The organism is Streptomyces sp. NPDC005761 (genome assembly GCF_040630635.1).
Taxonomy (GTDB): Bacteria; Actinomycetota; Actinomycetes; order Streptomycetales; family Streptomycetaceae; genus Streptomyces.
In genome coordinates, this window is sequence record NZ_JBEXXX010000037.1 from 1 (window position 1) to 57,671 (window position 57,671).

General features: G+C 70.4%; 39 protein-coding genes (1 of these 39 running past the window's edge). 25 read left to right on the forward strand and 14 right to left on the reverse strand.

The window, feature by feature from the left end:
* A partial coding sequence (locus ABZ434_RS27315) for a discoidin domain-containing protein (RefSeq protein WP_359142143.1) occupies positions 1-2,072 on the reverse strand: 2,072 nt, incomplete at its 3' end.
* Between the two features lie 472 nt (positions 2,073-2,544).
* Here ABZ434_RS27315 and ABZ434_RS27320 point away from each other — a divergent pair.
* Positions 2,545-3,975: a helix-turn-helix transcriptional regulator gene (locus ABZ434_RS27320; RefSeq protein ID WP_359142145.1), complete on the forward strand. Its 1,431-nt coding sequence runs from the start codon at positions 2,545-2,547 to the stop codon at positions 3,973-3,975.
* A 57-nt stretch (positions 3,976-4,032) separates the two neighbouring features.
* Here ABZ434_RS27320 and ABZ434_RS27325 read toward each other — a convergent pair whose 3' ends face one another.
* Complete coding sequence (locus tag ABZ434_RS27325; RefSeq protein WP_359142257.1) at positions 4,033-7,512, reverse strand: M28 family peptidase; 3,480 nt, start codon at positions 7,510-7,512, stop codon at positions 4,033-4,035.
* 450 nt (positions 7,513-7,962) lie between these two features.
* On the opposite strand from ABZ434_RS27325, the gene ABZ434_RS27330 reads away from it, so the two are divergent.
* Both ABZ434_RS27330 and ABZ434_RS27335 read left to right on the forward strand, forming a co-directional pair.
* Positions 7,963-8,877, forward strand: a complete 915-nt coding sequence (locus tag ABZ434_RS27330; protein WP_359142147.1) for an aldo/keto reductase — start codon at positions 7,963-7,965, stop codon at positions 8,875-8,877.
* Between the two features lie 78 nt (positions 8,878-8,955).
* The gene (locus ABZ434_RS27335) at positions 8,956-9,948 is read left to right on the forward strand and encodes an aldo/keto reductase (RefSeq protein WP_359142149.1); all 993 of its coding nucleotides are present in this window, start codon (positions 8,956-8,958) and stop codon (positions 9,946-9,948) included.
* A gap of 9 nt (positions 9,949-9,957) precedes the next feature.
* On the opposite strand, the gene ABZ434_RS27340 is transcribed toward ABZ434_RS27335, so the two are convergent.
* The 3 genes from ABZ434_RS27340 to ABZ434_RS27350 all read right to left on the reverse strand — a co-directional run bounded on the left by ABZ434_RS27340 (position 9,958) and on the right by ABZ434_RS27350 (position 12,649).
* Positions 9,958-11,145: a serine/threonine-protein kinase gene (locus tag ABZ434_RS27340; protein ID WP_359142151.1), complete on the reverse strand. Its 1,188-nt coding sequence runs from the start codon at positions 11,143-11,145 to the stop codon at positions 9,958-9,960.
* 204 nt (positions 11,146-11,349) lie between these two features.
* On the reverse strand, positions 11,350-12,102 hold the full coding sequence (locus ABZ434_RS27345) for an HAD family phosphatase (protein ID WP_359142153.1): 753 nt from the start codon (positions 12,100-12,102) through the stop codon (positions 11,350-11,352).
* A 13-nt stretch (positions 12,103-12,115) separates the two neighbouring features.
* Entirely contained in the window at positions 12,116-12,649 is a 534-nt protein-coding gene (locus tag ABZ434_RS27350; protein ID WP_359142155.1) for an Lrp/AsnC family transcriptional regulator, read from the reverse strand.
* A 548-nt stretch (positions 12,650-13,197) separates the two neighbouring features.
* Here ABZ434_RS27350 and ABZ434_RS27355 point away from each other — a divergent pair.
* Entirely contained in the window at positions 13,198-13,353 is a 156-nt protein-coding gene (locus tag ABZ434_RS27355; RefSeq protein WP_359142157.1) for a DUF6131 family protein, read from the forward strand.
* A 52-nt stretch (positions 13,354-13,405) separates the two neighbouring features.
* Here ABZ434_RS27355 and ABZ434_RS27360 read toward each other — a convergent pair whose 3' ends face one another.
* The gene (locus ABZ434_RS27360) at positions 13,406-14,587 is read right to left on the reverse strand and encodes a PP2C family protein-serine/threonine phosphatase (RefSeq protein ID WP_359142159.1); all 1,182 of its coding nucleotides are present in this window, start codon (positions 14,585-14,587) and stop codon (positions 13,406-13,408) included.
* Positions 14,588-15,086: 499 nt separating this feature from the next.
* Between ABZ434_RS27360 and ABZ434_RS27365 the strand changes: the two genes are divergently transcribed.
* Entirely contained in the window at positions 15,087-16,271 is a 1,185-nt protein-coding gene (locus tag ABZ434_RS27365; RefSeq protein WP_359142161.1) for an alcohol dehydrogenase catalytic domain-containing protein, read from the forward strand.
* A gap of 122 nt (positions 16,272-16,393) precedes the next feature.
* Here ABZ434_RS27365 and ABZ434_RS27370 read toward each other — a convergent pair whose 3' ends face one another.
* Entirely contained in the window at positions 16,394-17,926 is a 1,533-nt protein-coding gene (locus ABZ434_RS27370; protein WP_359142163.1) for an FAD-dependent oxidoreductase, read from the reverse strand.
* A 561-nt stretch (positions 17,927-18,487) separates the two neighbouring features.
* On the opposite strand from ABZ434_RS27370, the gene ABZ434_RS27375 reads away from it, so the two are divergent.
* The 3 genes from ABZ434_RS27375 to ABZ434_RS27385 all read left to right on the forward strand — a co-directional run bounded on the left by ABZ434_RS27375 (position 18,488) and on the right by ABZ434_RS27385 (position 22,228).
* Positions 18,488-19,162, forward strand: a complete 675-nt coding sequence (locus ABZ434_RS27375) for an HAD family hydrolase (protein ID WP_359142165.1) — start codon at positions 18,488-18,490, stop codon at positions 19,160-19,162.
* Positions 19,163-19,541: 379 nt separating this feature from the next.
* Positions 19,542-21,053, forward strand: coding sequence for an FUSC family protein (locus tag ABZ434_RS27380; RefSeq protein ID WP_359142259.1), 1,512 nt, complete (start codon positions 19,542-19,544; stop codon positions 21,051-21,053).
* 104 nt (positions 21,054-21,157) lie between these two features.
* Positions 21,158-22,228, forward strand: a complete 1,071-nt coding sequence (locus ABZ434_RS27385) for a lactonase family protein (RefSeq protein WP_359142167.1) — start codon at positions 21,158-21,160, stop codon at positions 22,226-22,228.
* Positions 22,229-22,345: 117 nt separating this feature from the next.
* Here the strand turns inward: ABZ434_RS27385 and ABZ434_RS27390 are convergent, their stop codons facing one another.
* The gene (locus tag ABZ434_RS27390) at positions 22,346-23,269 is read right to left on the reverse strand and encodes a hypothetical protein (RefSeq protein ID WP_359142169.1); all 924 of its coding nucleotides are present in this window, start codon (positions 23,267-23,269) and stop codon (positions 22,346-22,348) included.
* A 112-nt stretch (positions 23,270-23,381) separates the two neighbouring features.
* Positions 23,382-24,410 carry a BadF/BadG/BcrA/BcrD ATPase family protein gene (locus tag ABZ434_RS27395; protein ID WP_359142170.1) on the reverse strand — a complete coding sequence of 343 codons (1,029 nt, stop codon included), beginning with the start codon at positions 24,408-24,410 and terminating at the stop codon, positions 23,382-23,384.
* A gap of 157 nt (positions 24,411-24,567) precedes the next feature.
* Here ABZ434_RS27395 and ABZ434_RS27400 point away from each other — a divergent pair, with 157 nt between their 5' ends.
* On the forward strand, positions 24,568-25,245 hold the full coding sequence (locus ABZ434_RS27400; protein WP_359142172.1) for a uracil-DNA glycosylase: 678 nt from the start codon (positions 24,568-24,570) through the stop codon (positions 25,243-25,245).
* A gap of 62 nt (positions 25,246-25,307) precedes the next feature.
* Here ABZ434_RS27400 and ABZ434_RS27405 read toward each other — a convergent pair whose 3' ends face one another.
* The 3 genes from ABZ434_RS27405 to ABZ434_RS27415 all read right to left on the reverse strand — a co-directional run bounded on the left by ABZ434_RS27405 (position 25,308) and on the right by ABZ434_RS27415 (position 28,157).
* On the reverse strand, positions 25,308-26,396 hold the full coding sequence (locus tag ABZ434_RS27405; protein ID WP_359142174.1) for an exo-alpha-sialidase: 1,089 nt from the start codon (positions 26,394-26,396) through the stop codon (positions 25,308-25,310).
* A gap of 131 nt (positions 26,397-26,527) precedes the next feature.
* Positions 26,528-27,052 carry a GNAT family N-acetyltransferase gene (locus tag ABZ434_RS27410; protein WP_359142176.1) on the reverse strand — a complete coding sequence of 175 codons (525 nt, stop codon included), beginning with the start codon at positions 27,050-27,052 and terminating at the stop codon, positions 26,528-26,530.
* A gap of 46 nt (positions 27,053-27,098) precedes the next feature.
* On the reverse strand, positions 27,099-28,157 hold the full coding sequence (locus tag ABZ434_RS27415) for a LacI family DNA-binding transcriptional regulator (RefSeq protein ID WP_359142177.1): 1,059 nt from the start codon (positions 28,155-28,157) through the stop codon (positions 27,099-27,101).
* 214 nt (positions 28,158-28,371) lie between these two features.
* On the opposite strand from ABZ434_RS27415, the gene ABZ434_RS27420 reads away from it, so the two are divergent.
* From ABZ434_RS27420 to ABZ434_RS27485, 14 genes are all read left to right on the forward strand, one after another.
* Positions 28,372-29,622 (forward strand): extracellular solute-binding protein, encoded by a 1,251-nt coding sequence (locus ABZ434_RS27420; RefSeq protein ID WP_359142261.1) that lies wholly within the window; start codon positions 28,372-28,374, stop codon positions 29,620-29,622.
* Between the two features lie 2 nt (positions 29,623-29,624).
* Positions 29,625-30,554, forward strand: coding sequence for a sugar ABC transporter permease (locus ABZ434_RS27425; RefSeq protein ID WP_359142178.1), 930 nt, complete (start codon positions 29,625-29,627; stop codon positions 30,552-30,554).
* A 4-nt stretch (positions 30,555-30,558) separates the two neighbouring features.
* Complete coding sequence (locus ABZ434_RS27430) at positions 30,559-31,452, forward strand: carbohydrate ABC transporter permease (RefSeq protein ID WP_359142180.1); 894 nt, start codon at positions 30,559-30,561, stop codon at positions 31,450-31,452.
* 51 nt (positions 31,453-31,503) lie between these two features.
* A complete protein-coding gene (locus ABZ434_RS27435) occupies positions 31,504-33,918 on the forward strand; it encodes a glycoside hydrolase family 3 N-terminal domain-containing protein (protein ID WP_359142182.1) in 2,415 nt (804 codons plus the stop codon).
* Positions 33,919-34,092: 174 nt separating this feature from the next.
* Positions 34,093-35,190, forward strand: a complete 1,098-nt coding sequence (locus ABZ434_RS27440; RefSeq protein WP_359142185.1) for an endo-1,4-beta-xylanase — start codon at positions 34,093-34,095, stop codon at positions 35,188-35,190.
* A 38-nt stretch (positions 35,191-35,228) separates the two neighbouring features.
* A complete protein-coding gene (locus ABZ434_RS27445; protein WP_359142187.1) occupies positions 35,229-36,497 on the forward strand; it encodes a glucarate dehydratase family protein in 1,269 nt (422 codons plus the stop codon).
* Positions 36,498-36,569: 72 nt separating this feature from the next.
* Complete coding sequence (locus ABZ434_RS27450; protein ID WP_359142189.1) at positions 36,570-38,102, forward strand: sodium:solute symporter family protein; 1,533 nt, start codon at positions 36,570-36,572, stop codon at positions 38,100-38,102.
* Positions 38,103-38,186: 84 nt separating this feature from the next.
* Positions 38,187-41,369, forward strand: a complete 3,183-nt coding sequence (locus ABZ434_RS27455) for a glycosyl hydrolase 115 family protein (RefSeq protein ID WP_359142191.1) — start codon at positions 38,187-38,189, stop codon at positions 41,367-41,369.
* Positions 41,370-41,406: 37 nt separating this feature from the next.
* Complete coding sequence (locus tag ABZ434_RS27460; RefSeq protein ID WP_359142193.1) at positions 41,407-41,802, forward strand: hypothetical protein; 396 nt, start codon at positions 41,407-41,409, stop codon at positions 41,800-41,802.
* A 93-nt stretch (positions 41,803-41,895) separates the two neighbouring features.
* A complete protein-coding gene (locus ABZ434_RS27465) occupies positions 41,896-42,168 on the forward strand; it encodes a DUF1876 domain-containing protein (RefSeq protein WP_356319528.1) in 273 nt (90 codons plus the stop codon).
* Positions 42,169-42,288: 120 nt separating this feature from the next.
* Positions 42,289-43,386 carry an NADH:flavin oxidoreductase/NADH oxidase gene (locus ABZ434_RS27470; protein WP_359142195.1) on the forward strand — a complete coding sequence of 366 codons (1,098 nt, stop codon included), beginning with the start codon at positions 42,289-42,291 and terminating at the stop codon, positions 43,384-43,386.
* Positions 43,387-43,641: 255 nt separating this feature from the next.
* Positions 43,642-46,080 (forward strand): GH92 family glycosyl hydrolase, encoded by a 2,439-nt coding sequence (locus ABZ434_RS27475; protein WP_359142197.1) that lies wholly within the window; start codon positions 43,642-43,644, stop codon positions 46,078-46,080.
* A 206-nt stretch (positions 46,081-46,286) separates the two neighbouring features.
* The gene (locus tag ABZ434_RS27480) at positions 46,287-49,583 is read left to right on the forward strand and encodes a LamG-like jellyroll fold domain-containing protein (RefSeq protein ID WP_359142199.1); all 3,297 of its coding nucleotides are present in this window, start codon (positions 46,287-46,289) and stop codon (positions 49,581-49,583) included.
* 152 nt (positions 49,584-49,735) lie between these two features.
* Positions 49,736-50,248 carry a GNAT family N-acetyltransferase gene (locus ABZ434_RS27485; protein ID WP_359142200.1) on the forward strand — a complete coding sequence of 171 codons (513 nt, stop codon included), beginning with the start codon at positions 49,736-49,738 and terminating at the stop codon, positions 50,246-50,248.
* Between the two features lie 89 nt (positions 50,249-50,337).
* Here the strand turns inward: ABZ434_RS27485 and ABZ434_RS27490 are convergent, their stop codons facing one another.
* Positions 50,338-52,608 (reverse strand): AbfB domain-containing protein, encoded by a 2,271-nt coding sequence (locus ABZ434_RS27490; protein ID WP_359142263.1) that lies wholly within the window; start codon positions 52,606-52,608, stop codon positions 50,338-50,340.
* Positions 52,609-52,781: 173 nt separating this feature from the next.
* Entirely contained in the window at positions 52,782-55,229 is a 2,448-nt protein-coding gene (locus ABZ434_RS27495; RefSeq protein WP_359142202.1) for an RICIN domain-containing protein, read from the reverse strand.
* 680 nt (positions 55,230-55,909) lie between these two features.
* Between ABZ434_RS27495 and ABZ434_RS27500 the strand changes: the two genes are divergently transcribed.
* The gene (locus tag ABZ434_RS27500) at positions 55,910-56,995 is read left to right on the forward strand and encodes an ABC transporter substrate-binding protein (protein WP_359142204.1); all 1,086 of its coding nucleotides are present in this window, start codon (positions 55,910-55,912) and stop codon (positions 56,993-56,995) included.
* Positions 56,996-57,180: 185 nt separating this feature from the next.
* Positions 57,181-57,671: the 5' end (the start) of an ATP-binding cassette domain-containing protein gene (locus ABZ434_RS27505; protein WP_359142206.1), read on the forward strand. Its footprint extends 1,225 nt past the window's final position; the window shows 491 of its 1,716 coding nt (coding positions 1-491); it begins with the start codon at positions 57,181-57,183; the stop codon falls past the right edge of the window.

The following is a 57,671-nucleotide window of genomic DNA, read 5'->3' on the forward strand; positions in this document are numbered from 1 at the left end:
AGGTCGTGGAACTTCACGCCGGGCTTCACCGGTGCCTGGAATCCGTGGTCCTGGCGGATGGTGGGGTCGACGTTGAAGTAGCAGTAGCTGCCCAGTCCCCAGCCTTCGTGGGTGGTGACGGAGTCGTCGACCTTGTAGGCGGCGTAGCCCTTGATGCTGCCGTTCTGGATGGCTGCCTGGTTGGGGGCGTCGTACGCCTTCTCGTTCTGGAAGAAGATCGTCCTGCCCCGCTCGCCGGACCAGCGGACGTCGTACTTGTTGAAGTGCTCGACGAACAGTCCGGTCGCGAGCACGTCGTCACCGTTGACCTGGAGGCCGTAGTCGGCCCGGTTGGTCTCCCAGCCCACCCCGTCGCCGTGGTCGGCGCGCCACAGCCAGGTGTGGTCGACGATCGTGTCGTCGTTGTTGATGACCATGCCGGTGGTGGCCTTGCCGGCTCCGGCGCCGCCGACCCGGATGAACACGTCCTGGACGGTGGTCGGGTTCGCCGCGTGGTCGGCCGAGGCCCCGTCGGGGCCGACCTGGACCAGTACCTGCGAGTTCTGCGGACCGGCGTCGACCAGCAGTCCGGCGAGCTTCACGCCATCCACGTCGCCGACCTTGATGGCCGTGACCCCGTTGTCGGGGATGATCGTGGCAAGGCCGAGACCCAGGACGACCGTGTTGGCGCGGTCGATGTTGATCGTCTGGTCCACGTGGTAGATCCCGGGCGTGAACAGCAGGTGCAGACCCTGCTGCACCGCAGCGTTGATGGTGGCGGCGGAGGCGCCGGGCTTGACCACGTAGAACTGGCTCAGCGGGATGGACTCACCCTGCGGGGTGCCGTTCCACGAGACGCCGCGGGCGTTGGTGCGCTTGGCGGGGACGAAGACCTTGTAGGCGTTGCCGTCCAGGTAGAGGAAGGGCTTCTCGCGGGAGACCGGGGTGGTGTCGAGGGTGGTGTACGGGGGATTCGGGAAGCTCTGGGCGGGTGCGCCCTCGACGCCGGAGAACGTCATGTTCCAGACGCCGTTGCCCCAGCTGCCGATCGAACTGTCGCGGGTGTACCACTGCTGCTGCGAGTACGGGCCGACCTGGCCGTCGATCTTGCTGTCGGCGATGTACCCGCCGCTCGCCCAGCCGTAGCCGTTCGGCGCCAGGTTCAGTCCGCCCTTGACGTGCATCCGGCGGAACGGGGCGGCCTGCGAGACGGCCCAACGGTCCGTGCCGTTCACCGGGTTGAGTGCGAGGTTCTCAGCGGAGCGCCAGAAGTTCTGGGTGGCGTTGCCGTTGAACCAGCCCGCGTCGACGGTCACATCGCCGTTGAAAGTGGTGTCGTCCGGCTTGAGCCCGAGACCGGCGATCTGGGTGTAGAAACCGATCTGCGCGTTGATGTTGTTGTACGTGCCCGGCTTGAACATCAGCGCGTAGCGGCCGGTGCCGAACTGGGCCGACTCCTGCTGCTTGAAGATCTCGTCGACCTTGGCCTGGATGTTGGGTGTCGACGGGTCGAAGACCAGGACGTTCGGGCCGAGGTCGCCGCCGCCGGGGATCTGCGGGCCGCCTCCGCCGCCGGTGGTGCCGAAGACCTGGAACTCCCAGAGCGAGTAGCCGTACTGGGTGGCCCGGGCGGTGCCGGTGAGCCTGACATAGCGGGCGGTCCCGGAGATGTTCAGCGTCTCGTTGCCGCCGGGGCCCGTGGTGGTCGAGTAGGCGGTGCTCCAGGTGCTGTCGTCCGTGGAGAACTCGATCCGGTAGCTCTTGGCGTAGGCGGCCTCCCACTTCAGTGCGATCTGGCTGACCGAGGCGGCGGAGCCCAGGTCGACCTTGATCCATTGAGGGTCGGAGAACGCGCTCGACCAGCGGGTGCCGTTGTCGCCGTCCACGGCCGCGGTGGCGGGCGTGCCGCCGTTCTCCTGGCTGGAGGTGGTCACGGTCCTGCCCTGCGAGAGCAGCGAGGGCGCGGCGCTGGCGGGGGTCGACGGCACGAACGCCAAAAGCGAGACGACGAGGCCGGCGACGGCGGCCAGCACACCGGTGCGTCTTCTGCCGGTCGATGGCGCGAGTCTGTGGAACAAGGGGGGTGCGTACATGGGGGCTTGTCTCCTGAGTCGCGGTACGGGTGCACGACACGAAGCCGGAGAGCGCTCTCTCCGGCGATGGGGATACTTCTCCCTTGTCTCCCCACGCGTCAATAGGTGTGCAACACCCGCTTGCGCACGGCCGGTTGAGAACAAGAATTGACGACCGATACCTCATGGTTGCCCTCATTGCCCATACCTTGAGTGCGTCACCGCGAAAGGCCTGACGGGTCGTTGATTCAGGTGATGGTGTGGACGCCACGGCCGGCGCGGGCGGCATGTCCTGCAGCGGCCATGGCGTCTGGGCGCGTCGGGGCACCCGGGTGCGAGCCGCGGGCGGCGCCGCCCGGAAACCGCTGCGCCTGTTATCGGACATCTTGTCGACACGCGGGGGACAGCCGGCCCGGCCACTCGCTATCCTCCGGGGCATGAGCCGTGAGCGTGGCACGCGTGGCGTCCCTGACCAGGCGCGACGGGGTTCCGGGTGAGCGAGGCGACGGGTCCTGTTCCGGTGGACGACCGCACCGCGGAGGCGTGGCGGTCGTTCGGTGCCCGGTTACGCCGGTGGCGCGGCCGGGCCGGCCTCACGCAGGCCCAGGTGGGTGCCCGGGTCGGCTACGACCACACCGCCATCAGCAGACTGGAGCGCGGCAGCCGCAGGACGCCGCTGCCGCTGGCCCGGCGACTCGACGAACTCCTGCTTGCTCACGGTGAGTTGCTCGCCGCCTGCGAGGAGGCCGAGGATCAGGAGCGCACGGGAGGTGAACCGGGCGCGCCGGCCGCCGTACGGAACGGCCCGTTGCCCGGAGAGCCCGCGGGTGGTGCACTTCTGGCGATGCTCCCGCCGGGAACGGTCCTGCCCGCCGTCCTGCCCGCCTACGGGCTGGTCTGCCCGGTGCACGGCCGCGAGGGCTGCTCGGTTCCCGTACTCACGGACGTCATCGCCCTGCACGCGGCCTTCTGCGCACCGGGCCCCGACACACAGTCACGCCCGGCCCTCGACCACGACACCGTGCATGCGCTGACCGCCCTGCTCGCGGTCTGTCTGCGCGCCGACGAGGAACGGGCCTGGCCCGGAGCGACGGCCGTCGTCGAGCGAACGCTGCACGCCATGCTCCGCTGGATGGCACTCCCCGCCGCTCCGTACCAGGACCGACTGGCACCGCTGGCAGCCGAGTACGCGCAGTCGGCCGGCTGCCTGCGGCTGCTGTGGGGTCGCAACGGAACCGCGATGGCCTGGCTCGACCGCTCGTTGCAGTGGGCCGCCATGGCCGGTCACGTCGGGACGCAGGTCGCGGCACTCAGCGACATGAGCACCCTGGCCCGGCTGGAGGGTGACGGGCCGTCGGCACTCGCCTACGGCAGGGCGATAGGCGAGGCCGCCGCGGGCCGGCACTGGGCGGGAGCCCTGAGCGATCTCTACCAGGCGCGCGGACACGCCGTCCGCGGCGATGCCGTCCGGACGCTGAGGCACATCGACCGGGCCTGGTCACAGATGGACCGGGCGGGCGGACGCGACGAGACGGAGGCGCCCTGGCTCTCCGTCGCCTCGGTGCGTCTGCGGGTGGAGTCCGGTGCCGCCGGGGCGCTGCGCGATCTCGCCGCGGTCACCGGTGACCGCCGTTTCGCTCTCCGCGCCGTCGGGGCGGCCCGCACCGCGCTCGCACTGCTGCCGCCCGGCATGCATTCGGCGCGGATGCTGTTCCTGGCCAGGATGGCCGACGCCCACGCGTGCGCCGGCGACCCGGCAGCGGCGCAAGCCGTGGCGGGCCCGGTCCTGGACACCACCGAGATCAATCCGTCGACGCTGCTCGGCCAGGAACTGCGCGGACTCCATGCCAGGCTGGCCGCCCGCGGCGCCGGCCGCCCGGAGACCGACGATTTCGTCCGTCGACTGGCGGCGGTGGTCCGCTGACATGCACGGGGCGGGGCGTGTGGACCACGCCCCGCCCCGTGTTCCCCCGACGGTGGATCAGCTCACGTCCAGGGCCACGTCGTCCACGACGAAGCTCGTCTGCAGGTAGGCGTCCTCCTTACTGGTGAACCCCAGCGTCACCGTCTGGCCCGCGGCGGAGCCGACGTCGAAGGACTGCTGGACATAGCCGCTGCTCGCGTCGCGATTGGAGTAGGTCGCCAGCGTCCGGGACCCGAGCTTCACGGTGAACGTGTCGTAGGCGGTCGCATCGCTCGCCGACTCGTCGGTGTCGGTCCTCAGGTAGAACGACAGCCGGTACGTGGAGCAGCCCTGGGGAACGGTCACCGACTGCGTGGCGGTGTCGCTGTGGGTGCTGCCCCAGCCGCCGAACCAGGCCGTGTACGCACCACTGTGCGCGGGCTTCTCGGAGGTCCGGTTGTTGATGACCCCGTCCGTCTGGGTCCAGGGGGAGGTGCCGTTCTCGAAACCGCCGTTGGCGACGACCTGCCGCGCCTGGCAGGTTCCGCCGCCCCCGACGACCAGCGAATACGTGCTGGCGTGGGTGGCGGTGCCCGTGCCGGTCACCGTGAGGGTGTACGTGCCCGCAGTGGCCTGGGCCCCCGCGGAGACGGTCATCGTGGACGAGGAGCCCGACTGCACGGAGGACGGGGCGAACGAGACAGTGACCCCGCTCGGTGCGCCGGACGCCGTCAGCCGCACACTCTGCGCGGAACCACCGGTGGTGGCGGTGGACACGGTCGCAGTGACGGAGGCGCCCGGCTGGACGCTGCCGGACACCGGGCTCACCGTGAGGGAGAAGTCGTCGGTGGGCACGGTGGTGCCGACCGCCGTCTTCCAGATCGTGTAGGCGACCCCGTCAGCGCTGCGGTCCAGCGCGGTCGCGTTGATGTTCGCGGTGGTGTCGCACGACTGGTGGTAGCACGGGTCGTACGAACGGCCGGCGGTTCCGCCCCACTTGGCGGCCTGGGCGGAGGACTTGGTGTCACTGGCACCGGTCGCGTACCCCGAGGTGGCGATTCCGCCCTGCTGGAAGGAGTAGTCGTCGGAGCGCCCCTGGCCCTCGACGTTCTCCTCCGGAGCGAGGCCGAGCGTGGTCCAGTACTCCTTCATCGGGGCCGAAGCGGCGGAGTTGAGGTTGTTGATGAAGTATCCGCCGTTGGTGGAGGCGACCATGTCGAAGTTGTAGTAGGCGCTGATGGCCGAACGCTGGGTGGTGGAGAGCTGGCCGACGTAGTACTCGGATCCCTCCAGCCCCTGCTCCTCGCCGTTCCACCAGGCGAAGCGCACATGCTTGGTCATCGTCGGGTTCTGCTGGGCCAGGGCGAGCGCGTTCTCCAGCAGCGTGGCGGAACCGGAGCCGTTGTCGTTGATTCCGGGGCCGGCTGCGACACCGTCGAGGTGGGCACCGAACATCACGGTCCGGTCGGCCGGTCCGCCCGGCCAGTCCGCGATCAGGTTGCTGCCGCGGTAGGTGCACGTGGAGCAGGTCTGCTCGCTGACGGTGTAACCGGCCGCCTGCAGCTTGCCCTTCACGTAGGCGAGCGACGCGGTGTATCCGCTGCTGCCGGCCCGCCTGTTGCCGCCGTTCTGCGAGGCGATGCCATTGAACTGGGCGAGATGCGTCTGCACGTTGGCGACGCTGATGTCGGGGGCCGTGCCGCCCGGATTTCCGCCGTCGCCGATGGTCAGGGTGTACTGCGCGGTGTGGCTCTGCGTGCCCGCGCCCTTCACCGTGAGGGTGTACGTACCGGGAGCCGCCGCGGAGGTGGTCGTCACGGTCATGGCCGAGGTCGCGCCGGACTGGACCGAGGAGGGACTGAAGGAGACGGTCACCCCGCTCGGCTGTCCGGTCGCCGTCAGGTTCACCGTCTGCGCGCTGCCGGACGACACGGTCGTCCTGACCGTGGCCGTCACCGAACTGCCCTGCTTCACCGAGCCGGAGGCCGGGTCGAGCGACAGGGAGAAGTCGTTGTTGCCGCTCGGGGCGCAGGTCGTCTCGCCGCTCTGGGCGGGGACGCTCACCGCGTCCCAGGCCGCCTTCGTCCGGTTGAACAGCACACAGGTCGCGTCGAGATTCTTGGCCGAGGTCAGCGTGGCGGTGCGGTAGCGCTTGTACGTCATGCCGCTGGTCTTCAGCAGCATCCCGCCGTAGAAGACCTTGCCGGCGCTCTGGATGCCCACGCCGGTGACCGAGGAACTGTTGCAGGTGGGGCTGGAGGGCTTGCCGCCACCGGGGTTGGAGCCCTCGGCCAGCAGATAGAACCAGTGGTTGAGGGGGCCGGCAGCCGCGTGCTCCTCGGTGCTGGGTATGGAGGAGCTGTAGCAGTTCGGGTCGCCGATCTGCCCCGGGTTGTACATGATCCGGATCGGCCCGTCGCCCACCAGGTCGATCTTCTCGCCGACGGTGTAGTCCGGGTCGTCGTACGGGGCGGGCTCGTTGGTGTACGCCTCGGTCAGCGCACCCATGATGTCACCGGTGGCCTCGCCGAGACCGGACTCGTTGTTGGCACCGCCGGGCGTGTACTGATCGATGCCGTGGCCGAACTCGTGGCCCACGACGTCCATGGCGCCGATCCACTGGTTGGCGTTGTTGTGGCCAATGGAGACGCTGGATCCGTCCCAGTAGGCGTTCACGTCGTTCAGTCCGACCTTGACCGGCCAGCTGCGGCCGTTGCCGTCGTGGCCGTTGCGTCCCAGCCAGTCGCGCAGCATGTCCCATTCGTGCTGGGCCGCCCACATGACGTCGACGCAGCCGGTCTCCTTGCTGGAGGCGCTGCCCGTTCCCCAGGAGTCGCTCGATTTCGTGAACACGCTGCCGGTGCTGTAGTCCGCGCAGCTCAACCCGGGGCGGGAGGGATCGCGCAACGAATAGCTGCCGCCCGACGAGGTGGTATTGATGGACAGCGGGGACGGTCCGTTCCACTGGCTGTTGCCGGTGCCGGCCTTGACGTCGTCGTAGCTGTCGAGCACCTTGCCGGTGCCCGCGTCGACGAAGACGTGCAGCCGGCTCGGTGCCTTCGCGGTCCGGCCGGTGAGCACGGTCTCCCAGGCGAGCCGGGACTTCGAGCCGGTGGCCCGGACGACCAGCCGGTGGCTGTCGATCCGCTCCACCGTGCCCAGCTTCCCGCGGGACGTGGCCTCGGCGGTCTTGGCGGAGACGGTCGCGGTGACCGGAACGTTGATGCGCCGGGTGACAGCCGACTGGGAGCCGCGGATGCGCCCCTTGGAGTCGGCCACCACGACGGCGTCACCGCCGACGACCGGCAGCCCGCGGTAGGTGCGTTCGTAGGCGATGGAGTAGAGCCCGTTGACCCAGGGGGTCACCATCTGCCGCTCGTAGCGCTCCTCGGGCCCCTTGGCCAGGGCGTCGAGGCCGCCCGCCGCCGCCCGGTCAGCGGCGGACACGGCGGTCGAGAGTGCGGTCGGGGCGGGTGGAGACGGTTCTGCAGAAGCTGACTGGCCACTGGTGGCGACCAGCATTCCGGCGAGGACGGCCAGGGTTGTCCCGGCCGTCATCGGTCTGCGTTTCATCGAGGCTCCTCGGTTCGTGGGGACCTCGGTCACGGGCAGCGGCGTGGTCGGCGGCCCGCCCATGCTTCGATGCGGGACGTCCGCCCAGGTGGTGTCCGTGATCGGGCGACCGAACACTCACACGTGGCTCTGACCTCGTCAACGAACTGCGGGAGCGTGAAGGGGACTTGGCAAATCTGGTCAAGTCGTCATGGTGCGATCGCACAGCCGGCACACAGGAAAGGGCGGCGAAGGGTGCGAGGGGCCCGGTGAAGGTGCGAGGGCGGGGAGGAGGCTGGACAGAGGGGCGGGGAGGATCTATCCTGCACTCGCACCAAGTCATAGACGCAATAGGAGCGTCGAGGGAACGGTATCATGAATCATCGCATGATGCAAGCTTTCTGGCGCTCCGTCACTTGGTCGAACTCGGTTCACCGCCTACGGAAGGCCTCGGTCTTGACCTCGGAAACCCCCCATGCGGCAGCTGCCGGCACCTGGCAGCTCGGCGATCTGACCGTCAACCGGATCGGATTCGGCGCCATGCGCCTGACCCAGAACGGTGCCGCGTTCAGTGATGTCCGCGGCCCGCACGACCGGGACCGCGCGATCGCCGTACTCCGCCGGGCCGTTGAACTCGGTGTGAATCACATCGACACGGCCGCCTTCTACTTCTCGCCCCTGCGCTCGGCCAACGAACTGATCAACCGGGCGCTGGCTCCGTACGGCGACGACCTGGTCATCACCACCAAGGTCGGCCCCGGCCGCGGCCCCGGTGGTGACTGGCTGGACTGGGCCCGGCCCGAGCAACTGCGCGGACAGGTCCAGGAGAACATCCGTCAGCTCGGCCGCGACCACCTCGACGTGGTGAACCTGAGGATGAACGGACCCGCCCCGATCAGCGAGCAGTTCGGCGCACTCGCCGAACTGCGGCAGGAAGGGCTCATCCGCCATCTGGGCCTCTCCAACGTCTGGCCCGACCAGATCACCGAGGCCCGGGCCATCGCGCCCATCGTCTGCGTGCAGAACAGGTACGGCATCGGCGAACGACGCGCCGACTCCGAGGACATCCTGCGCACGTGCGGTGAACTCGGGATCGCGTTCGTGCCGTTCTACGCGATCGCCGCGGGGGGCCGCGAGGCCGGTGCGAACGTCACCGCGGAACATGAGGTGCTGCTCGACATCGCCCGGGCTCACGACGCGTCCCCCGCTCAGGTCAGGCTCGCCTGGACCCTCCGGCGCGGCCCGCACGTCCTGGCCATCCCGGGCACGGGCAACCCCGCTCACCTGGAGGCGAACGTGGCGGCGGGCGCGCTGCGGCTCACCGAGGACGAGGCGGGACGGCTCACCGCACTGGGCCAGGACCCCGGCTGACCGCCGCCCGGGGCGGGGGAGGCTCCGCCCCGGTGCTCGCGGCGGCGCCCCCCGGGCCGGCCACGCCGCGGACGTAGCATGATCCCCATGGAGCAGCGAGAACTTGGCAGGACCGGACGGAACGTGTCAGTCGTGGGACAGGGCACATGGCAGCTCGGCGGGGACTGGGGCGAGGTGAGTGAAGCCGATGCCTTCGACGTCCTCGACGCCGCCGTCGGGGCGGGCGTCACCTTCTTCGACACGGCGGACGTGTACGGGGACGGCCGCAGCGAGCAGCTCATCGGCCGCTATCTGAAGGAGCGCCCGGACGCGGGAGTCCTCGTGGCGACGAAGATGGGCCGACGCGCCGATCAGGTGCCGGAGAACTACGTCCTGGACAACTTCCGTGCGTGGAACGACCGCTCGCGTGCCAACCTCGGGACCGACACGCTCGACCTCGTGCAGCTGCACTGCCCGCCCACGGCCGTCTACTCCTCCGACGAGGTCTACGACGCCCTCGACACCCTGGTCGCCGAGCAGCGGATCGCCGCCTACGGGGTGAGCGTCGAGACGTGCGCGGAGGCGCTGACGGCCATCGCCCGCCCAGGTGTGGCGAGCGTGCAGATCATCCTCAACCCGTTCCGCCTCAAGCCGCTGGACGAGGTCCTGCCTGCCGCCCGCGCGGCCGGGGTGGGCGTCATCGCGCGGGTGCCGCTCGCCTCGGGCCTGCTGTCCGGGAAGTACACCGCGGACACCGTCTTCGCGCCCGAGGACCACCGCACGTACAACAGGCACGGGGAGGCCTTCGACCAGGGCGAGACCTTCTCCGGGATCGACTACGGCACCGGCGTGGCCGCGGCGGCCGAGTTCGCCCGGCTCGCTCCGGAGGGGACGACGTCAGCCCAGGCGGCCCTGCGCTGGATCATCCAGCAGCCCGGCGTCACCAGCGTCATCCCCGGGGCCCGCTCGGTGGAGCAGGCCCGGGCCAACGCGGAAGCTGCGGCACTGGATCCGTTGTCCCCGAGCGCGCTCGACGCGGTGCGCGACCTCTACGACCGCAGGATCCGCGCGGCGGTCCACGACCGCTGGTAGCGGGCCCGGCTACCGGCCGGGCCCGGGGGACGAGGGCCCGCTCGTCGGGGTCCCGCCGTCCGGGGTGGTGGCTGAGCTGGAATCGGGTGAGAACAGGCTCATCCCCAGGTAGACGGCGGCGAGGAACGCGACCGTACCCGCGATGGCGCTCGCCACTCTGGGACGGCGTCTGATCGCCTCGCGGGTGCTGCGGCGCCGGCCGTTCCGGGCCCGGCCCGCCGCACGCCGCCCCCGGCCGTGCGCCTGGGGCAGGCGGTACGTCGTGGGGGCGCCGGAGTCCGCACCGGAGTGCTGCCCGGCAGGCGAGGGCCGTGCGGGCGTCGGTGCGTAGGCCCGGGCCGGAGCTCGCGGGGGAGCGGGCCGATGCTGGGGCAGCGGTTGCGCCCGCCCCCGCCAGGCCTCGCTGTGGAACCAGTCGGCGACCTGCTGGGCGGTGGGCCGGTCCTCCGGTTGCTTCGCGAGCAGGCCCAGCAGATACGAGTCGAAGGCCGCGGACATGTCGACGCCCCGCTGTCGCAGCGGTACGGGGGGTGTGTCCACGTGCTGGTACAGGGTCGCGGTCGGGGTGTCCGAGCGGAACGGCGGCTGACCGAGCAGCAGTTGGTAGATGACGCAGCCGAGTGAGTACATGTCCGAGGCGGCCCCTGCGGTGCGGCCGAGGGCCCGTTCCGGAGCGAGGTAGAGGCTCGTTCCGACGATGTGCCCCGTCGTGGTGAGGGCGGCCGAGGGGTCGTCGACGAACTGGGCGATTCCGAAGTCGCCGATCTTCACGGAGCCTTCGGCGTCGAGCATCAGGTTGCCCGGCTTGATGTCCCGGTGGACGATGCCCTGCCGGTGGGCCGCCGCCAGCCCGGCGGCCGCCTGGCCCGCGATCCGGGCGACCTGTTCCGGACCCAGCCGTTCCTCGGCCAGGAGCAGGTCGGAGAGGCTCCTGCCCTCGACGAGCTCCATCACCAGGAAGAGCCGGTCCTCCCAGGACCCGAAGTCGAACACGGCCACCAGATGCGGGTGGCTCAGCCTCGCGGCGGTCTGGGCCTCCAGCCGGAACCGCGCGGTCGCCGACTCGTCGGCGTGTTCACCCAGCAGCAGCTTCACGGCGACGGCCCTGCCGAGGACCTCGTCCGTGGCTCGCCAGACCTCACCCATCCCGCCACGGCCGATGGCGGATATCAATCGGTACCGACCAGCAACCAGCACCTGTGCACACCTATCTCGAATGGCTCGCGTATCTCGAACAGCTCGGGCCGGGGACCGCTCCGGCTGCCGCGGCGGCGACGTCGCCGGGAAAGCGAGGGACGGGGCGGGGGCACGCGGCAAGATCAGGATATCCGGCGCGGGGACCGCGAGCGACCCGCCGCCACCGCGCCCCGGCCGCCCTGGTGGTGACGGGCCGGCAGGCCACTACCGAAGTCGGCGCGCCCGCCGGGGCCGGGAAGCCGGACCGGGCCCGTCCGGCACCGGGTGCGACCCGGGGAACAGCCACGCGTAAGCGGCCCGGGCGGTGAACTCGTCCTGCCCGCCGGGGAAGAGCAGACCCGCCGCTGCGAAGGCCGGGTCGGTGGCGCTCGCCGGAACGTAGGGGACCGCGATGCAGCGCATCCCCGCGGCGTGCGCGGCCTTCGCGCCGGGGACCGCGTCCTCCACGACCACGCAGGCTGCGGGCGCCGCTCCCAGGCGCCGGGCGGCCTCCAGGAACACATCCGGTTCCGGCTTGCCGCGCCTGACCTCGTCGGCGGAGACCTGCGCGGTGAGGAAGGCGCCGAGGCCGGTGCTCGTCAGTACGGCCTCGATGCCGGCCAGGGAAGATCCGGATGCCACCGCCATGGCGACACCGCGGGCATGCAGCAGTTCGACGAACTCCCGCATCCGGGGGAACACCTCGGTCGACTTCCGTGCCAGGTCCAGGTAGATCGCGTCCTGACCCGCCACCAGCTCGTCGACGGACGCGGCGATGCCGTACTCGGCGCGCAGGACCGCCAGCGCCTCGGGGTTGCTGATCCCGATGAAGCGGGCGTTCTGCTCCCAGGTGAAGTCGGGCACGCCGTACCGTTCGAGCAGCAGGCGCACCGACTCGTAGGCATTCGGCTCGCTGTCCACGAGGGTGCCGTCCAGGTCGAAGATGACCGAAGGAGTCCCTTCGGGCGATGAGTTCATGGAAGCCATGATCTCAGCCGGGCGGTCGGTGGCCTTCCGGTGCGTCAGCCTCGGACGGGCCTTGGCCCCGGCCGGGTGGCGCCGCCCGGCCGACCGACTCCACGAGCGGGAGCAGCCGGTGCGGGACCCGTTCGCGCAGAGCCACCTCGGTCCGCGTCCTGACGACGCCCGCTAGCTGGATCAGCCGCTGGATCACGTCCTCCAGGTGGCCGTTGTCCCGCGCGACCACCCGGGTCAGCAGATCGCCGCCGCCCGTGGTGGAGAACGCCTCGACGATCTCCGGCACCGCGGCGAGTGCCTCGCCGACGTCGTCGAGATGCCCCTGCGTCACCTCCAGGTGCACGAAGGCGAGCACCGGGTGGCCGAGGGCGGCGGGGGAGAGGAACGGACCGCTGCCGGTGATCACGCCATCGCGTTCGAGGCGGTCGATGCGGGCCTGGAGGGTGCCCCGGGCGATCGACAGGATGCGCGCGTACTCGCGCACGCTCGTCTGCGGCTGCTCGATGAGCAGCCGCAGGATCCGGGTGTCGAGCGCGTCCACCGCCATGGTCCGCCGGCCTTCCCTGGTACGTCGGTCGGGGCAGCGACTGTACCAATGGCACATCGCCGGTCTGCCGAGCCGGAGGCTGCCGGACCCGAAGGGAACGGTGAGGAACGGCTCGACGCCCGGTGCGGCAGGAGTGTGGTCGACGGTGCTGCCTTGAGCGTGCCCGGAGGCAGAAGGCGGCGCGTGGTCGTAGACAGAGGCCATGAGTGAAGCAAAGGCGTCGTGGCGCCCGGGTGAGATCGTGCCCGCCGGCGGGATCTACGCATGTGACTGCAGCGGAAAGCATCACTGGAGCACGGACGTGAAGGGGCACCGCTTCCCGCCGCTTCCGCATGGCTGCCCGGGAAAGTTCTGGACGCTGCAGCCCCAGGCCCATCCCGAGAATTTCCTGGGCTGACCCGGAGCCGTCCAGCCGGAGGGCGCTGCCGACTCCCCGGCCCTCCTTCGGGCAGCGCTGAAAGCGCCGGTCCGTTTCCCCTCCCCGACAAGCCCACAACTCACATGGCATTTATCATGAATATGTGCTGCAAGCCTGAATGGAGGGCGTCATGATCGTCATCGGCGTCATTCTGCTCATCATCGGACTCATCACGGGACTTGGTTTCCTGTGGACCATCGGGATCATCCTGCTTGTCATCGGTGCTGTGCTCTGGGTGCTCGGCGCGCTGGGCCACGCCGTGGGAGGCCGACGGCACTACTGGTAGCCGTCACAGAGGTTGTCGCAGGACCGCCACACCGGGAGCGGCGACGACGGCGTCACGGCTGCGGACGCTTCCATTCGAACATCAGTATGGTCGCGTCGTCACGGAGGCCGGTGCTCTCCGATTCCAGGAGGGAGTGGATGAGCCGGCGCAGCGTCTCCGGTGCGAGTTCCCCCGCCGCGGCAGCGCGTACGACGTAGTCGACGAAGCGCTCGAGGCCGAACTCCGTTCCGTTGCGCATACGGGATTCGGTAGCGCCGTCCGTGTACATCAGCACGCGGTCCCCCGGCTCCAGGGTGATCTCATGGCACTGACGCGGGCGGGCGGCGAAGGTGGAGGGAAAGCCCATGGGCGGGTCCGCCTCTCCCTCCATCGCTCCGGGCACCAATGCCGTGCCACGGATGAGCAGCGGTGCCGGATGGCCGCAGTTGATCCAGCGCAGAACACCTGAGGCAAGGTCCAGTTGAGCGAGGACGCCGGTACAGAACTGCTCGGGAAGCCACTGCGACAGTGCCGCGTCCACGCTCTCGACGAGCAGGGGGAGGTCGGCTCCTGTACGACGCGCGTTGCGGCAGGCGGCCAGTGCGACGGATGTGGCGAGGCCGGAGGCCAGATCGTGCCCCATCGAGTCCAGGATCGATGCGTGCAGGGTCGTAGCCGTGAGGGCGTGGTCGAATCCGTCCCCGGCGATTTCGTAAGCCGGTTCCAGGACCGCCGTCGAGACGACGTGCGCCGTGCCGATCGTGCGGGGCGGCAGGAACGCCCGGAGCAGCTCGGCGGGCAACTGCATCGGTTCCGTGCGGGTCCGGCGCACGAAGGAGTCCTTGTAGGAGCGCTTCGAGGTGATCATCATCGCCAGGAGAGACGCGAGGGCCCGGGCGCGGCGCAGCAGCACAGGGTCCAGCGTCGCAGAGAGCACCCCCACCACACCGAGGCGTTCCGCGCCGTCCACCAGAGGCAGCCACACCGTCAGGCCGCTCACGTCCGCTTCTTCCACCCGCAACGACTGGGTGCGGTAGGCCCAGCCCGCCAGTGAGCCGTCGATGGCCAACTCCTGGCCATACCCCGTCAAGGGAACCAGCAGGCGCTGCTGGAGGTCGCTCAGGTAGACCTCGGAATGCTTCAGACCGAGGGCCTTGGAGCAGCGTTCCACCGCCGTGGTCAGGTCGACAGCCGAATTGGCCGGATCGGCCAGGAAATCGCCCAGGAGGCCATCGCCGGTCGTGGACGTCGTCATTCCTCCGCCTCCCACCTCTCGTCGTCTGCCTGCTCCACGTGGGTAGTCTCGCCCGGACGCGCGCCCTCCGCGCGGCGGGGAGCAACCCGAAAGCGCCGTGCGGAGGGCGCACGTCCGGGCGTGCAAGGGCCCGAGCACGGGCGACGCGGCGGACCCGGACGGCCCCGTCCTGGTGACGCTCCGGCTGCGTGCGCACCCCGGCCCGCATACCGAGCGGCTCCGCGACGAACGAGTAGGATTGATGCGTACTCCGGCAGGAGGCACACCCGTGGAGCAGGGCTCCGGGTGTGCGGGGCCGGGACTCCTGCCGCGTATGCGGGGAGCGTGACGGGGCGGCACCCGCCGGGCCTGGTGAACACGGATCGTGCGGCTGCTGATCGAGGGCAGGCCCGTGGGACCCGTCGCGAGGAGACGGCGATGCGGGGCCGGCCGTGACGCGGCAGGAACCAGGAAGGAGGAACAGCGGAGAACGGCGCACCCGAGAGCGAGGAGTGAGCGCATGCGTGCATTGACCTGGCAGGGGAGGCGGGACGTCCGGGTGACGTCCGTGCCCGACCCGGTCATCGAAAATCCGACGGACGTGATCATACGGGTCACATCGACCGGCATCTGCGGGTCGGACCTGCACCTGTACGAAGTACTCGGCCCCTACCTCGATCCCGGGGACATCCTCGGTCACGAAGCGATGGGCGTGGTCGAGGAAACGGGCGCAGAGGTCACCGCGCTGGCGCGCGGGGACCGGGTGGTGGTGCCGTTCAACGTCTCCTGCGGCGACTGCTTCATGTGTGACCAGGGGCTCCACTCGCAGTGCGAGACGACGCAGGTCAGGGAGTACGGCAGCGGCGCCGCCCTGTTCGGGTTCACGAAGCTCTACGGGCAGGTACCGGGCGGACAGGCCGAGCTCATGCGGGTGCCGTTCGGCAACACGCTTCCCGTCAAGGTGCCGGACGGCCCGGACGACGACCGCTTCGTCTATCTCTCGGATGTCCTGCCGACCGCGTGGCAGGCCGTGGAATACGCCGCCGTGCCGCCAGGCGGAAGTGTCACCGTGCTGGGACTGGGGCCGATCGGCGACATGGCCGCACGCATCGCCCTGCACCGCGGTGCGGGGCTGGTCATCGGGGTGGACCTGGTGCCCGAACGGCTGGCGCGGTCGGCTGCGCGGGGTGTCCAGGTAATGGATCTGCGGACGTACGGAAAGGGTGTGGCCGAAGCGGTCCGGGACCTCACCGCGGGCCGGGGCACCGACGCAGTCATCGACGCCGTCGGTCTGGAGGCCCACGGCGCACCGGTGGGCAAGGCGGCGCAATGGGCCACCGGCCTGCTGCCCGACGCCGCCGCGCGGACGCTGATGGAGCGTGTGGGGGTCGACCGCCTCACCGCTCTCCTGACCGCGATCGACGCGGTGCGCCGGGGCGGCACGATTTCCATCGTCGGCGTGTACGGAGGCGCTGTGGATCCGCTGCCGCTGTTGACCATGTTCGACAAGCAGATCCAACTGCGCATGGGGCAGGCCAACGTCAAGCGCTGGGTGCCCGCCCTCCTGCCGCTCCTCGTCGACGAGGACCCGCTCGGGGTGGACGGTTTCGCCACCCACCACCTGCCCCTCGACGCCGGGCCGCAGGCGTACGAGACGTTCCAGAAGAAGGAGGACGGCATGGTCAAGACGCTGCTCCGGCCATGAGGCCGTAGCCCCTGGACAAGGAGTCGCGGGAGTACGCCGGTCGTCGTCGGTGAGCGCCCGGTGACCGGCAGACCGTGAGGGCCGCGAGGGCGGATGCTCGGCCGGGGCCTGACCGGCCCCGTTCAGACAGTACGTGGTGGCAGCGGCCGCAGAGCGGGACCTTGGACGACGTCGCCGTCCACGCCGAACCTCGAACCGTGGCACGGACACTCCCAGGTGGTCTCCGCCTCGTTGAAAGAGACCAGACAGCCCAGGTGCGTGCAGCGCGCGGACACGGCGTGGACGTTTCCGTCTCCGTCGCGGTAGACGGCGCAGCGCCGCCCGTCGACGCGTACCACCGCGCCCGTTCCGGGAGTGATGTCGTCGACGGAGTCGACGTGGCTGCTCCTCAGCCGGTCACCGACGAAGTGCCGGGCCACCTCGGCCTGCTGCTTCAGCAATCCCATCCCTTCCCGAACGGTGGACCACAGCCGGCGCGGGTCGTAGAGACTCGCCCATTCGGGCTCGGTGCCGGTGAGCACCGAGGACAACAGCTGCCCGGCCATGGCGCCGCCGCTCATGCCCCAGCCCCCGAACCCGGTCGCCACATAGACGTGCCGCGCGCCGGGGTGGAAGCGCCCGACCAGGGGGACACCGTCGCTCACGTCGTTGTCCTGGGCCGCCCATCGGTAGGCCGTGGCGCCGACCGGGAAGTGCTCGTGCATCCATGCGTCCAGCCGCAGGAAACGTTCGTGACCGTCATCCGTCCCCGGCGTGAAGCTCTCACCGGTGACGATCAGCAGCCGCCGCTTCTCGTCGAGCGGCGCTGTGCGAACCGATCGTTTGCCGGCGTCCTCCGTGATGTACATGTGCTCCGGAGCCTCGGTCGCGGATACAGGAGCGGCTACGACGAGTTCGCGACGCGGTGACAGGCGCGCGAAGAGAAGCGCCCGGTCGAAGACGGGGTAGTGCGTGGCGACGACGACATCGGCAGCCGTGATCGTCGTGCCGTTCTCGGTGCTCACCCGGCAGGGGGCGCCCTCGGTGAGGCCGGTCACCCGGGTCCGTTCATGAATGACGCCACCGCGCGCGACGATCCCGTCCGCGAGGCCCAGAAGGTATTTGCGCGGGTGGAACTGAGCCTGGTGGCTGACACGTACGGCAGCGGCGACCGGGAACGGCAGGTCGGTCTCCGTCACGAAGCGTGCGTCCAGCCCCGCTTCCGAGGCTGCCTGGGCCTCGGCCTCGAACATGGCACGCCGGTGCGGATCGGTGGTGTAGGTCAGAGCCGACGAGCCTTCGCAGTCGCAGTCGAGGCCCAGTTCGGCAGCCACCGCCCCGACCCGCTCGACAGCCGCCTGCTGCGAACGGGCGTACTGTCGCGCCCCCTCCCGGCCCCGTGTGCGGCGCAGGCGCTCGTAGACGAGGGAGTGGGCTGCGGTGAGCTTGGCCGTCGTGTACCCGCTCACCCCGGCGGCGATGCGATCCGCCTCCAGCAGGGTCACGTTCCGTCCGGCCACCGTCAGCTCCCAGGCGATGCTCAATCCGGCCATGCCGCCCCCGATGACGACGACGTCCGCCGTCGTGTCGGAGGCCGGTGCGGGCCGTGGGACGGCGGGCACCGTGGCCATCCAGTAGGACTCGGCCACGCCCGGCAGTTCAGATCGGTTGGTCATGGGCCACGTGTTCCCCCGATGGCCGCAACGATCCGGTCAGGAGAAGCTTCTTCGCCCGGGCGGCCCTGCGATTCCCGGTCCTGCGCCGGTCCACCCCTCCACGCCGGTGCTCCGGTGCGACGCGGCGGAGGGGTCTGAGTCCGAGCCCCGCTCACGCGGGCGGACGGGAAGGCGCCCACGACGGCCAGGGCCGGAACCCGACGGCCGGTTCTGCGGGTGCCGTTCCCGGCGCCGGCCCAGAGCAGCCGGCCGCCCATCCGGCGCGCGCTTCCGGCAGCCGGAGCCGTGCCCTCCTGTCCGGCGCCGGACGCGCACATTCGGTATCCGGACCTTACGATCTCGAAGGACGGTGCCGTTCACCCGGAGGAGCACGCCCACACCGGGCTGTGAACGGCTGAGCGCGAGCCGGGCGCCGCTGTCCGGGCGTGCGGGGACGGCCGCCTGCTGATCCGTCGTCGAACCCCCTCGCAGTGGGGTACGGAGCAGTGGGACGCTCCCTGTCCGCTCAGCCAGAGCCCGTGCTCCCCGGGCGCCCCGGTTTCCCGACGGGAAGGAACCGATATGACCCGCGCGGCTCTGTTCGATGTGGACGGAACCCTCGTCGACACCAACTACCTCCACGTCAGCGCGTGGTGGGAGGCTTTCCGGCAAGCGGGACACACGGTTCCGATGAGCGCCGTGCACCGGGCGATCGGCCTGGGATCGGACGACCTGATCGAGCATCTCCTCGGAGCCGACCGGGACCGGGACCAGGACGCGGGCATCAGCAGCACCCATTCCGCTCTCTACGCGACCTACTTCGGACGCCTGCCCGCGCTGGAAGGGGCGGCCGATCTCCTGCGCGCCCTGACAGCACGGGGGTGGACAGTGGTTCTGGCAACTTCGGCGACCGGTGCGGAACTCCAGGCATTGCGAAGGGCCCTCGATGCCGACGACGCGATCACCGACACGGCCAGCGCCGACGACGTGAGTGAGGGAAAACCGGCTCCCGAACCGATCCGGCACGCCATGGAGCTCGCCGGCGGGACCAGCGACGAGACGGTGTACGTGGGTGACTCGGTCTGGGACATGAAGGCCGCGACCAGCGCGTCGGTCACCGCTGTGGCGGTCCTCTCGGGCGGCATCCCCCGCGAGGACCTGGTGGATGCCGGGGCCGTCGAGGTGTACCGGGATCCGGCAGACCTCCTGGCGCACCTGGACACCGGCGTCATGTCCCGCATCGGTACGGCCGGCTGAGCCTCCACCCCGGACCTGCTGGGCGACGCGGCAGTCCGGGCTCGGAGGCGGGCGGACGTCAGGTGCAGGGCCCCCGTTCCTGCCGCGGCCTCGTGGCAGCACCGTGAAGGATCGCGCTGTTCCTCGAGACGAGATGCACCGGGCAGGGGGAGACGCCGGAGCACGCGAGGTCGAGGACGTATTGGTCCGATGGCTCTGCTATGGCCGAGCGGGAGGGTGAGATTATGGGCCATTGGTCCATAGGGTGGGGTCTCGGTTGAACCATTAGCCTCCCAGATGCTGAAATGGGACCATCAATGGCGCTGCGGGTCCCTCCGGGGATCTGTGTGGCGCCTTTCTCATGTCTGCGCTGATCCATGCGCGGGAGGGGCGGGGCAACTTGCTGAAGAGGGCGTTCGTCGCACCCGATCCGGGGCGGATCCGGCTGCGGTTCGCGTCCCGGGCCGTACTCGGCATCGGGCTCGCCGTCGGGCTGTGCGGAGCGGCAGGGCACTCGTTGACGGCGGCGATCACCGGTGGCCTGGCCGCGCTGCTCGCACTGTTCACAGTGACCGACCCGACCGTGCGAGGACAGGCAGTCACGACCGCGCTCCTCCCTGTTGCCGGTCTCCCGGTGCTCACCCTCGCGGCCGTGCTGCACGACATGCCCGTCGCGCGCGACCTGGCCTTCCTCGCGGTCGTGGGCGCGGGCGTGTACGCGCGGCGGTGGGGGCCCCGCGGACACTCGCTGGGCGTGTTCGGCTTCATGTCCTACTTCTCCGCCCAGTTCCTGCACACCGTGCCCGGCCGGCTGCCCCAGCTCTACGCGGCCGTGCTGCTGTCGCTCCTCGCGTCGTCGGTGGTGCGGTTCGGGCTGTGGTGCTACGAGAGGCGGCTCCCGGCACCCGTGGCAGTCGCCCCTCCTGCCGGGACGACGGGGCTCGGGCGGATCACGACGCGACAGGCCGTGCAGGCGACACTGGGGACCGCGTTCGCGCTCGCCGCAGGTCAGGTGCTCTCCGATCAGCGCTGGTACTGGGCGGTCGGCGCCACCTGGTGGGTGTTCGTGGCCACGGCCTCGCGAGGCGAGACCGTGGTGCGCGGGTTCAGGCGATTCCTGGGGACGGTGCTCGGAATCGGTCTGGGCTTCGCCGTGGCTGTGCCGCTCCACCACGAGCCGGTCGTGGCCGCCGTGGTCGTGGCGATGAGCGTGTTCGGGATCTTCTACTCCGCGGCTGTCTCCTACACCTGGATGATGCTGGCCGTGACCGTGATGGCGAGCATGCTCTACGGCCTGCTCGGCGTGCTGGACGCGGACCTGCTCATGCTGCGGGTGACCGAGACCGCGGTAGGTGCGCTCGGGGCCGTACTGGCCGTGCTGTTCGTGCTGCCCGTGACCACGCACTCGGTGACCGAGGCCTGGGTGGAGCGCGCGCTGCGGTGTGTGCACACGTGCACGGCGGAGGCCGCCGCCCGGCTCGCGGGCAGTGAGGAGGCCGACCCGCCGCGACGCGTCGGTGAACTGGAGGCGATCCTCGGCCGGGTACGCCTGTCGCTCGCCCCGCTGGTGCATCCGCTCAACCCGATGAGGGCCCGCAAGCGACGGGCTCGCCACGTGCTCGCGCTGCTCGACGACTGCGCCCGGGAAGTGCGCGGACTGGCCTCCGTGGCGGCGGACCCGGAAGCCTCCAACGACGCCCGGCTCGCCGCGGCCTGCTGGCGCGTCGAGAACGCGGTGGAGGCGCTCACCGCGCCCGTGCGCCCGGCCCGCGCAGTGGCGACCGCCGGCCTTCCGTCGCACCCGGCGGCGACGGATCCCGCCCTCGTTCACCTGCACGGCCTGGAGCGTGCGCTGGCCGAACTGGCTGGGCCCCTGCACGCCCCGCCCCGTACGCCTCTCGTCCCGGCCTGATCCCGTACCCCTGGTCCGGACCAGGCAGGGGCACTGCTACGGTCGCCGCGGAAGATCACGGCGGCCGCCGCCGTCGCGATCAGTCGGCGGAGAGAGGCAGTGCGGTGGTCAGCAGCAACGGTGCCGGGCGGGCATTCATCGGGTCGTTCACCTCGGCGGGCGGACGCGGCATCACCGTCGCCGCCGTGGACGAGGAGACCGGTGCCCTCACCGTCCTCGGTACGACGGACGCCGTTCCCGATCCCTCCTACCTCGCGCTCGGCCGGGGCACCGGCCCGGGCGGCGCGGTGCTGTACGCGGTGAGCGAGACCGAGCAGGGTGCGGCCGCGGCCCTCGACATCAGCCACGATGTTCCGCGGCCCCTCGGGGAGACCCGGCAGGTCGGCGGGAACGGCCCCACCCATCTCGCGCTGGCGGGCGGCCACGTGGTCACCGCCAACTACGGCTCCGGCAGCGTCACCGTCCTGCCCGTCCTCGCCGACGGGTCGCTCGGCGCAGCCGCCTGCGTACTCGCGCACGAGGGCAGCGGCCCGGTCGCCGAACGCCAGGAGGGGCCGCACGCCCATCAGGTCCTCCCCGACCCTACGGGGGAGTGGGTACTGAGCGTCGACCTCGGCACGGATTCCGTGCGGGTCAGCGCGCTCGGCCCGGAAACCGGGGAACTGCGCCCGCACGGTGAGACGGCACTGCGTCCCGGCACCGGCCCGCGCCATCTCGCGTTCCATCCCGCCGGCGGCCACGCCTATGTGCTGAACGAACTGGAGCCCACCGTCACGGTGTGCCGGTGGGACGCCACCGCCGGCGTCCTGGAAGCCGTCGGCGAGGCGCCCGTACTGCCGGCCGGGGTGAGCGGCGACGGCAGCCCGGCGAGCTATCCCTCCGAGGTCGTCGTCGCGCACGACGGCCGGTTCCTGTGGGTGGCCAACCGCGGCCACGACAGCATCTCCGTGCTCGCCCTCGACGCCACCGGCGAGCAGGCGTCGCTGGTCACGACGGTGAGCTGCGGGGGACACTGGCCGCGCGACCTCGCCCTCGACCCCACCGGCAGGCGGCTCTACGCCGCCAACGAGAGGTCGGGGAACGTCAGCTGGTTCGCCGTGGACCCGGAGACCGGCATCCCGGCTCCACAGGGGTCGCTGGAGGTCCCTGCGGCCTCCTGCGTGACCTTCGCCTGAGGAACGGCGTGTGCCCCGGGACCCGCCTGCGGGTCCCGGGGCACACGTGTGTCACCGATGGGGCGGGTGCCGTCCGTCCCGCTCCCGCGACGGACGGCCACCTTCCCGCGGCACGGATCAGTGGGTGTGAGCTCCCTGAGCCACCGCAGGAGCGATGCCGAGCGCGGTCGTGTACATCGACAGCACCAGCTTGCCGATCGCCGGGTACGCGCCGAGCGGCTCGGCGCTCGCGCAGCCGGCCTCCTTCACCGCGGCGTCCAGCAGTCCTTCGGCCACCTCGGGTCCCACCAGGTAGGGCGCCACGGCCAGCTGCAGCGAGCCGGAGCCCTTCAGCTGCTCGGCGATCGAGGCGACCGAGCCCTCGACGTCGAGCGCGGCGGCCATCACCGGCACCGCCAGCCGCGCGGCCAGCAGCATGCCGGTGATCCCCGCCGCCTGCACGGCCTCCTCGCCACCCACGGTGGCCAGCACGATGCCGTCGGCAGCCGTGGCCACGGTGAACAGCCTCGCGCGGTCCGCGCGGGCCAGACCGGCTTCGGAGAGGCGCACGTGCAGTGCCTCGGCGAGCAGCGGGTGCGGGCCGAGCACATCGGTCAGCTCGGCCTGAGCCCCGCTGTCCCCGATCGCGTGGCGTATCCGCTGCACCAGCGTGCTGTCGGGCCCCGCGAGCAGCGGCACGACGACGGCGGCCGGGCCCTCGGGCTCGGCGACCTCGCGGCCGGCGGCCCTGGCCTGCTCGAAGCGCGCGACGCGCTCGGCGGCGGCGTGGGCGAGAACCGAGGCGAGGGCGGGGTACTCGGCGTCGTCACCGTCGACGTAACCGATCAGGGCGTTCAGACCGGGCAGCTCGGAGCGGGCGATGCTGATGACCTCTTCGGCGAGACTGCGGCTGGCCGAGGAGGGGGTACCGGGAACGGCGAGAACGAGCGCGGCAGCGCCCTCAGGTGCGACCACGGGCTCCGGGCGGCGGTGCCGTCCGGACTGGCGAGGTCGCGGCATTCGTACTGGCAGGCCGGAAGCGGGCCCAGTGGGGGTGCTCATGGCGCCGCATGCTACTGGTTTTGGGTACCCCGCTGCTCGGGGAGGGGGCGGTCGAGCGTTGTCTGTCCGCATTTATCCGATCAGTGGCTTACCGGTCGACTGCCCTGCTCTGTCACCCCTGGGAAATGCCGGGTTCCTTCGGGGACACGGTGACCCGGAGCAGCGTCGGATGGAGCGGCAGGCGCAGACGATCCCTGGCGAGTGCCTGTGCGATGCGCAGCGAACCGATCAGCGGATCACCCGAACCGGGGACCGTCCGTGCCTGCGGGAGCTGCCGCGTCAGCGCCTCGCGCAGCGGAACGAGCAGTGGCTCGCCCATGCGGAACAAGCCACCGGTCAGTGCCACTTCGTACGCCGCGTCCCCCGCGCCCGCCTTCGGGCACACCGCAGCGGCCGCCTCGGCGATGTGTCCGGCGGCGTCGCGGAGGATGCCCTCGGCTACGGGATCGTGCGCCGCGCACGCGGCCACCTCGGGAGCGAACGAGGCCAGGACCGCAGGCCGGTCGGTGCGCGGATAGAGCAGTCCGGGCAGGCCGGGGGCGGGGCCGAACACCGTCTCCAGCCTGGCCAGCAGGGCCGGGGAGCCACCGCGCCGCCCGTCATGGGCGCGCATCGCCGCGTCGAGTCCGGCCCGGCCGATCCAGGCACCACCCCCGCTGTCGCCCAGCAGGTGCCCCCAGCCGTCGGCCCTTCGCCACCGGGTGAGATCCGTACCGAGCGCGATCAGGCCGGTACCGGCCGCCACGACCGCACCGGGCCGCTGCCCGACCGCCCCCGCGTACGCGGTCACCGCGTCGGCGGCCAGTGCCAGCTGCCGCAGTCCGAACGCGGCGGCCATGGCCGCAGGCAGTTCGGCGCGCAGCTGGTCGCCCAGCGTGGCCATGCCGGCCGCCCCGATCGCGGCGGTGGCGATCCGGCCGTCGCCGCCGTGCCGGGAGAGCAGGTGCCGGACGGTGGGCAGCAACTGATCGAGGAGGTGTGCGGCGTCGATGCCCAAGGGGCCGGTCCGCACCGGTTCGGCGCACGCCGACGTGGCCAGGGGCGCTTCACCGTCCACTGTGCCCAGTGCCACCCTCAGCCCGGAACCGCCCGAGTCGACCCCGAGGACGAACGCGCCGGGCACATGCCCGTGTGACTCCATGGACCGGCTCCTGTAGGCAGGGAATGACGGCGGCAGCCTATCTCCAGGCCTCTCGGGACGGGCCGGTGGAGTCGGCGACGCACCTCCCCGGTCCGCCTGTTCACCGCAGGCGGGGGAGCCGCAGGGTGCCTGCTGTTACGCCGGTAGGGTGAGGCCCGTGACAGCGCGACCGTTGAACGAAGTTGTGGAGCCCGGGTGGGCCCAGGCGTTGGCCCCCGTAGCGGGACGCATCGCCGAGATGGGGGACTTCCTGCGGGCGGAGGTCGCGGCAGGCCGGACGTACCTGCCGTCGGGGGCGAACGTGCTGCGCGCGTTCCAGCAGCCGTTCGACGAGGTGCGCGTGCTGATCGTCGGTCAGGACCCCTATCCCACCCCGGGGATGGCCGTCGGGCTGAGCTTCTCGGTCGCACCCGAGGTCGGCCGGCTTCCGGGCAGCCTGGAGAACATCTACCGCGAGCTGCACACGGATCTGGGGCTTCCCCGGCCGTCGAACGGTGACCTGACCCCGTGGACGCGCCAGGGCGTGCTGCTGCTGAACAGGGCGCTGACGACCGCACCCCGCAAGCCGGCCGCCCACCGCGGCAAGGGCTGGGAAGAGGTCACCGAGCAGGCCATCCGGGCGCTGGTGGGGCGGGGCACCCCGCTGGTGTCCATCCTGTGGGGCCGCGACGCCCGCAACCTCCGGCCTTCGCTGGGGGACTTCCCGGCGATCGAGTCCGCCCATCCGTCCCCCATGTCGGCGGACCGAGGCTTCTTCGGTTCGCGTCCCTTCAGCAAGGCCAACGAGTTCCTGGTCCGCCAGGGGGCGCAGCCGGTGGACTGGCGCCTCCCGTAGCGAGGGCGGGCACTCGTTGCCCCCCGCGGGCCCGGGCCCACCGGCGGCTCGGCGCCTCCCGGTCACCCGTCGATCGTGGCCGCCCGGACGCACAGGACGTCAGGCAGGTGCGAGGCGAGCTGCTGCCAGCTGTCCCCGTCGTCCGCGCTCGCGTACACCTCCCCGTTGCGGTTGCCGAAGTACACACCGGCCGGGTCGGCGTCGTCGGTGCAGAGCGCGTCGCGCAGCACCGTGCCGTAATGCGCGTCGTCGGGCAGCCCCGACGACAGGGGTTCCCAGCTGCTGCCCGCATCGGTGGTCCGGAAGACGCGGCAGCGGTGCCCGGCCGGAACCCGGTCGGCGTCGGCGTTGATCGGGAAGAGGTACGCCGTGTCCGCGCGGTGCGGATGTGCCGCCACCGCGAAGCCGAAGTCGGAGGGCAGGCCCGCGCCGATGTCCGTCCAGCTGCCCCCGGCGTCGTCGCTGCGGAACACCCCCCAGTGGTTCTGGAGATAGAGCCGGTCGGGATCGACGGCGTCCCGGCTGACCTTGTGGACGCACTGGCCGAACTCCGGGTCCGGATCGGGCAGGAAGACCGCCGACACCCCCCTGTTCGCGGGTGTCCAGCTCTCTCCGCCGTCCGCCGTTCTGAACACCCCGGCGGTGGAGACGGCGACCGTGACCGACTGCGGGTCCCGCTCGTCCGTCAGTACCGTGTGCAGCCCCTCTCCGCCGCCGCCCGGTACCCATTTCGAGCGCGTCGGATGCTCCCAGAGCGGGCGCACCAGCTCGAACGACTCGCCCCTGTCCTGCGAACGGAACAGTGCGGCCGGCTCGGTGCCCGCGTACACGACGTCGGGCGCCTCGGGGCCCGCGGGATGCAGCTGCCAGACCCGTTCCAGCGAGGTCCCGGTGAACTCCGGGAACTTCACTGCCGGTTGCTTGGGCTCCACCCAGCTCGCGCCCAGGTCGTCGGAGTGGAACACGGACGGGCCCCAGTGCGCGCTGTCGCCGCCCACCAGCAGCCGGGGGGCGTCGCCGCGCTTGTCGATACCGATCGAGTAGATCGCCTGCGCGTTGAAGTGCGGGCCGTCGAACTCCCATGCGCCACCGCTCCTGCGGCCGATGAAGAGCCCCTTGCGGGTGCCGACGGTGAGCAGAACATCGGTCATGACCGAACCTCCCGAAACGCCGTTGTGCCGGATACGCGCCAGTCTGCACCCAGCCACTGACAGTGGCGCGCAGGACGGCTCCGGACACCGCCGCTTCCGCGGCGGACGACGGGGTTCGTGCGTCCGACGCCTCAGGGCCTCTCGGGCGGTTTCGGACGGGTGAGGAGACGGGTCGTGCTTCCGTCGTCCTCGGCGATGTCACGGACGTGACGGAAGCCGATCCGGTTCAGCAGGGCGAGCGACGGCTCGTTGGCCGCGTCCACCGTCGCGTGCACCTCGGTCAGACCCAGGGTGCCGAAGCCATGGCTGACCAGCGTCTCGGCGATCTCGGTGCCCAGCCCCTGGCCCCACGCCGCCGGGGCCACCGCGTAGACGATCTCGTGGCCGTCCACGCCGGGTGTGGGGGACGGCTTGATCTCGGCATGCCCGACCGCACGCCCGCGGTGCCGGACCACCCAGACGCCGAACAGGTCCTGCGCGTACACCTTCGTGAAGAGCCGCCCGAACAAGGCACGGTCCTCGGCCTCCGCGTCCACGCCGTCGCCCATCCAGCGCCCCACCCGGGCATCCTGGAAGAGGGCGACGAAGTCCTCCTCGTCGGCGGGTGCGTACGGCTCCAGCAGCAGGCGTCGCGTGTGCAGGACAGGCGTCTTCATGCCGCGCGACGGTAGCGAGGCCCCACCGCCGCCGCAACCGACTTGATCAGCGGCCGGGAGCGGCCGTGCTGCTGCGGACCACCAGGTTCGTTGCCAGGTCGACGCGGGTGGTCGCGGGCTGCCGGCCCCGGCCGAGGTCGAGCACCAGCCGGGCCGCGGTCTCGGCCATCTCTATGAGCGGCTGGCGCACCGTGGTCAGCGGCGGCCCGATCCACCGGGTGAGCGGCAGGTCGTCGAAGCCGACCACACTGAGGTCCTCGGGGATGCGCAGTCCCAGTTCCCGCGCGGCCTCGTACACACCGAGTGCCTGGAGGTCGTTCCCGGCGAAGATGGCGGTCGGCCGGTCCGCCATGCGCAGCAGTTCCATGCCGGTGGTGTACCCGGCCTCGTGCTGGAACTCGCCCTCGCGGACCAGGGCGGGATCGATCGGCAGGCCCGCGGTTTCGAGGGCGGCACGGTAGCCGTCCACCCGGGCGCGGCTGCACATCATGCGCGACGGGCCGCTGATGACCCCGATCCTGCGGTGCCCGAGCCCGGTGAGGTGGCGGGTGGCTGCGAGCCCGCCCTGCCAGTTCGTCGTCCCGACGGACGGGATGTCGTCGCCGGGGTCGCCGGCCGGGTCGACCACCGCGTACGGGATGTTGCGGCTGGTCAGCTGGGCGCGCTGGGCGGCGGTGAGGTCCGACAGGACCAGGATCACCCCGACCGGCCTGCGGGCCAGTACGCCGTCCACCCAGGTCTGCCCGGGGGTGAGGCGGCCCGCGCTCTCCGAAAGGACCAGGCTCAGGCCCTCCTCGCGCGCGACGTTCTCCACGCCGCGCACGACCTCCATGGCCCACGCACTGTCCAGCTCGTGGAAGACCAGATCGATCAACTGCGACTGGGTGGTGGAGCCGCGTCTGCGGCGGTAGCCGTGCAGCAGCAGCAGTTCCTCGACCTTGGTGCGCGTGCCGGGGGCGACGTCGGCCCGCCCGTTCAGCACCTTCGAAACTGTCGGAGCCGAGACTCCGGCCGCTCGGGCGATTTCCGCCAGGGTGGCGGTGCCGTCCGACGACTCGCCGGCAGGCGCATTCTCCTGATGTGACTGGACGTTTGCGGGGCTCATGCAGGGAATCGTAACTGCCCGCCGCCAGCAGGGAGGGGTGGGGCCCCGAGGAAAATTCCCTCGCCCGGACCTCTTGACTGGCCCGAAACACGACCGTACGGTTCCGGCAACATTCGCAAGCAGGGCCGAAACATTCGACAGAGGTGCGGTCATGGGGTCGGGAATTTTCACTCAGAGTACGCGTGTATCGAGATGGACCGCAGCCGGTGCGGCCATCGTGATGGCAGGCGTGCTGGCGGGCTGCGGGTCGGGTGGCGACAGCGGCGGTGACGGCGGCGGCACCCTCACCGCGTACGTCTACGGCGACGACGCGGTCAAGGTGCAGGACGCTGCGGTCAAGGAGTTCAACAAGACCTCGAAGGTCAAGGTCAAGCTTGTTTCGGTGCCGGGCACCGAGTACGTCAACAAGCTGCGGAGCGCCATGGGCTCCCCGAGCGCCCCCGACATCTTCTTCAACTGGGGCGGCGGCTCCATCAAGCCGTACGTCGACGCCAACCAGCTGGTCGACCTCACGTCGACGGTGAAGAACGACGCCACGCTCAAGGACGGTTTCCTGCCGTCAATCGTCACCGCCGGTGGCCTCGACGGGAAGACCTACGGCATCCCCATGCGCGGCATGCAGCCCGTGATGCTCTTCTACAACAAGACCCTCTTCGCCGAGAACCACGTCGAGCCCCCCAAGACGTGGGAGGACCTGCAGAAGGTCATCACCACCTTCAAGGGCAAGGGCATCACCCCGTTCGCTCTCGGAGGCTCCGACAAGTGGCCCGAGCTGATGTGGATGGAGTACCTCCTGGACCGGATCGGCGGCCCCGACGTCTTCCGGAAGATCCAGAACGGCGACACCTCCGGCTGGGGCGACCCGGCCGTGCTCAAGACGGCCCAGACCGTCAAGCAGCTGGTCGACGACGGTGCCTTCGGCAAGAACTTCAACTCCGTCGACTACGGCAACGGAGGCGCACCCACCCTGCTCAACAAGGGCAAGGCCGCCATGCACCTGATGGGCTCGTGGGAGTACTCGACCCAGCTGGGCAAGGCGCCCGAGTTCGCCAAGAAGGACCTCGGCTGGACGGCGTTCCCGACAGTGGCCGGCGGCGTCGGTGACGCGGCGAACGTGGTGGGCAACCCCACCAACTACTGGTCGGTCAATGCCCGGACCAAGCACAAGGACGCGGCCATAGCCTTCCTGAAGGCCATGGCGGCCAAGTCCTACAGCCAGGCCCTCGTCGACAACGGTGACGTCCCGACCACGTCGAACGCCGCCTCCATGCTGAGCGGATCGCCCAACCCGAAGTTCGCCACCGACCAGTACGACATGGTCCAGAAGGCCCCGGACTTCACACTCTCCTGGGACCAGGCACTGGAGTCCCGGTACGCCACCCCGCTGCTCACCGAGATCAGCAAGCTGTTCGCCGGTAAGTCGACCCCCGAGCAGTTCGTCGCCGCGATGAAGGCCGTCAAGTAACAATGTCCCACGTCTCTTCGTACAAAAAGGTGCGCGGAGGAAGGAAGGCGGCCGTCGGCAACGTCGGCCGCCCCCCGGTGGCCTGGGCCGTGCCCGGCATCCTCTTCTTCGCCCTATTCGCGATCGTCCCACTGGCGATCGCCGTCTACCTCTCCTTCTGCCACTGGGACGGACTGAACTCCCCGACACCCGTCGGCACGGACAACTGGACCCGGCTGTTCAAGGACCCGGAGTTCCGCCAGGCCGCGTGGCTCAGCCTGCTCCTCACCACGATCAGCTGGGCCTTCCAGACCCCGGTGGCGCTGCTGCTCGGCGTCTGGGCGGCGGGCAGGCAGCGCAGCCGAGCGGTGCTCTCGGCGGTCTTCTTCATCCCGCTGCTGCTCTCCACCACCGCCATCGCCATGCTGTTCCACGCGCTGCTCGATCCCAACTTCGGGGTCATCAAGACGATCGGCCCCTGGTTCGGGATCGATCCGAACATCATGGGCTCGTCGACCGGCGCGCTGCTCACCGTGGCCTTCGTCGGCGGCTGGCAGTTCATGCCGTTCCACACCTTGATCTATCAGGGCGGCACCCGGCAGATCCCCCAGGTCCTGTACCAGGCCGCGGAGATCGACGGCGCCGGCATGCTCCGCCAGTTCTTCCACATCACCCTGCCGCAACTGCGGAACACCATCACGACCTCGTCGGTCCTGATGATCGTCGGCTCGCTGACGTACTTCGACACCGTGCTGATCATGACCAAGGGCGGTCCCGGCACGGACACCACCGTGCTGCCGTACCTGATGTACCGGACCGGCTTCCAGACCTACGACCTCGGCTATGCCGCGGCGATCGCCACGGCCCTTGTCGTGGTGGCCACCGCCCTGTCGCTGATCCTGGTCCGCTTCAGCGGTTTCGGGAACATGCGGTCCACCCGGGAAGGTATGTGACGAGATGTCAATCGACACCCGCCCCGTGGCGCGCCCCACGTCGCCCGTGACCCGGAGCCGGCTGGCCGCCTCCCGGCGCCGCAGGAAGTGGGGCAACCCACTGGCCGGCCTGGGCTCGCTGGTCTGGCTGCTGCTCGTGGTCGTCCCGCTCTACACCCTGGTCTCCTCGTCCCTCATGCACCAGGACGAGGCCCTCAACGGCGATCCGCTGGCCGTTCCGACCGACCCGACGCTCGACAACTACCGCACCGTGCTCGACAGCGGCTTCTCCTCGATGCTCACCAACACGGCCGTCGTCGCCGTGGCCACGGTCGCCATCGTCCTGCTGCTCGCGGTGCCCGTCGCGTACGTCGCGGTACGGACCCGCAGCCGGCTCTCTTCGCTGGCCTTCCGGACCTTCCTGCTCGGCGTGGCCATCCCCGCGCAGGCCGTGATCGTGCCCCTGTACCTGCTGATCAGCAAGATGGGTCTGTACGACAGCCTGCCGGCCATCATCCTGCCGACCGCGGCGTTCGCGATGCCGGTGGCCGTGCTGATCCTCAGCGGCACCATGCGTGATGTCTCCGAGGAGATGTACGAGGCGATGGCGCTCGACGGCGCGACGCCCCTTCGCATGCTGTGGCAGCTGGCGATCCCGATGTCCAAGGCGGGCATCAGCACGGTGGCCATCTACACGGCTCTCCAAGCGTGGAACGGCTTCCTCTTCCCGCTGATCCTGACCCAGTCGGAGGAGAACCGGGTGCTCACGCTGGGCCTCTTCAACTTCATGTCCCAGTTCGGGGTCAACGTGCCCGCCGTGCTGGCCGCGATCGTGCTCTCCGTCGTGCCGATCTTCGCCGTGTACCTCGTGGCACGGAAGGCACTGGTCAACGGACTGATGGGGGTGGGCGGCAAGTAGCGCTCAACGCCGCCCCGCACCACCGTACTCATGAGAGGAACCCCTGCCCCCATGGCAATCCCCGCTGTCCCGCACGCCCGCAGCACCGGAGCGGCCCCGCCCGTCGACGGCCCCTGGCGCGACCCCTCCCTCACCCCGGAGGAGCGGGTGGCCGATCTGGTCCCCCGGATGACCCTGGAGGAGAAGGCCGCCCAGCTGTACGGAATCTGGGTCGGCGCCGATGCCGAGGGCGACGGGGTCGCCCCGCACCAGAACGACATGGTCGACCCGGTCGACTGGGACGACCTGACGACCCGCGGCCTCGGCCAGCTCACCCGGCCGTTCGGCACCGCCCCGGTCGACCCCGGCGTCGGGGCCCTGGCCCTGGCCCGTGCCCAGGAACGGATCGTCGACGCCGGCCGCTTCGGCATCCCCGCCCTCGCGCACGAGGAGTGCCTGGCCGGCTTCACCACCTGGGGCGCCACCGCCTACCCCGTCCCCCTGTCGTGGGGCGCGGCCTGGAACCCGGACCTGATCGGCGAGATGGCGCACCGGATCGGCGCCGACATGCGTGCCGTCGGTGTCCACCAGGGCCTAGCGCCGGTTCTGGACGTGGTGCGTGACCTGCGCTGGGGCCGGGTCGAGGAGACCATCGGCGAGGACCCGTATCTGGTGGCCACCATCGGCACCGCCTACGTCCGCGGACTGGAGTCCGCCGGGATCATCGCCACGCTCAAGCACTTCGCCGGATACGCGGCCTCCGCCGGCGCCCGCAACCTCTCCCCGGTGCGGGCCGGGGCGCGTGAGATGGCGGACGTCATCCTGCCCCCCTTCGAGATGGCGCTGCTGGAGGGCGGGGCGCGTTCGGTGATGCACTCGTACGCCGAGATCGACGGTGTGCCCGCGGCCGCAGACCCGGCCCTGCTGACCGAACTCCTGCGGGACACCTGGGGATTCACCGGGACCGTCGTCGCCGACTACTTCGGCATCGGCTTCCTGGAGACCCTGCACAAGGTCGCCGCCGACCGCGTGGGCGCCGCCAGGCTCGCCCTGGCCGCAGGCGTCGACGTGGAGCTGCCCACCGTCCGCAGTTACGGCGACGTCCTCGTCGCCGCCGTACGGGACGGGGCGGTGGACGAGGCACTCGTCGACCGGGCCCTGCACCGCGTACTGCTGCAGAAGTGCGAACTCGGACTGCTCGACCCGGACTGGTCGCCGCTGCCCGCCGTGCTGAAGGGCGGAGTGCCCGCTGACGCCCGCGACACCGTCGACCTCGACCCGCCGGAGAACCGGGCCCTGGCCCGGGAACTCGCCGAACAGGCCTGTGTGCTGCTCGCCAACCCCGGCGGCACGCTGCCGCTGCGGGACGCCGGGCGGATCGCCGTGGTCGGACCCCGAGCCGACGACGCGCTGGCCATGCTCGGCTGCTACTCCTTCCCCAGCCATGTCGGCGTCTCGCACCCCGAGTCCGAGATGGGGATCGACGTGCCGACGGTCCTGGAGTCGCTGCGCGGAGAGTTCCCCGGATCCGGCGTCGACTTCGCCGTCGGCTGCGAGGTGGACGGCACGGACACCTCGCGGATCGCGGAGGCCGCCCGGCTGGCCGGGGAAGCCGATGTCTGCGTCGCCGTGCTCGGCGACCGGGCCGGACTGTTCGGACGCGGTACTTCGGGCGAGGGCTGCGATGCGACCGATCTCTCGCTGCCCGGTGTGCAGGGTGAGCTCCTCGATGCCCTGCTGGCCACCGGTACCCCGGTGGTCCTGGTGCTCCTGACGGGCCGCCCGTACGGGCTGGGACGCTGGGCGGACCGGGCGGCAGCGGTCGTGCAGGCCTTCTTCCCGGGCGAGGAGGGAGGCCCGGCGCTGGCGGGTGTGCTCTCCGGCCGGGTCAACCCCTCAGGCCGGCTGCCGGTGGGCGTTCCGCAGGGTCCGGGCGGTCAGCCGTGGACGTACCTGCAGCCGCCCCTGGGACTGGCGAGCGGGGTCAGCAACCTGGACCCGACACCGCTGTACGCCTTCGGGCACGGCCTGTCGTACACGACCTTCGACTGGGAGCAGGGCGATCCCGACCCTGTCGAGATCCCCACCGACGGCTCCGCCGACGTCGAGGTCACGGTCCGCAACACCGGGGAGCGCGACGGCGCCGAAGTGGTACAGCTCTACCTCCATGACCCGGTGGCCCAGACCACCCGGCCGCAGGCCCGCCTGATCGGCTACGCCAGGGTGCCGCTCGCCGCCGGCGCGGCGGCCAGGGTCCGGTTCCGCTTCCACGCGGATCTGGCGTCCTTCACCGGCATCGCCGGCCGTCGCGTCGTCGAGCCCGGCGCACTCGAACTGCGGCTCGCCACCTCCAGCGACGAGGCCGGCATCCGCCGGACCCTGAGGCTCCGGCTCACCGGTCCCGAGCGCATCGTCGACCACCGGCGGCGGCTCGTCTGCGGCACGTCGGTCGAGCCCGCCCCCGTGCCGGAGCCGGCCGCGTACTGACCGGCACGGCCCGCACAGCCGCACCATCCCCCTCGTGAACCTCCCCGCCGCCACGGTGCGGCCTCGCCGCCGGATGCGGGGAGGTTCACGAAACTTTCGAAGCATCTCCATCGAACGCGCGTCGATCCCGGCCCCGATGTCGCGGAAGACGTGTCCACCGGAACGGGAAATGTCATGCGCAAGACAACGCGAGCCGCCATGGTCGGCACCGCCGCCGCGGCCCTGCTCGTCTCCTCCTTCACCCTCAGCGCCTCGGCGGCCCCGGAGCACTCCCGCTCCCACGGGAAGCCGAAGCCCCCCGCCGCCGGCACCCTGGGCGGTCTCGGCCTGCGGGCCGACCTGCGCATCGGCACGGCGGTCGACATGGCGGCACTGGCCGCGGACGCGCCCTACCGGGCCAAGGCGGCCGGCGAGTTCACCTCCGTCACCCCGGAGAACGTCATGAAGTGGGAGGTCGTCGAGAAGGAGCGGGGCACCTACGACTGGGCCGCCGCGGACGAGCTGGTCGACTTCGCCGAAGCCCATGGGCAGCTGGTGCGCGGCCACACCCTGCTCTGGCACAACCAACTGCCGGCCTGGCTCACCGAGGGGGACTTCAGCGCCGACGAGTTGCGCGCCGTCCTGCGCAAGCACATCACCGACGAGGCCGGCCACTTCAGGGGCCGGATCTGGCAGTGGGACGTCGTCAACGAGGCCTTCGACGACGACGGCACCCTGCGCGACAGCATCTGGCTGCAGAAGCTCGGCCCCGGCTACATCGCGGACGCCTTCCGCTGGGCCCACCAGGCCGACCCCAAGGCCAAGCTCTTCATCAACGACTACAACATCGAGGGCGTCAACGCCAAGAGCACGGCCCTCTACGAGCTGGTCGTGGAGCTGCGCAAGCAGCACGTACCGATCGACGGCGTCGGCATCCAGGGACACCTCTCCGTCCAGTACAACGCTCCGCACGACATCGCCGACAACATGAAGCGGTTCGACGATCTCGGTCTGGAGACCGCGATCACCGAGGCGGACGTCCGCATCCCGATGCCCTCCGACAGCACCCGGCAGGAGGCCCAGGCCGAGGGGTACGACGTGCTGCTGCGCGGCTGCCTGCTCACCCGCCGCTGCACCGACTTCACCGTGTGGGGCTTCACCGACAAGTACTCCTGGGTCCCCGGCACCTTCGAGGGGGAGGGCGCGGCCAACCTCTTCGACGAGAACTACGCGGCCAAGCCCGCGTACAAGGCCCTGACCCAGGACCTGAAGCTCGCCGCCGGCCGGAACTGAAGGGGAGGCGATGACCACGGGCACGGAAGGGCGCCGCGATGACTGACAGCCTCCGGATCACGGGAGTGAGAATCACCCCGGTGGCCTTCCGGGACCCGGCGTTGCTGAACGCCGTGGGTGTGCACGAACCCTACGCACTGCGGGCGATCGTCGAGGTGGACACCGGCGAAGGGCTCGTCGGGCTCGGCGAGACCTATGCCGACGAGGGCCATCTGCGCCGCCTGCGGGCAGCAGCGGGCGCCCTCACCGGGATGGACGTGTACGCACTCGGCGCCATGCACCGCAAGGTGGCCGAGATCCTCGCCGGGGACGACGGAACCGGCGGGTCGGGTCTGACCGGGATGATCACCACCAGCAGCGCCGTCGACCGGGTGTTCTCCCCGTTCGAGGTCGCGTGTCTGGACCTGCAGGGTAAGGCCGCCGGCCGCCCTGTCAGCGATCTGCTGGGCGGGGCGGTACGGAACTCCGTTCCGTTCAGCGCCTACCTCTTCTACAAATGGGCCGGGCACCCCGGTGGCGAACCCGACGACTGGGGCGCGGCGCTGGATCCGGACGCCGTCGTCGCCCAGGCCCGGCGCATGATCACCGAGTACGGGTTCACCGCGGTCAAGCTCAAGGGCGGCGTCCGGCCTCCGGAGGAGGAGATCGAGGCGGTCCTGGCCCTGCGCGAGGCCCTTCCCGGGGTACCGCTCAGGCTCGACCCGAACGCGGCCTGGAGCGTGCCGACTTCGGTCGCCGTGGCCCGCAGGCTGGAGGGGGCCCTCGAATACCTGGAGGACCCCACCCCCGGACTCGCCGGCATGGCGGAGGTGGCGCGCCAGACACCCATCCCGCTCGCCACCAACATGTGCGTCGTCGCCTTCGAGCAGCTGGCCCCCGCCGTCCGGCAGAACGCCGTCCAGGTGGTGCTCTCCGATCATCACTACTGGGGCGGTCTGCACCGTTCGAAACTGCTTTCCGGGATCTGCGACACCTTCGGCATGGGGCTGTCCATGCACTCCAACTCCCATCTCGGCATCAGCCTTGCCGCGATGACCCACCTGGCAGCCGCCACACCCCACCTCACCTACGCCTGCGACACGCACTGGCCGTGGAAGACGGAGGACGTCGTCGAGCCCGGCGTGCTCGAGTTCGCCGACGGCGCGGTCCAGGTCCCCGACGGACCGGGGCTGGGTGTGGAGATCGACCAGGACGCGCTGGCCCGGCTGCACGAGCAGTACCTCGGCTGCGGTCTGCGCAACCGGGACGACACCGGCTACATGCGTCGGATCGACCCGGGCTACGAGAAGAAGTCACCGCGCTGGTGACCCGCCGCGGAGCCCGCCATCGGCTCCGCGGCTCCCGCTCCATCCCCCTTCACAGGAGACCGAGGATCTGTCATGGCCCCTCTCGACTGGGCCGCCCTGGGCGGCTACTTCCTGGTGATGCTGCTGATCGGTCTCTGGTCGCACAAGCGCGTCGGTGACGTCAGCGACTACTTCACCGGTGGCGGCCGGATGCCCTGGTGGCTCTCCGGCATCTCCCACCACATGTCCGGCTACAGCGCCGCCGTGTTCGTCGCGTACGCCGCCATCGCCTACAGCTACGGAATCACCGTCTACATCTGGGCGTTCCTGCCGCTGGCCCTCGGCACCGGCGTCGGCGCCTGGCTGTTCGCCCCGCGCTGGAACCGGCTCCGGCAGCGGTACGCCGTCGCCTCGCCGCTGGAGTACCTCGCCAAGCGGTACAACGTCCCCACCCAGCAGGCGCTCGCGTGGAGCGGCGCCCTGCTCAAGGTCTTCGACGTCGCCGCCAAATGGGCATCGGTGGCGGTCCTGCTCAACGTGTTCACCGGAATGTCCATGACGGCCGGCATCCTGATCACGGGGGTGGTCACCCTGCTGTACTGCACCGTCGGCGGGCTGTGGGCCGATGCGCTCACCGACTTCGGCCAGTTCATCATCCAGGGCTTCGCGGCCCTGGCCATGGTCTGGGTCGTCCTCGACAGGCTCGGCGACGGCATATCCGGCCTCGGCACGATCTGGCACAGGCTGCCGGAGGGACACGGCCATCCGCTGGTGGGCCCGTACACCGCCACCTTCCTCGGCGCGTACGTCGTCGTGAAGCTCTTCGAGTACAACGGCGGCATGTGGAACCTGGCCCAGCGCTACATGGCCACCGACACCCCGAAGGCCGCCCGCCGGTCGGCCGGACTGTCCGCCGTGCTGTACGTGGTGTGGCCCGCGGTCCTGCTGTTCCCGCCGCTCGCCGCTGCCGTCCTGCTGCCGGACATCACCGATCCGCAGAAGGTCTACGCGCTGATGGCGGAGTCGTATCTGCCCGCGGGCCTGGTGGGGCTGACTCTGGCGGGGATGTTCTCCCACACGATGGCCATGGCGTCCTCCGACGCCAACGCGGTCTCCGCGGTCGTGACCCGTGACATCATCCCGGCCCTTGTCCGCGGTGCCCGGAACCTGCCCCCGGCGACCGGACTGCTCGTCGCCCGGGTCTGCACGGTCGTCTTCATCACCATCAGCATGGCCGTCGCCATCGAGGCCGATCACTTCGGTGGGGTGCTGGGCATCATCGTCGGCCTGGTCGCCGCCGTGATGGGGCCGATCTCCATCCCGATGCTGCTCGGTCTGCTGCCGCTCTTCCGCCGGTGCGGTCCGCGGGCGGCCCTGTCCTCCTGGGCGCTCGGGCTGGCCGGCTACGTACTGGTGAAGTTCGTGCTCGACAGCACCGACCAGACCCTGATCATCGTCACCCCGCTGGTGACCTCGCTGGTGGTGTACGTCGTCGTCGGGCTCCTGGCCCCCGAACCCGACGCGACGGCGGACGCGATCGTCGCGGCGGTCTCGGGCCCCCACGGGGACGACGATCCGGCCACCGCCGCTCAGCCGCAGCCCGTCGTACCCGGCTCCGCCGGCTGACCCGGGCACGGCCCCGTACCGGAGTTTTCCTCCGGGCAGCCATCCACCCAATTTGTCATGAGTATGAACAAATAGGAGAGCAGAATGGACGACAACGTTCCGCAGCACGCCGGCCGCAGAGCGGTGCTGGGACTCGGACTGGGTCTCACCGCACTCACCGCGACACCCCTCGGATCCCTCCTCGGCCTGTCGGCCGAGGCGTCCGCGGGCGGCCGGGGCCCGGCGGTGCGCCCCACCGACTCCGGCGCGTACATCTCGTTCATCTCCCGGCGCGGCAGCTTCGCACTCGTCAGGAACGGGCGAGCGGCCCCGATCCTGGTCAGCGACCGCGACTGGGCCGGCGTCGTCCGGGTGGCGGGTGACCTGCAGAGCGACATCGAGCGCGTCACCGGCGTCCGTCCCACCCTCTCGCACGGTGCTGCGCCCAAGGGCCGCGAGATCACGATCATCGGCACGGTGGGCCGCAGCCCGCTGATCGACGGACTGATCGCCCGGGGCAAGCTCGACGTCTCCACGCTCCGGGGGAAGTGGGAAACCAGTCTGCAGACCGTCGTCGACAAGCCGCTGCCCGGCGTCGACAGGGCGTTCGTGATCGCGGGCAGCGACCAGCGCGGCACGATCTTCGGTACGTACGACGTCTCGCGCGGCATCGGCGTCTCACCCTGGTACTGGTGGGACGACGTCCCCCCCGTACACCGCGACGAGATCCATGTCCTGCCCGGCCGGCACACCCAGGGCACCCCGGCCGTCAAGTACCGCGGCTTCTTCATCAACGACGAGAACCCGGCGCTCGGCACCTGGGCCCCCGCCTACTTCGGCCCCGGCAAGGCGCCCGGCTTCGAGGGCGGCTTCAACGCCGACTTCTACGCCAGGATCTTCGAGGTGATGCTGCGGCTCAAGGCCAACTACCTCTGGCCCGCCGTCTGGGGACGCGCGTTCGCCGAGGACGACCCGCTCAACCACGCCACCGCCAAGGCGTACGGCGTCGTCATGGGCACCTCGCACGAGGCCCCGATGATGCGCGGCATCGAGGAGTGGAACCGTCACGCGGTCGCGGCGGTACGCGACAGTGCGGGCAACATCACCACCCCCGGCCACGACCCCTACGGCGGCACCGGCGAATGGTCCTTCCGCCGCAACGCCGAGGCGATCAAGGCCTACTGGGCCGACGGCATCCGCCGGATGAAGGACGAGGACTTCGAGGGCATCGTCACCCTCGGCATGCGCGGCAACGGCGACGTCAGCCTCCCCGACGGTGACGGCATCGAGCTGATGACCGAGATCATCGCCACCCAGCGAAAGCTTCTGGCCGAGGTCTCCGGCCGGGACGTCACCACGATTCCGCAGGTCTGGACGCTCTACAAGGAGGTCCAGCGCTACTGGGACCGCGGGCTCCGGGTTCCCGACGACGTCACGGTGGTGCTCACCGACGACAACTGGTCGAACATCCGCAAGCTGCCCGACCTCGGGAACGAGCCCCGCGCAGGCGGTTACGGCCTCTATTACCACTTCGACTATGTCGGGGTCGGCCGCAACTACAAGTGGGTGGACACGGCGTCCCTGCCCAACATGTGGGACCAGCTCCACCAGTCCGTCGCCTACGGCGACGAGGGGCTGTGGGTCACCAACGTCGGCGACCTCAAGGGCAACGAACTGCCCACCCAGTTCTTCCTGGAGTACGCCTGGAACCCGGAGCGGTGGACGCTGGACCGGCTGCCCGAGTGGGAGGAGCGGTACGCCCGGCAGAACTTCGGCGAGAAGCAGGCCGCCGACGTGGCCGACGTCCTGCGCGGCTACGCCCGGCTGCAGTCGCGCCGCAAGCCCGAACTGCTCAACCGCAAGATCACCCTCGACCCGGCCAAGGACCCGGCCCGGGATAGTTCGGCGATCGTGTACGACGACGAGGCGACCCCGTTCAGCATCGTCGACTACCGCGAGCTGGAGCGGGTGACGGAGGAGTGGCGGGTGCTCGGCGCCCAGGCCGAACGGGTCGGGCGCGGACTGCCGGCATCCGTCCAGGACGCCTGGTACGAACTGGTCGGCTACGAGGTGCAGGCGACCGCCAATCTGTACGCGCTGCGGGAGGCGGAGTTCACCAATCTGCACTACGCCGCACAGGGGCGGGCGCTCACCAACGACCTCGCGACTGCCGCCGAGGCCCGGCTCGCCGACGACCTGGCCCTGGCCGACCGGTTCAACACGCAGATCGCAGGCGGCAAGTGGCAGGGGTTCCAGACCCAGCCGCACATCGACTACGGGGACGTGGCCCGCTACGGTCCGAACGCCCCCTGGCAGCAGCCCGAGATCAACAACGTCGCACTCAAGGACGTGCTCTTCCCCGCGGTCGAGCGCCTCGAGCTGCCGGCCGCTGCCGAGATGGGCGTGGCCGTCGACGGCTCGGCCGCATGGTGGCCGCACGAGCAGGGCCCGGCCGTACTGCCGGTCTTCAGCCCGTACCAGAGCCAGCCCGCCCAGTACATCGAGGTGTTCAACCGGGGCCGCGCCCCGTTCGACTACCGTGTGCGCACCGGCGTCTCCTGGCTGACCGCGGACCGTGTCCGGGGGCGTGTCGAACAGCAGGACCGGATCACCCTGCGCGTCGACTGGGCGAGGGCGCCGAAGGGGGTCACCGAGGTGCCGGTCACCGTCAGCGGGCCGGACGGGACCGAGGTGGTCGTCAAGGCTGTGGTCGACCGTCCCGCACTGTCCCGCTCGCGTCTCGACGGCTTCGTCGAGGCCAACGGGTACGTCTCCATCGAGGCCGACCACTACAGCCGGGCCGTCGACGGTGAGGGTATCCACTGGCAGCGCATCCCGGACATCGGACGGACCGGCGCGGGAATGGAGCCCTTCCCGGTCACCGCCGCCCGGCAGAACCCGGGCGGAAACAGCCCCCGGCTGGAGTACCGGGTCAGTCTGTTCACCACAGGCCCGGTCACCGTCCACGCGTACCTCTCGCCGCGCAACAACCCGCTGCCGACCGACGGACTCACGTACGCGGTCTCCTTCGACGACGCCGCACCGCAGTCGGTGAACGTCACCAAGGTGACGGGGGCCGATGACGGGACCATGAACGCGCAGTGGGCCCGCAACACCTCCGACAACGTCAATGTCACCAGTACGGCACACCACATCGGCGCCGCCGGAGTGCATGTGCTGAAATTCTGGATGGTCGACCCGACGGTGGTGCTGCAGAACCTGGTGGTCGACACCGGCGGCCTCAAGCCCAGCTACCTGGGCCCGCCGGAGAGCCTCCGGCTGCGCTGAGGAGCCCGGGGCCCGGGCGAAGGGGAGAGCAGAGCGAATGAAGAGCGGCAACGAGGACAACGTTGTGCCGGCCGGCCGACTGGAGGTGACCTCCGCCGGTTCGGGGGTCGAGATCACAGTCGGCACACCGTCGGGAGAGCTCTCGCTGATCTGCACCCCGGCCCGGGCCCGGGAACTGGCCACCGCTCTCGGCCTCGCGGCGGACGAGGCCGAGAGCGCGCGGCCGGCTGAGCCGGTCACCGTGAGGGCGGACGAACTGCGCCGCGGGGACGTACGGGACGGGGACCGGGCGATGACCGTGGACTCCGTCCGGATCGACGGGGCCACCGCCCACATCACATGGAAGTCGGGCGCGGGACGCAGCTGGAACCAGCTCTACGACGCCGACGCCCGCATCACGCTGCGCCGCCGCGGGCGCCGGCCCGGGCCCTGAGCCCGCGCAACCCGTTGATTCCCGTGTGCGCCCTGTCGTGCGCGGCCGCGGGACGGGGCGCACCCTGGAGGAGAGGCTCCGGAGGTGAGCGCCATGACACAGACGGCTGTCGGATGGCACATCGAGCTGGAATTCGAGGAAGACACGCACCGCACCCGCGCGGCCGCCCTGGTGCGGCTCTCCGACGGGAGCGAGGTCCGCGCCCACGGCTATGCCAGCCGCCATCCCTCCGACTCCGAGCAGCCCAGGGTGGGCGAGGAGATCGCGGGGGCCCGTGCACTCAACGAACTGGCGATGAAGCTGTTGACCAAGGCCCACGACGAGATCGACGAGGCGTCCGGCCGCTCCTCGTACCCGCTGACCTGACGAAGTGGCTCCGGGCTCCGTTTCGCCCCTTGTACGAGAGGCGTCGTAATTTGACGGACGTCGTAGTACGGGATGTATCGTACTAGCGATCCTTCCGTACCCGGCGAAACGGAGTCCGTCGTGAGTGCCCTTTTCGAGCCCTTCACCCTGAGGTCGCTTGTCGTGCCCAATCGGGCATGGATGGCACCCATGTGCCAGTACTGCGCCGCAGTGGAGGGACCCGAGACGGGCGTCCCCACCGACTGGCACTTCGCGCATCTGGCCGCCCGCGCCACCGGCGGCACCGGGCTGATCCTCACCGAGGCGACGGCTGTGAGCCCGGAGGGGCGCATCAGCCCGGCAGACCTCGGCATCTGGAACGACACCCAGGTCGCGGCGTTCCGCCGGATCACCGACTTCGTCAGGGCGCAGGGCTCGGTCATCGGAATCCAGCTGGCCCACGCGGGCCGCAAGGCCTCCACGGCCGCCCCCTGGACCGGCGGCGGACCCGTCGGGCCCGACGCGCATGGCTGGACGCCCGTCGCCCCCAGCCCCCTGCCCTTCGACGCCGGCTACCCGGTGCCGCACGAGCTGAGCGTCGACGAGATCCAAGCGATCGTCGCGGACTTCCGTGAGGCCGCGCGCCGCGCGCTCGAGGCGGGCTTCCAGGTCGTCGAGGTGCACGGCGCGCACGGCTACCTCGTCGGGCAGTTCCTCTCGCCGCACAGCAACCGCCGCACCGACGCGTACGGCGGAAGCTACGAGAACCGCGTCCGCTTCGCCCTCCAGGTCGTCGACGCCGTCCGGGAGGTGTGGCCCGAGGACCTGCCCGTCTTCTTCCGGATCTCCGCCACGGACTGGCTCACCGAGAACCCCGAGGACGAGCGCGAGGGCTGGACCGCGGACGAGACCGTACGGCTGGCCGAGGAGCTCCGCGCACACGGCGTCGACCTGCTGGACGTCTCCACCGGCGGTAACGCCCCCCGTGCCCGCATCGCGACCGGCCCCGGCTACCAGGTTCCCTTCGCCGAGCGGGTGAAGCGGGAGACCGGGCTTCCCGTCGCGGCCGTCGGTCTGATCACCGACCCGCAGCACGCGGAGAAGATCGTCACCGAAGGCGGCGCGGACGCCGTGCTCCTCGGCCGCGAACTGCTGCGCAGCCCGTCCTGGGCGCAGCACGCGGCACGCGAACTGAACGGCCGGGCGCATGTTCCCGAGCAGTACGACTACGCGATCTGACCGCGCCCGTTCCGCCCCCCTCGCGTTCCCGCCCGCCGTCCTTCCACGGCGGGCGGGCGCCGCGATGGGGGCGATTGCGCACGTACCGTCCTGATCGCGGCGTTCCGTTCACCGCGCATTCATCCGGGAAGACGGCTGGGGCATTCCCTCCTGCGCCAGGGGGATCTACGCTCGGCCGCGAATCGATCAACGTTGTCACCGGCCGTGGTCCGGCTCCTGACAACGTTGTCCGTACTCCCTGGAAGGTACCGCGACATGCCCCCCAGACCGCTGACCGCGACTAGGCGCCTCGCCGCGCGAACAGCCGCCGTGGTCATCACCGGCACACTGGCCGCCGCCGTGCTGCCCCCCGCCGCCGAGGCCGCCGCGCCCGTCACCCGCCCCACCGCCTACGTGGACCCGCTGATCGGCAGCGCCAACGGCGGCAACACCTTTCCCGGCGCCACCCTCCCGTACGGCATGATCGCCTGGTCGCCGACGAGCACCCGGGGTGACCAGACGAGCACCGGTGCCGCGAACGGTTACGAGTACGGTGCCACCCGGCTGCGCGGACTGAGCCTCACCCATGTCAACGGCGCCGGCTGCAATCCCGGCGCGGCCGGTGACATCCCGATCATGCCGTTCGTCGGGGACGTCACCTCGTCGCCGTCCGCCGACACCAAGGACGCCGTCTACGCCGCGGACTTCTCGCACGACAACGAGCGTGCCGTCCCGGGCCGCTACACCCTCGGCCTCGACTCCGGAGCCACCGCCGACCTCGCGGTGAGCCGCCGGGCCGGCGTGGCCGACTTCGCATTCCCGGCCGGGAAGCCCGCCAACCTCCTCTTCCGGGTCTCCAACTCGCTCAACGGCAGCGAGGACGCCCAGGTGCGGATCGACCCCGCGCACCGCAAGGTCACGGGCTCCGTGCTCACCGGTGCCTTCTGCGGCCGCCGCGCCAACGGCGGCACCAACAACCGCAAGAGCTACTACCGCCTCTACTTCACCGCCTCCTTCGACCGGGCCTTCTCCTCCACCGGCACCTGGAAGGACGGCACGCTCGCCCCCGGCTCGACCGAGGGCGGCGGAGGTGAGGGATACGCCACGGGCGCGGACCGGGCAGGTCGCGGATCGGGAGGCTGGGTCGGCTTCGACACCACCTCCGACAGCGATGTGCGCATGCGGATCGGCATCTCCTACGTCAGCCAGGCGGGCGCCGAGGCCAACCTGAGGGAGGAGATCGCCCCTAGGGCGGACGTGGCGGACGTCGCGGCGGCGGCGAGCCGGAGCTGGGACCGGGAGCTGAACTCCGTACGTACGGGCGGCGGGACCGAGGCCCAGCGGACCACCTTCTACACCGCGCTGTACCACTCCCTGATGCAGCCCAATCTCATCAGCGACACCGACGGCCGCTACCCCGGCATGGACGGCAAGGCTCACCGGACCGAGCGCGGACAGGGGGCGCAGTACAGCAACTTCTCCGGCTGGGACCAGTACCGGGCGCAGATACAACTGCTCGCCCTCCTCAAGCCGGAGATCGCCGGGGACTTCGCCCAGTCGCTGTACAACTTCGCGCGGCAGAACAACGGCGTGTGGGACCGCTGGGTGCACATCAACGGTGCCACCCACGTCATGACCGGTGACCCCACCGCTGCCACCCTTGCCACCTTCTACGCCATGGGGGTACGGAACTTCGACTACGAGGGCGCGTACGAGTCGCTGGCGCGTCAGGCGACCGTCCCCGTGGACGACGGGCTCTCGGACGCCGGCTGCCCGGGACAGTGCACCGGTCAGCGGCCCAACCTGGCCCAGTACCTGGAGTCCCACTACGCGCCGCAGGACGTCTGCCACTGCTGGGGCGGCGCCGCCGAGACCCTGGAGGACGCGGTCGCCGACGCCGCGCTCGGGCGCTGGGCGCAACTGCTCGGGCGTGACGAGGAGGCCGAGGCGTTCAAGGAGCGCGGCGGCTGGTGGCGCAACGTGTACAACCCCGGGGCCACGGACGGGGCCGGTACCGACGGCTACATCCAGGCCCGCAACCTCGACGGCTCCTGGGTCGGGCCGTTCAGCCCGGGCAGCGACCGCGGCTTCGCGCAGGGCACCAGCGCCACGTACACCTGGATGGTCCCGCAGGACGTCCAGGGCCTCGCCGATGCGATGGGCGGCCGGGAGGTGGCGGCGCGGCGACTGGACGGCTTCTTCCACAAGGCGGACGGCTCCTGGTCGGTCAAGGGCGGTGACGCGGTGCGCTACGACCCGACGAACGAGCCCGGAATCCACGCCCCTTGGCTGTACAACGCCTTCGGGCAGCCGTGGAAGACCCAGGAGACGGTGCGCGAGATCCTGAACACGGTCTACGGGACGGGGCCGAGTGGCCTGCCGGGCAACGACGACCTGGGCACCATGTCCGCCTGGTACGTCTTCTCGGCACTGGGTCTGTACCCGCAGTCGCCCGGTGGTGGCGAACTGCTGCTGGGTGCCCCGCTGTTCCCCAGGGCGGTGATCGACCGGCCGCGCGGCAGGGACATCACGATCACCGCGCCGGCGGCCGACGCTGACCATCCGTACATCGACGCGGTGACGGTCGACGGGCGCGTACACGACCGCTCGTGGACGGACGCGAGCCTGCTCGCCAGGGGCGGCACGCTGGCCTTCCGGCTGTCGGGAACGGCCGACACCTCGTGGGCGACGGATCCGTCGGGGCTGCCGCAGTAGTCCGGCCCCCGGCCCGCGCCGGATCGCCCGTTACGACGACGGCGATCCGGCGCGGGCGTTGCACCCGTCCCGGGCCACGAATTTATATCGTTGAAAATTCTCCGTGCACGACTGTTGTTTTGCGTTTGATGCTGTGGCTCAATGTTGGATTATGTGCTGTGCCTCACACGTTCGAGGCACGTGAGCTCTCTCGACAGGACGACGCCTTGAGACGACAAGTACCCCGATCCCGCGCTGTGTTGAGAACGGTTGCCTGCGCTGCCGCACTCCTGATACCCGTCGGGGCCACCCTGGTCCCGGCCGCCGCAGCCACCCCCGCCGCAGCCGCCGGCGCCGCCTCCGCGACCACGTTCACGGCCGGCGACCCCGCCACCGCCGTGCACGGGCTGAAGGGCGAGTACTTCAGCATGTCCGCGCCCGGTGCGCGGGACTTCGACAAGCTCGGCGGGGTCGCCCTCGACCCGCAGATCAACTTCCCCGGCCTCACCGGCACGTTCGAGTCCACCACCGGCCGGACCGAGAACACCACCGCCCGCTGGACCGGCAACATCACGGCCCCCGAGGACGGCGACTACACCTTCGCCGCGAGCGGCGACAACGGGTTCCGGCTCTTCATCGACGGCCAGGTGGTCATCGACCACTGGGTGCCCGACTGGGACAACGAGCAGACCAGCAAGCCGGTCGCGCTCAAGGCCGGTGAGCCGCACGAGTTCAAGCTGGAGATGTTCCAGGACATCGGCGGCGCCAACATGTTCCTGCGCTGGTCGAGCGCGAAGCTCGCCCGGCAGATCGTGCCGGAGTCCGCCTTCACCCCGCCGGCCGGATTCGAGGTCTACCCCGTCGGGCTCGGCGTATCGGACGACGGGCTCACGCTCCGGGCGACGTTCGACGACAAGGTCAGCGACTACGCGGCGCTGAAGGACCACCTCACGATCGAGGCCGACACCTCGCCCATCCCGGTGAAGTCGGTCGCCCCCGTGCCCGGCGACTCCAAGGCGCTGAACGTCACCCTGACCGGGCCCGTCCTGAAGGACCAGCAGGTCAGGGTCACCTACGACGGGGAAGCCGGCCTCCGGGCGGGCGGCGAGACCGTCCCGCAGATCAGCCGCACGGCCAAGAACCTGTCCACGCACCGGCTCACCACCAAGTGGGGCGACAAGGTCGACCGCAACCACCCGCTGCCCGAGTACCCCCGGCCGCAGCAGGTGCGCGACGACTGGAAGAACCTCAACGGCCCGTGGGAGTTCGCCGGGGCCGAGGCCGACGAGAAGCCCGTCTTCGGCAAGAAGCTCGGTGAGCGCATCACCGTGCCGTACCCCGTCGAGTCACAGCTCTCCGGTCTCGAGCGCCACGAAGACCACATGTTCTACCGCAAGCTCGTCACCGTCCCGAAGAACTGGTCCGTGAAGGGCGACAAGGGCGACAAGGGCAAGAGCAACCGCCTGAAGCTCAACTTCGGTGCCGTCGACTACCAGGCCACCGTCTGGGTCAACGGCAAGCAGGTCGCCGAGCACACCGGCGGCTACACCGCCTTCAGCGCCGACATCACCGACGCGGTCAAGGGCAGTGGTCCCCAGGAGATCGTCGTCGCGGTCACCGACACCACCGGAGCCGACCAGCCCACCGGCAAGCAGTCGGCCAATCCGGGCGGCATCTTCTACACCGCCTCCTCCGGTATCTGGCAGACCGTTTGGATGGAGCCCGTCGCTCCCGCGGCCGTCGACTCCCTGACGACCACCCCGGACATCGACAAGGGCCGGCTCGCCCTGACGGTCAACTCCAAGGACGCCTCGAAGTCCGCCCGGATCACCGCCGTCGCCCGCGACAAGAAGGGCAAGGTCGTCGGCAGGGTCAGCGGCCCGGCCAACAGCGAGCTGAGTCTGCCGGTCGCCAAGCAGCACCTGTGGTCGCCCGACGACCCGTACCTGTACGACCTGGAGGTCACCCTCAAGGACGGCAGCTCGAAGGACACCGTCGACAGCTACTTCGGCATGCGCTCCTTCGGCGTCGCCGAGGTCGGCGGCTACCAGAAGCTGGTCCTCAACGGGAAGCCGTTCTTCTCCCTCGCCCAGCTCGACCAGGGCTTCTACCCCGACGGTCTGAACACCGCGCCCAGTGACGACGCGCTGGTCTTCGACCTGAAGGCGCAGAAGGACCTCGGCTTCAACTCCGTGCGCAAGCACATCAAGGTCGAGCCCGCGCGCTGGTACTACCACGCCGACCAGATGGGTCTGCTGGTGTGGCAGGACTTCGTCTCCGGAAACCTCACCGGCGAGAAGGGCCACAAGGCCTTCCTCGACCAGGGTGCCGAGATGATGAAGCAGCTGCACAACTACCCCTCGATCGGTGCCTGGATCGTCTTCAACGAGGGCTGGGGCGAGTGGGACCGCACCGAGACCGGCAAGATCACCGAACAGGTCCAGGCCGCCGACCCCTCCCGCGTCGTCAACGCCCACAGCGGTGTCAACTGCTGCAACTCGAAGGGTGACTCGGGCAAGGGCGACATCATCGACCACCACGACTACAACAACACCGACCCGGCCTTCCCGGACGACAACCGCGCGGCGATGGACGGTGAGCACGGCGGATTCACCCTGCGGATGCCGGGCCACATGTGGCCCGGCGCGCCGACCGCGATCTACAGCGGTGTCGCCGACAAGGCCGCGCTGACCGCCAAGTACGTCGAGAACACCCGTAAGTACTACCTCGAGGCAGCCGGCGCCGAACTCTCCGGTTCCATCTACACCCAGGTGACCGACCTGGAGAACGAGCTCAACGGGCTCTGGACGTACGACCGTCGCGAGATCAAGGTCGACCCCGCCCAGGTGCGCAAGATCAACCAGGAAGTCATCGCCGCCGGCGCGGCGGCCGGTGAGCGGGACGAGGTCAAGGGCGGCGGCGCCTGGTCGCTCGACGAGAACAAGGGCACCGTGGCCGCCGACAGCGGGCCGAACCACAAGGACCTCACCCTCTCCGAGGGCACGTCCTGGACGGCCGGCGTGCACGGCGCGGCGCTGAAGTTCGACGGCGCGGGCCAGTACGCCGAGACCGACGGCCCGGTCGTCGACACCACCGGCGACTACACCGTCTCCGCCTGGGCCTCGCTGGACGCCCTGCCCGGCAACTACGCCACCATCGTCAGCCAGGACGGCCGGCGCCAGGAGAACCCGTTCTACCTCCAGTACGGTCAGGGCGGATTCGCCTTCTCCACCCCGGGTGCCCACCGCGCCCGGCTGGAGATGAAGCCCGAGCTCGGCCAGTGGTACCACGTGGTCGGTGTCCGCAGCGGTGACGAGATCAAGCTGTACGTCGACGGCAAGCTCGCCGCGACCGCGCCGGCCGGATCGGCCGACGTCAGCAGCGGCGCCCTGTCCGTGGGCCGCGCCAAGTGGTCGGGCGCGAACACCGACTTCTGGAACGGTTCCGTCGACCAGGTCGCGGTGTACGACAAGGCGCTGACCGCCGACGAGGTGAGCGCGCTGCACGACACCGAACAGCCGTAGGTCCAGGCCGATCGTGAAGCGCTGAAGCGCTGAAGCGCTGAAGCAGTGAAGCACTGAACCGCTGCCTGCTGCCGCATTGGTGCGGCAGCAGGCAGCGGCATGTGCCGCGCCCCGGCGCACCCGCCGGGGCGACAGCGTGTGAGGATCGAGGAATGGGAGAGCCGGAGATCCGCAACCGCCACGACGACGACCTGAAGGCGTGTGTCGAGGCGCTGGCCACCGTGTACGAGGCGGACCGCTACCCGGCCCGGTGGCCGGCCGACCCGGAGGGCTGGCTGACGCCGGACAGCATGCTCGGCGCCTGGGTGGTGATGGAGGGCCCGGACGTCCTGGGCCATGTGGCACTTACCCGTGCGGACGAGGCGCTGGCGGCGGACGTGGGACGTCCGGCTCAGGAACTGGCAGCCGTGGCACGGCTGTTCGCGACGGCATCGGCACGCAGGCAGGGTGTGGCGAGTGCTCTGCTCGCCACCGTGACGAAGGCTGCGGCTGCCGAAAATCTGCGGGCGGTCCTGGAGGTGGAGGACGGCGGCAGGGCCGCCATGGCCCTCTACGAACGGGTCGGATGGTGCCGTGGCGGCAGCCGCCCCGGTGACTGGAGGACCGCCGACGGCCGGACGGCGCTGCTGCACACCTACGTCGCCCCCGATGCAGGGGAGCGATAGCAGCACGACAGCAGGCCGACGGCCCGGATGCGACGCGGTCGCGTTGCATCCGGGCCGTCGGCCCGTGCGGGGGAGCGGGCGGAGTCAGATCACGGCGCCCAGGGCGCCTCCACCGCCCAGGTGGTGTCCTCGGTGAACGTGGCCGGGTTGTCCCAGGCGTGCGTACCGCCAGGCGTGGCCAGCCACACCTCCGAGTCGATGTGCCGCAGATAGTTCCCCGGCAGATTGGCGCTGGAAAGCCGCACGCCTCCGGAACCCGCGACCGCGCACCAGGTGGCATCGGCCTTGAACAGGGCCGAGCCGTCGTCGGCGTCGCGCCGGACCCGGAAGTCACGGTGCCGGAGGTACTCGCCGGGATAGTTGCGGGACTCCAGCGAGTAGCAGTTGCTGTTGGCGAGCCCCGTGACGATCTTCCAGGTGGCGTCGTTCTTGAGCAGCGCGCTGCTCGCTCCGTCGACGACCGCGGTGAAGGCCAGCGCGTCCTGATGGCGCAGGTACTTGTCGGTGTACCCAGGAGTGGTGACGCGCAGGGACTTGAACTGCCCGGTGGGCAGGGTCACCGGCGGGGCCGGGTTCCGTGAGGCGTTGATGAGGGCCTGGTTCGCGGCCCGCACCCGTGCCGTGTCCACCTTGACCACCTGGCGGTCGTAGGTGAGCAGCCCGTTCGCCTCGTTCTCGACATCGGTGATCTCCGTGTACACGGAGGCGGAGAGGCCCGCAGGCAACTGTCCGACGCGGATGCTGTCGAGCAGCCCGACGAACCGGTTGTTCAGCGCGGAGAGACTCGCCTGGTCCTCGTAACTGAACCCGCCGCCCGGGAACCACTCGTGGCCGGGCACCTTGTAGCCGAGGCCGCCGAACTCACCCAGCACGGCCGCCCTGGTGGCGGTCGGCGCGGTGTTGCCCGGCCCGACATAGATGTGGTTGTCGATCACGTCCCCGTTGCCGCCGTCCACCGAGCCGCAGCAGTTCACGCCGCTCATGTTGTTCACCAGCCGGGACGGGTCGTACGCCTTCACCTCGTTGGCGATCCGCGCCTGGTCGTACTGCCCCCAGCCCTCGTTCTGGTCGACCCACATCACCAGCGAGGGCGAACTGCGGTGCTGGTCGATGATCGCGTGGAACTCGGCCTCCCACTGGGTGCGGGCCGCCGCGGCGGGGGTCTTTCCGGTGTCCATGGCCGGCATGTCCTGCCAGACGAGGAGGCCCAGCTTGTCCGCCCAGTAGAACCAGCGCTGCGGTTCGACCTTGATGTGCTTGCGGACCATGTTGAAGCCCAGGTCCTTGTGGGCCTGGAGATCCGACTTCAGGGCGGCGTCGGTCGGTGCGGTGTAGATGCCGTCCGGCCAGTAGCCCTGGTCCAGGGTGCCGGTCTGGAAGACGAACTTCCCGTTCAGGACCGGGCGCAGGACGCCGTCGACCTTCGCCACGGCGATCGACCGCATGCCAGCGTAACTGCCGGCCGAGTCGGTGACCGCGGACCCGTCGAGCAGCTCCGCCTTCACGTCGTACAGGAACGGGTCCTCCGGAGTCCACAGATGCGCGTTCGGCACCGGCACGGCGACCTCGGATCCCACCGTCCCGGTGGCGGTCCCGACGACGGTTCCCCCGCTGGAGACGGTGACCCGGGTACTGCGCCCGGCCGCGGAGGCACCCTGCACCTTGACCCGCAGGGTGCTGCTGCCGAGGTTCGGTGTCATGTCCAGGCGGGTGATGTGGGCCGCCGCGACCGGCTCCAGCCAGACCGTCTGCCAGATGCCGGAGGCCGCCGTGTAGAAGATGCCGCCGCCGCTGTGCGGCTGGACGTCGTTGATCCGCTGCTTGCCGACGGCCTGCCCGCCGGTCTGCGTCGGGTCGTACACGGAGACCACGACGGTGTTGGTCCCGCCGTTGAGCTGCGGGGTGATGTCGTACGCGAACGAGTCGTAGCCGCCCTTGTGCGCGCCGACCTGGGTGCCGTTGACCCAGACCGTGGTCTGCCAGTCGGAGGCGCCGAAGTTGAGCTCGACGCGGCGGCCGTTCCAGTTCGACGGCACGGTGAAGGTGCGCTTGTACCAGAGCTTGTCGTTCTCGGTGATCCTGCGCTGGATGCCGGAGAGGGCGGACTCGGCGACGAACGGCACCCGGATCTGGTCGGGGAACGATGCCGGCTGACCGGCGTCACGGCCGGTCACCGCGAAGTCCCAGATACCGTTGAGGTTGGCCCAGTCTGGGCGCGTCAGCTGGGGGCGCGGGTATTCGGGCAGCGGCTTGTCGACGGGGACCTGGCTGGTCCACGGTGTCGTCATGGGGGACGGCTTGGGTGCCCAGGACGCGGCGCCGGCCGGAGCCGAGCCGACTCCGACCAGTGCGGTGGACACCAGCGCCAGCAGTCCGGTCGTGGTGATCGCCCGTCTCCACCACGGCTTTCGGCCGGGCACACGTAAACGGCTCATCGGTCGTCTCCTTCGTTCGGTTCGGCCCCCGCGTGGGGGAGACTCCCCGCGCCGGGCGGCGCGGGGAGCGGTGCGGGATTGCGTGGAACAGTCAGGGGTCAGACGAGTTGCCAGAGGTGGTCGTCGGTGCCGTTGTCGTCGAACTGGACGACGTGGGCGCTGTCGGCGGTGGACATGGTGTCGACGCCGAGGACCTTGTCGGAGTGCCGGTTGCGGATGCGGTACCAGCCGTCGCCGTCCGGGACGAGTTGCCAGAGGTGGTCGTCGGTGCCGTTGTCGTCGAACTGGACGACGTGGGCGCTGTTGGCGGTGGACATGGTGTCGACGCCGAGGACCTTGTCGGAGTGCCGGTTGCGGATGCGGTACCAGCCGTCGCCCTCGGGGACGAACTGCCAGTCGTGGTCGTCCGTGCCCGTGTCACCGAACTGGACGACGTGGGCGCTGTTGGCCGTGGACATGGTGTCGACGCCGAGGACCTTGCCGGAGTGCCGGTTGCGGATCCGGTACCAGCGGTCGGAGAGCCAGGGATCCGCGCCGGGATCAGCTGTGGGGAAGGACGTGATGCGCAGCCGCGCCGCGCCCATGGGGACGAGGGTGATCTCCTCCACCGGCTCGGTGCTGCGGGCCGGACCGTCCTGGAGCGGGGCCACGACATGCTCGCCGTCCGCCGTCCACTCCGTGATCCGGCGGGCCTTCGCGGTCATGGTCAGCGGGGTGCCGTCGAGCGTGAAGGGGTTGGCGTCCAGGACGTGGCGGACCCGGTGGGGGCGCAGCGAGGCGGCGGGCTTCCGGTCGTCGAGGACGAGTCCGTAGTTCCACGGACCCGTGGCGTGCACCGCGTACTCGGGGAACTGGTCGGTGCCGCCGATGCGCTGGTACTCCTCACCGATCCGCAGGGAGTACGTGAGGGGACCGCGCTCCACGCTCACCGCACCGTGGTTCTGCTCCCAGGTGCGGACGGTCGTCCTCTGCGGGAAGCGGAGGGTCACCTCGTCGCCGTCCGCCCAGGTGCGGTCGACCCGGGTGAAGGCGGGGCCGGCGGGGGCATCGACCCGACTCCCGTTGACCGTGATCTCCGGGCTGTCGCACCAGGCGGGAACGCGCATCACCAGGGGGAACCGCAGGCGCTTCGGTGACTTCAGGGTCAGGGTGACCGTGTCCGTGAAGGGGTAGCCGGTCTCCTCGGTGAAGGTGACCTCGGTGCCGTCCGCGACCTTCGCGGTGACCTCGCAGGCCGCGTACATCGCGGCGGCGAGACCCCCGTCCGGGGTGGCGAGCCACAGTTCCTCCACGAAATAGGGCCAGCCCATGCCGTAGTTGTGCGGGCAACAGCGGTACTGGTCGACGCCGGGCAGGTACGCCTGCATGGCGAAGCCGTTCTGGAACTGGCGGTCCCTCTTGGGGGCGTCGTCCAGATCGACGCTGTTCGCACTGGTGATGTAGTGGACCGCCTTGCCGGAGGGGTCGAGCGAAGCGGGGAGCGAGTTGAACGCCAGCTCCTCGCAGCGGTCGGCCCACAGCGGGTCGCCGGTGATCCGGGTGAGCAATTGGTGGCTGGCCATGAACTCGACGATTCCGCACGTCTCGAAGCCCTGCCGGGGGTCGCCGTGACCCGGCCGCGCGTTCTCGTCCCCGGCGAAGCCGCCGCCGGGGAACTGCCCGTACTGGTCCATGGCCTTGCCGTACGTTCCGTACGTATTTTGGGTGTCCTCGGGCGATCCGCTGCGCAGCGCGTACTGGGCCGGCTCCCGGAATCCCTGCGCGATGTTGACGTTGTGCAGGTTGACCAGGTTGTCGCCCCAGTCGGCGCCGTTCGCGTGGATCTTGTCGGCGAGGTCCAGGAGGAAGGTGTCGCCGGTGCGGTTGAAGAGCCAGAAGACGCTGTCCAGGCCGTCGCCCCAGCGCAGGGCGATCCAGCTGGTGTTGAAGGCGCCGGGCCCCTGGGCGTTCATGTACCGGAAGAAGCGGCTGAGGAAGGGGACGATACGGGTGTCGCCCGAGTACTCCTGCCAGGAGCGCAGGGCCTGGATCAGCGGCAGGAACGGCCAGAAGTCGGGGCCGCCGTTCAGGGACGTACGCAGCGCCTTCGGGCCGAAGAAGCCGTCGGACTGCTGGGTGGTGAGAATCCCGTCGAACCAGCGGCGCACGGCGGCCAGGGCCGTGGCGTCGCCGGTCACGATCGCGAGGTCGGTGTATCCGCGCAGCCAGTAGGGGACTTCCTCCCAGCCGCCGAGATCGGGACGGACCCAGCCGGTGGCCGTGAAGTCCAGGAAGTGCGAGAACTCCTCGTAGCGGCCGCACAGTCCGTCCAGCTGGAGCTTCAACTGTCCGGCCAGCCAGCCGCGCGCGGTGACCCGGCCGGGCGGGAGCTTCAGGAACGCGGTCGGGTGCAGCGGGGCGGCGTTGGGGGAGTAGTGCCCGCCGCGGGCCGGCTTCGCCCGGTGCCCGGCCGCGGTCGCGGTGGCGGCCCAGCGGCCGGACATGGCGGTGGTGGCTGCGACGGTGGCCAACGCACCGGCCATGAGTTGTCTGCGGTTCAGGGGCATGGACGGGCTCCTGGTCTCGGCCGGCCGTTCGGGGCTCCGGCTCGGATTCGGCACATGACACGTGCGGGGCTGCCATGACGCCCACCGGCTCCCGAGAGGATTCCGGACGCGCGCATGACAAGGGCACGCCGTCGCGACCGGAGGGGTGGCGCGGCAACGTGCTTGCAACGTTGGAAAATTGGGTACCGGCGGTATGACAGCACGGTGTCGGGCGGCTGTCCAGAGGTGCGGCGGCAACCGGTGGGGCGGGATCGGTCCGCCGCTGCCGCGTGACTCCGACACATTTTGGAAACGCATCGACAGCGCTCTTGCCGCCCGTGCCGCGGCGCATATATAACGTTGTAAACCGAGCCGCCGAGAGGCCGCGCAGACACTCACGACCGCAGTTCGTCCAGCTAGTGCCGCGTCGGCCAAGGTTCGCCCCGTCGCGACGCCCGGCACGCACTCTCGCCGCGCCGGCCGAAAGCCCGAGTACGTCCAGTACGAGGACTTCCGGCCGGCACGCCGAGAGCACGCACCTGACGCCGCTCCTCACCGGGCAAACCTTGGCTGACGCGGCACTGGCGGGGTCGTGAGGAATGCAGTGACATCAGCCGCCGAGCGGCAGCCGATGCATCGTCCAGCCATGCCCGACCGCACGCCCATCGGCGTGCCGTCACCCCGCCAAGGAGCTCCCGCGCATGATGATCCAGCGTCGAACCCGTACCCTCGCCGTGGCCTGCCTCCTCGCCGCCACCGCCACGCTGGCCGCCTCCGGCTGCTCCAAGTCGGAGACCTCGGACAACGCGGCCACCGACACCAGCCAGGGCGCGCAGGCGGCCAAGACTCCGGAATCCTCCTCCGGTTCGGGCTGCTCGCTGCAGACCTATGGCGCACCGAAGCTGGACCTGAAGAACGCGGTGGTCGGCTTCTCCCAGTCGGAGAAGGAGGCCAACCCGTTCCGGATCGCCGAGACCCAGTCCATCAAGGACGAGGCGAAGAAGGTCGGCGTCAAGAAGCTGCTCACCACCAACGCCCAGTCGCAGCTGTCCAAGCAGATCAGCGACATCCAGGACATGCTGTCCCAGGGCGCCCAGTTCCTCATCGTCGCCCCGCTCAACTCCGACGGCCTGGAGCCTGCGCTGAAGGCCGCCGCCGCCAAGAAGGTCCCCGTCCTCACCATCGACCGCAAGCTCAACTCCACCGCTTGCAAGGACTATGTGGCGTTCCTGGGCTCCGACTTCGTGGAGCAGGGCAAGCGCGCCGCGGACGCGATGATCAAGACCACCGGTGGCAAGGGCAAGGTCGCCATCCTCCTCGGTGCCTCGGGGAACAACGTCACCACCGACCGCACCAAGGGCTTCGTCGACCAGCTCAAGGCGAAGGCCCCCGGCCTGGAGATCGTCGCCCAGCAGACCGGTGAGTTCGCCCGCGACAAGGGCCAGCAGGTCATGGAGCAGCTGATCCAGTCCAAGCCCGACATCACCGCCGTCTACGCGGAGAACGACGAGATGGGCCTCGGTGCCGTCACCGCGCTGAAGGCCGCCGGCAAGAAGCCCGGCAAGGACGTCAAGATCGTCTCCGTGGACGGCACCCGCAACGCCGTCCAGGCGCTGGTGAACGGCGAGTACAACGCCGTCATCGAGTCGAACCCGCGCTTCGGCCCGCTGGCCTTCGCGACCGCCCAGAAGTTCTACGGCGGCGAGGAGATCCCTGAGAACGTCATCATCAGCGACCGCGCGTACGACGAGTCGAATGCCAAGGCCTCGCTCGGCGGCGCGTTCTGACCGGGACCGGCCCCACCCGTCCGTAGCGCCGGCGGGGGCCCGCCGGCCGGGCCCGGCCGCGTACCGATCCGTACGCGGCCCCGGCCCGCACCGGGCCCGCCGGCACACCTGCCGCCGTGACACCGCCACCCGTCACGGCGGCCCCGGGCCCACACCCTTGGAAGAGCGGAAGGCCAAGAACAGCCATGGCACCACCCGAAGCAGCATCGCAGCCGCCGCAGCCGGCCGCCGAAGCGAAGGAGGCATCCGCGCCGGCAGCCGGTACCTCCCCGGACTCCGCGCCCGCCGCCGGAGCTTTCCCGGACTCCGCGCCCGCCGCCGGAGCTTCCCCGGACTCCGCTACGGCCGCGACCGTCCTCGAAGCCCGTTCGGTGAGCAAGCGTTTCCCGGGCGTCGTCGCCCTGGACGACGTCTCCTTCTCCCTGCGCGCCGGGGAGACCCACGCACTCGTGGGGGAGAACGGGGCCGGGAAATCCACCCTGATCAAGGTACTGACCGGCGTCTACAGGCCCGACGAGGGCGAACTGCGGCTGGCCGGTGAACAGATCGCCTTCGCCCGGCCGTTCGAGGCACAGCAGGCCGGCATCTCCACGATCTACCAGGAAGTGAACCTCGTCCCGCTGATGAGCGTGGCGCGCAACATCTTCCTGGGCCGTGAGCCCAAGAACCGGTTCGG

Bases quoted from the DNA above. Each gene is read 5' to 3' on its own strand.
- ABZ434_RS27325 (WP_359142257.1), bottom strand. From the start codon at position 7,512: ATGACGGCCGGGACAACCCTGGCCGTCCTCGCCGGAATGCTGGTCGCC.
- ABZ434_RS27335 (WP_359142149.1), top strand. From the start codon at position 8,956: ATGATCCCCATGGAGCAGCGAGAACTTGGCAGGACCGGACGGAACGTG.
- ABZ434_RS27345 (WP_359142153.1), bottom strand. From the start codon at position 12,102: ATGAACTCATCGCCCGAAGGGACTCCTTCGGTCATCTTCGACCTGGAC.
- ABZ434_RS27350 (WP_359142155.1), bottom strand. From the start codon at position 12,649: ATGGCGGTGGACGCGCTCGACACCCGGATCCTGCGGCTGCTCATCGAG.
- ABZ434_RS27355 (WP_359142157.1), top strand. From the start codon at position 13,198: ATGATCGTCATCGGCGTCATTCTGCTCATCATCGGACTCATCACGGGA.
- ABZ434_RS27360 (WP_359142159.1), bottom strand. From the start codon at position 14,587: ATGACGACGTCCACGACCGGCGATGGCCTCCTGGGCGATTTCCTGGCC.
- ABZ434_RS27365 (WP_359142161.1), top strand. From the start codon at position 15,087: ATGCGTGCATTGACCTGGCAGGGGAGGCGGGACGTCCGGGTGACGTCC.
- ABZ434_RS27370 (WP_359142163.1), bottom strand. From the start codon at position 17,926: ATGACCAACCGATCTGAACTGCCGGGCGTGGCCGAGTCCTACTGGATG.
- ABZ434_RS27375 (WP_359142165.1), top strand. From the start codon at position 18,488: ATGACCCGCGCGGCTCTGTTCGATGTGGACGGAACCCTCGTCGACACC.
- ABZ434_RS27390 (WP_359142169.1), bottom strand. From the start codon at position 23,269: ATGAGCACCCCCACTGGGCCCGCTTCCGGCCTGCCAGTACGAATGCCG.
- ABZ434_RS27395 (WP_359142170.1), bottom strand. From the start codon at position 24,410: ATGGAGTCACACGGGCATGTGCCCGGCGCGTTCGTCCTCGGGGTCGAC.
- ABZ434_RS27405 (WP_359142174.1), bottom strand. From the start codon at position 26,396: ATGACCGATGTTCTGCTCACCGTCGGCACCCGCAAGGGGCTCTTCATC.
- ABZ434_RS27410 (WP_359142176.1), bottom strand. From the start codon at position 27,052: ATGAAGACGCCTGTCCTGCACACGCGACGCCTGCTGCTGGAGCCGTAC.
- ABZ434_RS27415 (WP_359142177.1), bottom strand. From the start codon at position 28,157: ATGAGCCCCGCAAACGTCCAGTCACATCAGGAGAATGCGCCTGCCGGC.
- ABZ434_RS27425 (WP_359142178.1), top strand. From the start codon at position 29,625: ATGTCCCACGTCTCTTCGTACAAAAAGGTGCGCGGAGGAAGGAAGGCG.
- ABZ434_RS27430 (WP_359142180.1), top strand. From the start codon at position 30,559: ATGTCAATCGACACCCGCCCCGTGGCGCGCCCCACGTCGCCCGTGACC.
- ABZ434_RS27435 (WP_359142182.1), top strand. From the start codon at position 31,504: ATGGCAATCCCCGCTGTCCCGCACGCCCGCAGCACCGGAGCGGCCCCG.
- ABZ434_RS27440 (WP_359142185.1), top strand. From the start codon at position 34,093: ATGCGCAAGACAACGCGAGCCGCCATGGTCGGCACCGCCGCCGCGGCC.
- ABZ434_RS27445 (WP_359142187.1), top strand. From the start codon at position 35,229: ATGACTGACAGCCTCCGGATCACGGGAGTGAGAATCACCCCGGTGGCC.
- ABZ434_RS27450 (WP_359142189.1), top strand. From the start codon at position 36,570: ATGGCCCCTCTCGACTGGGCCGCCCTGGGCGGCTACTTCCTGGTGATG.
- ABZ434_RS27455 (WP_359142191.1), top strand. From the start codon at position 38,187: ATGGACGACAACGTTCCGCAGCACGCCGGCCGCAGAGCGGTGCTGGGA.
- ABZ434_RS27460 (WP_359142193.1), top strand. From the start codon at position 41,407: ATGAAGAGCGGCAACGAGGACAACGTTGTGCCGGCCGGCCGACTGGAG.
- ABZ434_RS27465 (WP_356319528.1), top strand. From the start codon at position 41,896: ATGACACAGACGGCTGTCGGATGGCACATCGAGCTGGAATTCGAGGAA.
- ABZ434_RS27475 (WP_359142197.1), top strand. From the start codon at position 43,642: ATGCCCCCCAGACCGCTGACCGCGACTAGGCGCCTCGCCGCGCGAACA.
- ABZ434_RS27485 (WP_359142200.1), top strand. From the start codon at position 49,736: ATGGGAGAGCCGGAGATCCGCAACCGCCACGACGACGACCTGAAGGCG.
- ABZ434_RS27495 (WP_359142202.1), bottom strand. From the start codon at position 55,229: ATGCCCCTGAACCGCAGACAACTCATGGCCGGTGCGTTGGCCACCGTC.
- ABZ434_RS27500 (WP_359142204.1), top strand. From the start codon at position 55,910: ATGATGATCCAGCGTCGAACCCGTACCCTCGCCGTGGCCTGCCTCCTC.